The organism is Pseudomonas sp. Van50 (genome assembly GCF_055390755.1).
The window spans coordinates 5100704-5156327 of sequence record NZ_AP024343.1; the positions used below are offsets into that span (position 1 = coordinate 5100704).

At 58.3% G+C, this 55624-nt stretch carries 57 protein-coding genes, 1 tRNA gene and 2 pseudogenes (2 of these 60 cut by a window edge); 12 read left to right on the forward strand and 48 right to left on the reverse strand.

The window, feature by feature from the left end; translation table 11 throughout:
• Positions 1 to 843: the 5' portion of an MFS transporter gene (locus tag ACZ5M5_RS21590; protein WP_060741315.1), read on the reverse strand. Its footprint begins 489 nt before the window's first position; the window shows 843 of its 1332 coding nt (coding positions 1–843); its start codon is at positions 841 to 843; its stop codon lies beyond the left edge, outside the window.
• Positions 844 to 1407: 564 nt separating this feature from the next.
• Here ACZ5M5_RS21590 and ACZ5M5_RS21595 point away from each other — a divergent pair.
• Complete coding sequence (locus tag ACZ5M5_RS21595) at positions 1408 to 2340, forward strand: helix-turn-helix transcriptional regulator (RefSeq protein WP_103307972.1); 933 nt, start codon at positions 1408 to 1410, stop codon at positions 2338 to 2340.
• 21 nt (positions 2341 to 2361) lie between these two features.
• On the opposite strand, the gene ACZ5M5_RS21600 is transcribed toward ACZ5M5_RS21595, so the two are convergent.
• The 3 genes from ACZ5M5_RS21600 to ACZ5M5_RS21610 form a co-directional block, all read right to left on the reverse strand.
• On the reverse strand, positions 2362 to 2589 hold the full coding sequence (locus tag ACZ5M5_RS21600) for a hypothetical protein (protein WP_060741313.1): 228 nt from the start codon (positions 2587 to 2589) through the stop codon (positions 2362 to 2364).
• A gap of 141 nt (positions 2590 to 2730) precedes the next feature.
• Positions 2731 to 3213: a nuclear transport factor 2 family protein gene (locus tag ACZ5M5_RS21605; RefSeq protein ID WP_060741312.1), complete on the reverse strand. Its 483-nt coding sequence runs from the start codon at positions 3211 to 3213 to the stop codon at positions 2731 to 2733.
• 257 nt (positions 3214 to 3470) lie between these two features.
• Entirely contained in the window at positions 3471 to 3704 is a 234-nt protein-coding gene (locus ACZ5M5_RS21610; RefSeq protein ID WP_464737968.1) for a hypothetical protein, read from the reverse strand.
• A gap of 253 nt (positions 3705 to 3957) precedes the next feature.
• Here ACZ5M5_RS21610 and ACZ5M5_RS21615 point away from each other — a divergent pair, with 253 nt between their 5' ends.
• The gene (locus ACZ5M5_RS21615; protein WP_464737969.1) at positions 3958 to 5442 is read left to right on the forward strand and encodes a tyrosine-type recombinase/integrase; all 1485 of its coding nucleotides are present in this window, start codon (positions 3958 to 3960) and stop codon (positions 5440 to 5442) included.
• A 112-nt stretch (positions 5443 to 5554) separates the two neighbouring features.
• On the opposite strand, the gene ACZ5M5_RS21620 is transcribed toward ACZ5M5_RS21615, so the two are convergent.
• Positions 5555 to 6304, reverse strand: a complete 750-nt coding sequence (locus ACZ5M5_RS21620) for a hypothetical protein (protein ID WP_464737970.1) — start codon at positions 6302 to 6304, stop codon at positions 5555 to 5557.
• A 688-nt stretch (positions 6305 to 6992) separates the two neighbouring features.
• Here ACZ5M5_RS21620 and ACZ5M5_RS21625 point away from each other — a divergent pair.
• A complete protein-coding gene (locus ACZ5M5_RS21625; RefSeq protein ID WP_464737971.1) occupies positions 6993 to 7355 on the forward strand; it encodes a Rap1a/Tai family immunity protein in 363 nt (120 codons plus the stop codon).
• Between the two features lie 285 nt (positions 7356 to 7640).
• On the opposite strand, the gene ACZ5M5_RS21630 is transcribed toward ACZ5M5_RS21625, so the two are convergent.
• The 11 genes from ACZ5M5_RS21630 to ACZ5M5_RS21680 all read right to left on the reverse strand — a co-directional run bounded on the left by ACZ5M5_RS21630 (position 7641) and on the right by ACZ5M5_RS21680 (position 15857).
• Complete coding sequence (locus tag ACZ5M5_RS21630; RefSeq protein WP_464737972.1) at positions 7641 to 8261, reverse strand: recombinase family protein; 621 nt, start codon at positions 8259 to 8261, stop codon at positions 7641 to 7643.
• 613 nt (positions 8262 to 8874) lie between these two features.
• Entirely contained in the window at positions 8875 to 9180 is a 306-nt protein-coding gene (locus ACZ5M5_RS21635) for a hypothetical protein (protein ID WP_464737973.1), read from the reverse strand.
• 81 nt (positions 9181 to 9261) lie between these two features.
• Entirely contained in the window at positions 9262 to 9492 is a 231-nt protein-coding gene (locus ACZ5M5_RS21640) for a hypothetical protein (protein ID WP_464737974.1), read from the reverse strand.
• A gap of 59 nt (positions 9493 to 9551) precedes the next feature.
• A complete protein-coding gene (locus tag ACZ5M5_RS21645; protein ID WP_464737975.1) occupies positions 9552 to 10766 on the reverse strand; it encodes a hypothetical protein in 1215 nt (404 codons plus the stop codon).
• A gap of 138 nt (positions 10767 to 10904) precedes the next feature.
• Complete coding sequence (locus tag ACZ5M5_RS21650) at positions 10905 to 11087, reverse strand: hypothetical protein (RefSeq protein WP_464737976.1); 183 nt, start codon at positions 11085 to 11087, stop codon at positions 10905 to 10907.
• 131 nt (positions 11088 to 11218) lie between these two features.
• The gene (locus ACZ5M5_RS21655) at positions 11219 to 11509 is read right to left on the reverse strand and encodes a hypothetical protein (RefSeq protein WP_464737977.1); all 291 of its coding nucleotides are present in this window, start codon (positions 11507 to 11509) and stop codon (positions 11219 to 11221) included.
• A complete protein-coding gene (locus tag ACZ5M5_RS21660) occupies positions 11509 to 13740 on the reverse strand; it encodes a tape measure protein (RefSeq protein WP_464737978.1) in 2232 nt (743 codons plus the stop codon). The genes ACZ5M5_RS21655 and ACZ5M5_RS21660 overlap by 1 nt, the downstream gene beginning before the upstream one ends.
• Positions 13737 to 14102, reverse strand: a complete 366-nt coding sequence (locus ACZ5M5_RS21665; protein WP_464737979.1) for a hypothetical protein — start codon at positions 14100 to 14102, stop codon at positions 13737 to 13739. The genes ACZ5M5_RS21660 and ACZ5M5_RS21665 overlap by 4 nt, the downstream gene beginning before the upstream one ends.
• The gene (locus ACZ5M5_RS21670) at positions 14102 to 14506 is read right to left on the reverse strand and encodes a hypothetical protein (RefSeq protein WP_464737980.1); all 405 of its coding nucleotides are present in this window, start codon (positions 14504 to 14506) and stop codon (positions 14102 to 14104) included. Before ACZ5M5_RS21670 ends, ACZ5M5_RS21665 begins: the two co-directional genes overlap by 1 nt.
• The gene (locus tag ACZ5M5_RS21675) at positions 14503 to 15081 is read right to left on the reverse strand and encodes a hypothetical protein (RefSeq protein WP_464737981.1); all 579 of its coding nucleotides are present in this window, start codon (positions 15079 to 15081) and stop codon (positions 14503 to 14505) included. The genes ACZ5M5_RS21670 and ACZ5M5_RS21675 overlap by 4 nt, the downstream gene beginning before the upstream one ends.
• Positions 15082 to 15767: 686 nt before the next feature.
• Positions 15768 to 15857, reverse strand: a tRNA-Ser gene (locus ACZ5M5_RS21680).
• Positions 15858 to 16165: 308 nt separating this feature from the next.
• Here ACZ5M5_RS21680 and ACZ5M5_RS21685 point away from each other — a divergent pair.
• The 3 genes from ACZ5M5_RS21685 to ACZ5M5_RS21695 all read left to right on the forward strand — a co-directional run bounded on the left by ACZ5M5_RS21685 (position 16166) and on the right by ACZ5M5_RS21695 (position 18993).
• Complete coding sequence (locus ACZ5M5_RS21685; protein ID WP_060741273.1) at positions 16166 to 16855, forward strand: crotonase/enoyl-CoA hydratase family protein; 690 nt, start codon at positions 16166 to 16168, stop codon at positions 16853 to 16855.
• A gap of 309 nt (positions 16856 to 17164) precedes the next feature.
• Positions 17165 to 17887, forward strand: coding sequence for a 1-acylglycerol-3-phosphate O-acyltransferase (locus ACZ5M5_RS21690; RefSeq protein ID WP_060741272.1), 723 nt, complete (start codon positions 17165 to 17167; stop codon positions 17885 to 17887).
• 134 nt (positions 17888 to 18021) lie between these two features.
• Positions 18022 to 18993 carry a magnesium and cobalt transport protein CorA gene (locus tag ACZ5M5_RS21695; protein ID WP_060741271.1) on the forward strand — a complete coding sequence of 324 codons (972 nt, stop codon included), beginning with the start codon at positions 18022 to 18024 and terminating at the stop codon, positions 18991 to 18993.
• 131 nt (positions 18994 to 19124) lie between these two features.
• On the opposite strand, the gene ACZ5M5_RS21700 is transcribed toward ACZ5M5_RS21695, so the two are convergent.
• The 3 genes from ACZ5M5_RS21700 to ACZ5M5_RS21710 all read right to left on the reverse strand — a co-directional run bounded on the left by ACZ5M5_RS21700 (position 19125) and on the right by ACZ5M5_RS21710 (position 23322).
• Entirely contained in the window at positions 19125 to 19859 is a 735-nt protein-coding gene (locus ACZ5M5_RS21700; RefSeq protein WP_060741270.1) for an amidotransferase, read from the reverse strand.
• Positions 19860 to 19947: 88 nt separating this feature from the next.
• The gene (locus ACZ5M5_RS21705; RefSeq protein ID WP_464737982.1) at positions 19948 to 22092 is read right to left on the reverse strand and encodes a 3-hydroxyacyl-CoA dehydrogenase NAD-binding domain-containing protein; all 2145 of its coding nucleotides are present in this window, start codon (positions 22090 to 22092) and stop codon (positions 19948 to 19950) included.
• Between the two features lie 24 nt (positions 22093 to 22116).
• Positions 22117 to 23322 (reverse strand): acetyl-CoA C-acetyltransferase, encoded by a 1206-nt coding sequence (locus ACZ5M5_RS21710; RefSeq protein WP_464737983.1) that lies wholly within the window; start codon positions 23320 to 23322, stop codon positions 22117 to 22119.
• Positions 23323 to 23932: 610 nt separating this feature from the next.
• Here ACZ5M5_RS21710 and ACZ5M5_RS21715 point away from each other — a divergent pair.
• Complete coding sequence (locus ACZ5M5_RS21715; RefSeq protein ID WP_103307976.1) at positions 23933 to 24745, forward strand: c-type cytochrome; 813 nt, start codon at positions 23933 to 23935, stop codon at positions 24743 to 24745.
• A gap of 126 nt (positions 24746 to 24871) precedes the next feature.
• Here ACZ5M5_RS21715 and ACZ5M5_RS21720 read toward each other — a convergent pair whose 3' ends face one another.
• The 14 genes from ACZ5M5_RS21720 to ACZ5M5_RS21785 all read right to left on the reverse strand — a co-directional run bounded on the left by ACZ5M5_RS21720 (position 24872) and on the right by ACZ5M5_RS21785 (position 36400).
• Positions 24872 to 25678: a transglutaminase family protein gene (locus ACZ5M5_RS21720; RefSeq protein ID WP_464737984.1), complete on the reverse strand. Its 807-nt coding sequence runs from the start codon at positions 25676 to 25678 to the stop codon at positions 24872 to 24874.
• Positions 25675 to 26625, reverse strand: a complete 951-nt coding sequence (locus ACZ5M5_RS21725; protein WP_060741265.1) for an alpha-E domain-containing protein — start codon at positions 26623 to 26625, stop codon at positions 25675 to 25677. Before ACZ5M5_RS21725 ends, ACZ5M5_RS21720 begins: the two co-directional genes overlap by 4 nt.
• A 9-nt stretch (positions 26626 to 26634) precedes the next feature.
• Complete coding sequence (locus ACZ5M5_RS21730) at positions 26635 to 28044, reverse strand: circularly permuted type 2 ATP-grasp protein (protein ID WP_060741264.1); 1410 nt, start codon at positions 28042 to 28044, stop codon at positions 26635 to 26637.
• A 388-nt stretch (positions 28045 to 28432) separates the two neighbouring features.
• Positions 28433 to 28774: a ribonuclease E inhibitor RraB gene (locus ACZ5M5_RS21735; protein WP_003179463.1), complete on the reverse strand. Its 342-nt coding sequence runs from the start codon at positions 28772 to 28774 to the stop codon at positions 28433 to 28435.
• A gap of 201 nt (positions 28775 to 28975) precedes the next feature.
• Positions 28976 to 29212 carry a hypothetical protein gene (locus ACZ5M5_RS21740; protein WP_072406264.1) on the reverse strand — a complete coding sequence of 79 codons (237 nt, stop codon included), beginning with the start codon at positions 29210 to 29212 and terminating at the stop codon, positions 28976 to 28978.
• 140 nt (positions 29213 to 29352) lie between these two features.
• Entirely contained in the window at positions 29353 to 29961 is a 609-nt protein-coding gene (locus tag ACZ5M5_RS21745; RefSeq protein ID WP_060741262.1) for an START domain-containing protein, read from the reverse strand.
• 53 nt (positions 29962 to 30014) lie between these two features.
• A complete protein-coding gene (locus ACZ5M5_RS21750) occupies positions 30015 to 30269 on the reverse strand; it encodes a YkgJ family cysteine cluster protein (RefSeq protein ID WP_060741261.1) in 255 nt (84 codons plus the stop codon).
• A gap of 149 nt (positions 30270 to 30418) precedes the next feature.
• Positions 30419 to 30898 (reverse strand): hypothetical protein, encoded by a 480-nt coding sequence (locus ACZ5M5_RS21755; RefSeq protein ID WP_060743158.1) that lies wholly within the window; start codon positions 30896 to 30898, stop codon positions 30419 to 30421.
• 85 nt (positions 30899 to 30983) lie between these two features.
• Positions 30984 to 32426 carry an aminotransferase-like domain-containing protein gene (locus tag ACZ5M5_RS21760; RefSeq protein ID WP_060741260.1) on the reverse strand — a complete coding sequence of 481 codons (1443 nt, stop codon included), beginning with the start codon at positions 32424 to 32426 and terminating at the stop codon, positions 30984 to 30986.
• Positions 32427 to 32626: 200 nt separating this feature from the next.
• Complete coding sequence (locus ACZ5M5_RS21765) at positions 32627 to 33436, reverse strand: OmpA family protein (RefSeq protein WP_464737985.1); 810 nt, start codon at positions 33434 to 33436, stop codon at positions 32627 to 32629.
• Positions 33433 to 33792, reverse strand: a complete 360-nt coding sequence (locus tag ACZ5M5_RS21770) for a DUF4398 domain-containing protein (RefSeq protein WP_464737986.1) — start codon at positions 33790 to 33792, stop codon at positions 33433 to 33435. Before ACZ5M5_RS21770 ends, ACZ5M5_RS21765 begins: the two co-directional genes overlap by 4 nt.
• Before the next feature lie 9 nt (positions 33793 to 33801).
• A complete protein-coding gene (locus ACZ5M5_RS21775; RefSeq protein WP_464737987.1) occupies positions 33802 to 34626 on the reverse strand; it encodes a substrate-binding periplasmic protein in 825 nt (274 codons plus the stop codon).
• A gap of 92 nt (positions 34627 to 34718) precedes the next feature.
• Positions 34719 to 35648 (reverse strand): electron transfer flavoprotein subunit alpha/FixB family protein, encoded by a 930-nt coding sequence (locus ACZ5M5_RS21780; protein ID WP_464737988.1) that lies wholly within the window; start codon positions 35646 to 35648, stop codon positions 34719 to 34721.
• A gap of 2 nt (positions 35649 to 35650) precedes the next feature.
• A complete protein-coding gene (locus ACZ5M5_RS21785) occupies positions 35651 to 36400 on the reverse strand; it encodes an electron transfer flavoprotein subunit beta/FixA family protein (RefSeq protein ID WP_014339477.1) in 750 nt (249 codons plus the stop codon).
• A 544-nt stretch (positions 36401 to 36944) separates the two neighbouring features.
• Between ACZ5M5_RS21785 and ACZ5M5_RS21790 the strand changes: the two genes are divergently transcribed.
• On the forward strand, positions 36945 to 38609 hold the full coding sequence (locus ACZ5M5_RS21790) for an electron transfer flavoprotein-ubiquinone oxidoreductase (RefSeq protein ID WP_103307980.1): 1665 nt from the start codon (positions 36945 to 36947) through the stop codon (positions 38607 to 38609).
• 197 nt (positions 38610 to 38806) lie between these two features.
• Here the strand turns inward: ACZ5M5_RS21790 and ACZ5M5_RS21795 are convergent.
• Positions 38807 to 39682, reverse strand: a pseudogene (locus ACZ5M5_RS21795) (AraC family transcriptional regulator); the annotation flags it as partial.
• 177 nt (positions 39683 to 39859) lie between these two features.
• Here ACZ5M5_RS21795 and ACZ5M5_RS21800 point away from each other — a divergent pair.
• Entirely contained in the window at positions 39860 to 40912 is a 1053-nt protein-coding gene (locus ACZ5M5_RS21800; RefSeq protein WP_103307982.1) for an NAD(P)-dependent alcohol dehydrogenase, read from the forward strand.
• A 6-nt stretch (positions 40913 to 40918) separates the two neighbouring features.
• On the opposite strand, the pseudogene ACZ5M5_RS21805 reads toward ACZ5M5_RS21800, so the two are convergent.
• The 5 genes and pseudogenes from ACZ5M5_RS21805 to ACZ5M5_RS21825 form a co-directional block, all read right to left on the reverse strand.
• A pseudogene (locus ACZ5M5_RS21805) lies at positions 40919 to 41721 on the reverse strand (IclR family transcriptional regulator).
• Positions 41722 to 41780: 59 nt separating this feature from the next.
• Entirely contained in the window at positions 41781 to 43091 is a 1311-nt protein-coding gene (locus ACZ5M5_RS21810) for an MFS transporter (protein WP_060741253.1), read from the reverse strand.
• Positions 43092 to 43269: 178 nt separating this feature from the next.
• Complete coding sequence (gene dgoD / locus ACZ5M5_RS21815; protein WP_003179439.1) at positions 43270 to 44418, reverse strand: galactonate dehydratase; 1149 nt, start codon at positions 44416 to 44418, stop codon at positions 43270 to 43272.
• A gap of 49 nt (positions 44419 to 44467) precedes the next feature.
• The gene (locus ACZ5M5_RS21820) at positions 44468 to 45088 is read right to left on the reverse strand and encodes a 2-dehydro-3-deoxy-6-phosphogalactonate aldolase (RefSeq protein ID WP_003204208.1); all 621 of its coding nucleotides are present in this window, start codon (positions 45086 to 45088) and stop codon (positions 44468 to 44470) included.
• 19 nt (positions 45089 to 45107) lie between these two features.
• Entirely contained in the window at positions 45108 to 46088 is a 981-nt protein-coding gene (locus ACZ5M5_RS21825) for a 2-dehydro-3-deoxygalactonokinase (protein ID WP_464737989.1), read from the reverse strand.
• Positions 46089 to 46277: 189 nt separating this feature from the next.
• Between ACZ5M5_RS21825 and ACZ5M5_RS21830 the strand changes: the two genes are divergently transcribed.
• On the forward strand, positions 46278 to 46910 hold the full coding sequence (locus ACZ5M5_RS21830) for a glutathione S-transferase family protein (protein WP_464737990.1): 633 nt from the start codon (positions 46278 to 46280) through the stop codon (positions 46908 to 46910).
• Between the two features lie 5 nt (positions 46911 to 46915).
• On the opposite strand, the gene ACZ5M5_RS21835 is transcribed toward ACZ5M5_RS21830, so the two are convergent.
• The gene (locus tag ACZ5M5_RS21835) at positions 46916 to 47398 is read right to left on the reverse strand and encodes a GNAT family N-acetyltransferase (RefSeq protein WP_060741250.1); all 483 of its coding nucleotides are present in this window, start codon (positions 47396 to 47398) and stop codon (positions 46916 to 46918) included.
• Between the two features lie 189 nt (positions 47399 to 47587).
• On the opposite strand from ACZ5M5_RS21835, the gene ACZ5M5_RS21840 reads away from it, so the two are divergent.
• The gene (locus ACZ5M5_RS21840) at positions 47588 to 47932 is read left to right on the forward strand and encodes a hypothetical protein (protein WP_060741249.1); all 345 of its coding nucleotides are present in this window, start codon (positions 47588 to 47590) and stop codon (positions 47930 to 47932) included.
• A gap of 36 nt (positions 47933 to 47968) precedes the next feature.
• Positions 47969 to 48349, forward strand: coding sequence for a Rho termination factor N-terminal domain-containing protein (locus ACZ5M5_RS21845; RefSeq protein WP_060741248.1), 381 nt, complete (start codon positions 47969 to 47971; stop codon positions 48347 to 48349).
• Positions 48350 to 48495: 146 nt separating this feature from the next.
• Here the strand turns inward: ACZ5M5_RS21845 and araH are convergent, their stop codons facing one another.
• The 8 genes from araH to ACZ5M5_RS21885 form a co-directional block, all read right to left on the reverse strand.
• Complete coding sequence (gene araH / locus ACZ5M5_RS21850; protein WP_060741247.1) at positions 48496 to 49464, reverse strand: L-arabinose ABC transporter permease AraH; 969 nt, start codon at positions 49462 to 49464, stop codon at positions 48496 to 48498.
• A gap of 10 nt (positions 49465 to 49474) precedes the next feature.
• A complete protein-coding gene (gene araG, locus ACZ5M5_RS21855; protein WP_060741246.1) occupies positions 49475 to 51019 on the reverse strand; it encodes an L-arabinose ABC transporter ATP-binding protein AraG in 1545 nt (514 codons plus the stop codon).
• A 75-nt stretch (positions 51020 to 51094) separates the two neighbouring features.
• On the reverse strand, positions 51095 to 52099 hold the full coding sequence (locus ACZ5M5_RS21860) for a substrate-binding domain-containing protein (protein ID WP_060741245.1): 1005 nt from the start codon (positions 52097 to 52099) through the stop codon (positions 51095 to 51097).
• 174 nt (positions 52100 to 52273) lie between these two features.
• Positions 52274 to 53092 carry an SDR family oxidoreductase gene (locus ACZ5M5_RS21865; RefSeq protein WP_060741244.1) on the reverse strand — a complete coding sequence of 273 codons (819 nt, stop codon included), beginning with the start codon at positions 53090 to 53092 and terminating at the stop codon, positions 52274 to 52276.
• On the reverse strand, positions 53085 to 53216 hold the full coding sequence (locus ACZ5M5_RS21870) for a hypothetical protein (RefSeq protein WP_257720541.1): 132 nt from the start codon (positions 53214 to 53216) through the stop codon (positions 53085 to 53087). Before ACZ5M5_RS21870 ends, ACZ5M5_RS21865 begins: the two co-directional genes overlap by 8 nt.
• 112 nt (positions 53217 to 53328) lie before the next feature.
• Positions 53329 to 54204, reverse strand: coding sequence for an SMP-30/gluconolactonase/LRE family protein (locus tag ACZ5M5_RS21875; RefSeq protein WP_060741243.1), 876 nt, complete (start codon positions 54202 to 54204; stop codon positions 53329 to 53331).
• Positions 54201 to 54947 (reverse strand): FadR/GntR family transcriptional regulator, encoded by a 747-nt coding sequence (locus tag ACZ5M5_RS21880; RefSeq protein ID WP_060741242.1) that lies wholly within the window; start codon positions 54945 to 54947, stop codon positions 54201 to 54203. Before ACZ5M5_RS21880 ends, ACZ5M5_RS21875 begins: the two co-directional genes overlap by 4 nt.
• A 292-nt stretch (positions 54948 to 55239) precedes the next feature.
• Positions 55240 to 55624, reverse strand: the 3' portion of a protein-coding gene (locus tag ACZ5M5_RS21885; protein WP_060741241.1) for a DUF1285 domain-containing protein. It continues 176 nt past the right edge of the window; only the last 385 of its 561 coding nucleotides appear in the window; its start codon lies beyond the right edge, outside the window; the stop codon is at positions 55240 to 55242.

Below are 55624 nucleotides of genomic sequence, written 5' to 3' on the forward strand. Positions count from 1 at the left end.
CAGTTGACGCTCTTCGATCAGGTACGTGGGGAACCAGGTGAGAAAGAAGTACAGCGCCGAGGTGCTGGCGAACTTACCGATGCAAATCGCCCAGACCTGCCGATAGCTGAACAGCTCGGCGATCTGCCGCCAGTTGAACCGGGTGCGCTCTTGGCTGCTCTTGACCAGCCCGCCCCCGGCTTCGATGTACTTGAGTTCTTCCTTGCTGACTTTCTTGCAGTTCATCGGGTCGCGATACAGGAACAGCCAAGCCACACCGAAAACAATGCCGAGCGCACCGGTGCTGTAGAACACATGGCGCCAGTCGTAGGTAGTCGCCAGCCACAGCAGCGCACCGGTAAACAGCGCCGTGCCCAGGTACTGGCCGCAGACGTAAATACTGCTGGCGAGACCCCGCTCGCGCGCCGGGAACCACACCGTGACCGCCCGGCTGTTGGCCGGAAACGCCGGCGCTTCCATCGCACCGACGGCCAGGCGCAGACCGAACAACGAAGCGAAGCCCGTGGCAAAGCCCTGGCACACCGTGACGGTCGACCAACTGATCAGCGACACCCCGTAGGTGAACCGGGAACCGAAGCGATCGGCGATGAACCCGGCGGGTACCAGTGCAATGGCGTAGGTCCAGGCAAACGCGGAAAAAATCAGGCCCATTTCGATCTTGTCCAGGCCCAGGTCCTTGGCAAGGAAGGGTGCGGCAATCGAAATATTCACTCGATCGATGTAGTTGATGATCGTCGCGATCAGCAGCAACGACAGCATGAACCAACGCCGGCGCGACGGCAGGCGCTCAGGCACCACGGCGTCCCGGGCGCTGGCAATTTGGGAGGTGTGGGAGTTCGACATGGTGGACCTCATTATTGTTAGAAACGTCGAAATGTTTACGAGCAGCCGAAATCAATGCCCTCGATGCCGGGGCAGAACAATCGCTACAGGAATGAGAGGCGCGAACAGCCGGTGTCAGGTGTTCAGAGAGGCCTTGCAACAGGATCTGTCGCAGGAGCGGTCGGGAGGGTCAGCGTGAAACAGGAACAGGCTCATGATGTGCGCACCTTTTGATTGTTTTTGGATGGAGGGTCGGGTTGCGTGATCCAACAGTGGTCGTACAACCATTCAAAATCAACTGAGGTGTTAGATCATTTTTCCCGGTTGAAACCGTGCCCAAGAAACCTGTCCAAAAAAACAAGATCGCTGAGTTTTTTAAAAGCGTTTTATAAATACAAATAAGTAACTGTTTTTAAAGGATAAATATCACAAATACGAATTTGTCGTTTTGGACAACCAGCCGCCATCCTCGGGCTCCAGAAAATTCAGTCTCGGCACCCCGTCATCGTATAACGCCTTGAAAATCGGCCAGATGCACCGTCACAATCGTCGTCACCGCCATGCCCCGCAGAGGATTCCCAGGAGATGTCGTCACCGAGCCGAGTCCCCACCTATGTCATGCAGCAACGCAGCGAATTGACGGACTTCTACATCCGCGACAAAAAGGGCCGGCGCGCCGAAACCAGCCCGCATCGCCATGAGTACTTCCAGATCCAGATCAACCTCGGTGGTGACACCGTGCAACACATTGGCAACGTCGAGCGTCCGTTTCCACGCAACACCCTGGCCTTCATCCTGCCCCACCGCGTGCATGTGATTCCGCACCCGGCGGACAGCAACTTCATGGTGATCAACTTTTCCCAGACGTTCCTGTTGCCACATTTGCAGTGCGACCCGATGGACCTGGAAGAAGTCTCGATTCTGCTGGCGCCGGAACTCTCGCCGTTTCGTTTCCAGGAGCACCTGGACTTCATTCTCGGCGACGACGATTTCGCCAAGGTATGCGCGTTGATCACGCAAATGCGCGCACTGGACGAGAATCGACAATTCGGCACCCGCGAGATGCTCAAGGGCTTGTTACTGCAACTGATAGGCAGCGTCTGCGCCTTGTACGCCGAGCCGCTCAAGCGCTTGGCCGAAGAAAACGCCGCCGAAGTCAGCCGACGCGATGCGCTGGGCCGAATGTCCGAATACCTGCGCAAGAACATCGCCGACCCGGACCTCAACCTGATCAAAGTGGCGGCGGCGACCTACCTGTCGCCGACCTACCTGACCCACTGGCTGCGCAAGGAAATCGGCAAGACCTTTACCGAACTGGTGCTCGAACGTCGAATGCATGCGGCGCGCAATTACTTGCTCAATGGCACACGGCCTGTGGGCGAAGTGGCGAGGTTGTGCGGGTTTGCCGACGAGGCTTATTTTTCCAGGCGTTTTCGCCAGATACATGGACAGCCGCCAGGGCAGTTCAGGCGCCAGCAGTTGAATCCGGACAGTCCGCAGTTGCCGTTGAATACATAAGCCGACAATCGCGAATACGGCTCACCGCAGGATCAACACCGCCGCCACCGCAATCACCGCCACCACGCCAAAGACCATTCGCGCGATCCACGGCGCGGTGAGCCAGACGCCGGTCACCCCGGCAATCTGCCCCACGTTCTTCTCGGTCAGACGGAAACTCGGCTCCCGGAAAGGATTGCCGCAATGTGGGCAGGCGTAGGCCTTGTCGGAGACTCGGGAAGCGCATTCAGGGCAATCGATCAGACTCATTGTGCGACCTCAGGGAGAGACGAACTTGGGGTACTGACAAAGACCACGCATTTCCGGTTTTTGTTCTGAATCGAGTAAACCTTTTGGAGAGCACGCTATGGAAAAGCGAACTGCTTCACAGCCAACAAGATAGCCCAGCCACTACTGCGGGGGTTTTACGCGCCGGATAAGATCGTTCAGCACGTAGGTGTCCAGAAAGGCTGTGACTTCAATGATCTGACCATTCTTGAGGGTCATGTGCCACAGGTAGGTGTTGTTGTAGGGTTTGTGATCAAGCGCCGTCGCTGTCCCTTCCCACAGAACAACCACGACATCATTCTGAGCAACGATGCTCTGCACCGAGGGGACGATCGGTGTTGCCAGTCTCGCGGTAATCGGCCGCACGACTTGGGCCAGCTCAGCCTTGCTGTTATAGACACCTGAAACAGGACTCGTCCCGGCCACGGTCCATTTCGCATTGGGCGCCAGCAGATCGAACACCGTGCCTTTGCCCTGCTGCCAGTTAGTGAACGCCTGGCGGACCAGAGTCGCATTCGCATGTTGGGTGTTTTCCGAAGCCCAGACGTTGTTCGTAAAAAATATTAAAGACAGTGCAAGAGCCTGGACGCGCCAAGCGAAATTCATCCATCTGGTCATGATGTTCTCTCACAGCAATGCAGTTGATAAGACGCTCTTCCAGGAGAACCTTAACGGCATGTGCCCAGAAACCTTTGCCTGATACTGCTGTGAAGTTGCCTGATGCTATTCAGTGGCGAGGCTGCACAAGCAGCCGCTCATCAAGCAATTTGCCGTGCCTTTCTACCTTCAGTCTTAGCGACCTTCTTGAACCTGTGCTCAAACTCCCCACACCGGGAAGCTATCGCACACCAGGGGAGATTTTTTCATTCCGAAAGAGAGGCTGATTTCCAGAATCGCCCGGCCAGCCAGCGACTGACACTCAAGGCCCAGGTAAACAGAGCGATCAATCCGACACTAAGCAGCATCCCCTTCACGCCCGTGCTGCTGATGAGCTTTCCGGTGATAAAGGGAAACCCGAATACACCAATGAAGTAGGACAGGCTGAAAAGCGGCAGTGCTTGTGCGGTCAGTCCAAAACTCAGACTGGAAATTCGCACCTTTAGCGCTGACGGCGTATCACCTGGGTGCCATTGCCCCTATCGTCATTTTTCAGACAGCAGAAACCACAAAGCCCCTGGTTTTCTTGGAAAACCAGGGGCTTTGTGTGTATCGAATTTGGCGGTGAAGGAGAGATTCGAATTTAACACCTCTCAGGCCCTTTAAACCCCGTATTACGGGGCTTTCAACGTAGCGAGTAGTACAAAATAGTAATACACTCGACTGTATTACCTTCCTCCCACGGCGCTCCCCATGGCAGACAATCTGATCCAGAAGAAAGGCGAATCCACATGGTATGTGCGACTTGCCGTGCCTGCCGATGTCCGTGCTGCCATGGGTGGAAAGACAGTCCTCATTCGCTCATTGAAAACTGGCTTACGCAGCGAAGCCATGGAACGCCGTCTTACAGTGTTAGCTGAGTGGAAGGCATCGATTGCCCAAGCAAGGGGAAAAAGGGCTACACGTGGCGACACGTGGAAAGATCCGATTGCGACTATTGCCCAAGGCATGGCTCAAGCTACCCGCAAGCTGAAAACTGATGTAGCGCTTGGTGAGGCCGACGACCAGACAACATTCGCCGCTGAAGAGATTCAGGCGCTGTATGAGGGGTTGTTTGACGACTCGCCAGAGGGAAGGTTACGCAGAGAGAAAGCGGATCGTGTGTACGCGATGACGGGGATCGAAGGGGAGTTGGCTAACGTCGAGTTTGCAAAGGAAATGGCTTTAGAGGTAATGGCAAAGGTCACTGCCGTAACTCAAGAACTCAACAGCTCGGAACAGGCCGAAGCGCACCTCATACTCAACGATCCAAAAGCGCACAAGCCGAAGTCGCCCATCACCGATGCCAGACTCAAGGCCTTTCGGGAGTTTCGAGAAAGCCGTGGGGGTGCAGCGAAACACATCGATACTCAATGTGTGAGGATCAAAGCGCTATCAAAATTCCTCAAGGACGGAGAGTTACCTTTAGATTTTGACACTGTGGATAAGTGGCTGAAATCGCTAAACCGGGCACCAAACACCCTTTCACAATACCTAATGGCTGGCACTGCCTTCTGGAAGTGGGCAACGAAATATGACGCTGGGTGGCGAGTTGATTTCAAGGACAAAGCAAACCCTTTCTTGGGGCACGATTTGCCACAGGGCGGCGGCTCCGAACTCGCTGGACAGGAACGACAAATCTACACACGGGCCGACGCCCTCAAGCTGCATCAAACAGCACTAGACAACAGGGATAAGCCACTTGCAGACCTCATCACACTTGGCTGGTACACCGGGGCTAGGATTGAGGAATTGTGCCGCCTCACCAAAGAGAGTGTGATCACTGTTGATGGCATCCGTTGTTTCGACTTCCCCAAAAGCAAAAGCAAGGCGAGCAAGCGTGTGGTGCCGATCCATCCCAGCCTCCTCCCCTCTATAGATCGTATGATCGAGGAAAGCGCGGACACGTACCTAATCACCATCAAATCAGACGGCCCCTACGGGAAGCGCTCTCATGCAATATCCAAAGCGTTTGGCAGACTGCGTACAGCAGCAGGCTTCAGCAAGTTATACGTCTTCCATAGCTTTCGACACACCGTAGTCACTGAGCTGATTAGAGCTGACGTGCCAGATGCCCTGGCGAAGGAATTGGTGGGGCACGAAACGGGGTCAGTGACCCATGACGTCTACTCGAAAGGCGCGTCCACCAAGCAGAAGCTAGACGCCATATCGAAGCTTCCCACCTTACCAAACGTTTAAATGTCAGCTCCGCTGACAACGGGAAGGCAAATCAAACGTTCTACCGTGCTTAATGTGCACAGACCTATTAGAACATTACGAACTTAACTCTAAGATAATTCGCGGATACCCCTCAGTCTTTGATTGGCTGGGAGGGTTGAGGAAATTTGGCTTCAGGGAATTCCTTCTTTAATGCCGCGTATAGATCAATAGCAGCCTTATCCAGACTCACCACCGCATCATCCACTTTCAAAATGAGTGAGCGAGTTTGATCAATCAGCATGGAAAACAGCCTTGGCCCCAGCTCTTTCTCCAAGGTGACATGAGAAACTGGGCCACCGTTCGGGATGATCCGCTCTAGGGCCGGCTGCACTTCCACTAAGTGGAGCGTAGAGCGCCTACGGATCGTCTCTATGGCATGCAGGAATCGTTGCTCAGCAATGGATAGCGTTTCCAAAACTTGGGCGTTACCGAGATCAAGGAAGAACGCTAAACCATCGATGTTAAGTCGCCCTGCTTCGTCCATTGGGTAGTTGATTGGTGGCATCGCAATAGGCGCTGATGGGTTGTCGCGGTATATGTCCACAACGTCTATCTGGATCTGTGCGACCACATTCACCTGACGCCATAACGTGAACATTGCACGAGCGCCAATGGCGATACGGCGTTTACGTTCTTCCTCCTGAGCTGCGGCTCTTGTCAGGGATGCACCAAACCACACCCCAGCGTATGCGCTGATCAATGTAGCCGCTGCTGGTAAGAAATCCTTAGCGAACGCAGCTAATTGTGGCGTTCCGAAAGGAGCGCTAAAGCAGGCCGTTACAAGAACCAACACGAGTAGCGTCAGCGGGTGTTTGAGCCTTGCCATTCCGTTTTTGAACATGAGCACCATCCCTTGTGGAAGAACGTGATGCTAGCACGCCACTACGCGGTTGGCGTAGCGCCTGGGAACACGTGTGATGTGATTGCACCGGGCTATTTTGTGGCTATCGTCCTCACATCACACAGACAGAGAAATCACCACGAAAGCAGGGATGGCAGCGGGCCGGTGAAGCCGATAAGATCAATAACCGTCTAAATTGAAGGCATCACATGGCAACTGATCAAGAGCGAGCGGACGTACTTGGATCGCAGCAGATAGAGGCAGCGAACAAGATCGATCACTTCATATTGGGTATCTCGGTTGCGATTAGCGCCTATCTAGCCCAAACCAACCCATATGCACAAATCGGCGCTAACAAAGAGACATTCTTACTGATCAGTCTACTGATATTCGCAGCAAGTTGCGTTTGTGGATTCAAAAGACTTGAAGCTAGGGCGCAGTTAGCTCTGTGCAATGCAAACGCCTTAGGAGCATCCTCAGGAGGTCAAAGAGCAATGTGGCTTGAAAGAGGAAAACGGCAGAATATTAGGTGTTTAATCTTCTATCGAACTCGTAACTATCTTCTATTGGTAGGCCTCTTTTGCTACTTAGCTACGAAGGTGTGGGCCACCTACCAAAATAATGGCTGGATACTGGTTTAACGGCCCGTAGCAGCTACGCTGAAAGTTTTGCGGGTTAGGAGGATAACATGAAACCAAGGATTGCCGTGGCGGTTGCTTTGGTGGCGGTACTGGGATGCGACCGTGTAATGGCGCTAACTGGAAATGAGTTCCTTGACTGGTGCGAAACTGCTTTATCCAATGAGACTTCCCAGAAAGTTACATTCACATCTGGATACTGTGTCGGTGCCATTCAAGCAACTAGTGATATAATACCTTTAGCAAACGCAAGCATGGAAGAGCACAGAATCTGCCTACCGCCATCGACTACAAACAAACAGATAATTCGTATCGTGGTTAAAGACATGCAAGAGCATCCGTCAAATCTACATTTGAATAGCACTGTTTTGACCATTGGTGCGCTTCAACGAGCTTTCCCTTGCCAAAAGTGACAGACCACGTTTTTCAGAAACTGGCCCGCGCCAAAATCCACTGAGCACTCTTGCTCAGCTTCCGCGTTTCCGTCTGAAAAATAAGATTGGCTGATTTTCGTCAGTTCTGCCCGAGGCTCTTAACGGTGTGCAACCCCGGTCAATGGAAGCGTCAGCTTTTCCAAAATAACCTAGCACCCTGGGTCGCTCTCTGAGGCTGATTCAGCCTAGCAATTGACTTCGTTTGCATGGGATACAGACGCAATCAAGCCCGCTGAGGGCGGGCTCCTAAGGCTGTCTGAAACCCTACTTCATTTCACGTTTGATCCTGTACACAGTCGCCACACCGCAGTCAGCGAGCTTAGCCACGTCGTCGGCTGAAAGGGTTGGATTCTTGGTTATGATCGCTTGCACCTTATTCCAGAGTCCGGCGTTCTTGCCCTTCCCGGCTGGCTTCCACTCAGGATCAGCAGCTCGCTTGTTGCTCAATCCTTGCTTGATGCGTTCAACGCGCTTCTCTTGGTCGAGACGGGCCATTGTTGCCATGAGGTCGATCAACATGTCATTGATGACTTTCATAATCTGACCAGTGATGCCCTTGTCTTCGACCATCATGTGACTGGTGGGCAAATCATGCACCACGAGGCGAAGCCCTTTATCTGCAATGGTGCGTTTCAACACCTCCCAGTCAGCCATAGAAAGGCGACTCAGACGGTCTACCGACTCGCACAGGAACACATCGCCACGTTCTGCCACTTCCAGCAAACGCATCAGTTCAGGGCGATTGAGCTTGGTGCCACTGATGTTCTCGGCATACACGCCTACGATGGTTAATCCCTTCTCAACAGCAAACGCCTCAAGAGACTCATGGGCGCGGTCTGCATGTTGTTCCTTGGTACTGGCACGGAGGTAGATGTGGGCGTTCATTGATGGCTATCCTTTAGTCTATTTAGAATATAGATCAATGATAATTTATCAGATAGCCAAAAGCACATAGTTATTTGATAGACAAATCAAGCTTCAGACAGACGGCTATCGCACTACCAAACATGTCTACTCCTTTGATAGCCAGTCAAGGAGGGAGCGAGAAAGCCGAAGCCTTCTCGCGATGAAACTACTTTTTCTTTTTGCCTCCACTCGGTGGCTTCTTGGGTGGAGGCTTGTCCTTTTCTTTCACCGTTTCCCTAGGCCTTTTCTCTGCCTCCTCCTTGGTCACGTATTCACCAGTGACTGCATCACGGTATCTCGTTGCCATGTCAGCTCCTTAATGGCACGTCGCCACGTCGGCGGCACCATCAAAGCTAGCCCAGGAAGGTCTTTCCGCAAGCTGGCTGGGGAATAGCGTTCTTTTGCAGAAAATGGTGATTCCGGCTCAAAACTGCCGTTTTGGTGAAGAAACCTCAAGTTGAGACGCTCTCACCGTGTCCAGCTTATCCAAGGAATATGGGAGGCCCCAGAAATGCTTGGCTATAGAAGAGTGGCTATTGAACCTATGTTCGCCAGCCACGCCAGTTAACCAACGCTTTCGATAGGTTTTAGGCTAGTTAAATGAGCTTTCGTATCCACCCAGCACTTTCACGGTTTGGCCTGTTTGAGGTTCGTTGTTCCCGATCTGAGCGGTAAATGTAACGCGCCTGATTCTCGCCTCCTCAGCGGCTTCTTGAATTACGGAGAATATGCGCCGTTGAATAGAGGGATCTGAAAACGCATCTTCAAACTGCTTGCTCCAAGCGGTATCTACGTCAACAAGCCTCTCCCACCCACCCACCTCCAGCACGCTATGAAGGCGGGTACGCTGGTCATTATCGGCGTCAGCAAGATCAAGCGATAGCATGCAATGCTTCATGGTCACCTCCATATGTCATTGGTGGGATTGCGTACTGAACCCACCCTGAAACGTTAGTGAATAGTCGATCCCATACCACGCCTACGAGCCCTGACGCTTCACGGCGATGTCACGAATTGTTTGAACATTCTGATGGATTGCAGAGATGGCAAACCAGATGCCAGAGCCCAGACAGCCAACAGCAAAACCTCCCAATGCGCCGACGTACTCATAATTGCCACGTGTCGCGACGTAACCGAACACCGTAGCCAAAATGATCCCCAGCCAAGCAAAGATGTCCACAACTGTGATGACGACGTTTTTCAAGTCCATGGCCGATTTCCATATGTTGTTCTAGGCGAGGTGAAGACTAGCACCGGGCCAGCATTGAGCTAGTCCCACGGCAATGGATCGCTTTCATAGGTCGCCCTATGGCCGGGAAGCAGCACCGGAACAATTTCCAGCCCTACCCCATCCAGACAATCAGCAAATGATCGAGCGCCAGCGAGGGAGCTAACAGGGCTTTGCAGTGCTCCCACTACCGCCGGACGCTGCACCTGCTGAGCTTTGAACACGATTGGCTTGTAAGGCGGGATACGCTCCCCATTGTCCATAGTGCTGGTGTAGCGCTCTACAAACTCGGTTAGCACGTCTCGGATGACCTCAACAGGCTTTCCGTGGAGCACGTCAAAGATAGCTTGTAGCTCTTCCTCGTTGAGTGTCGTTCTACTCATATGCAGCGCTGTGAAGGGGCTTACACGCTTGCAAATCACGTCCAGCACTTCGGTTAACTCTGGGCGGTGTTGAGCATGACGTTCAAGCTCCAGGGCCAGCACGTTGAAGGGCGTGAGAGTCGTTATTTTGATTTGGAACCCACTCCCCTCCTTCCCCTCTAGCTTGGCCTTGAGCGCTGCCAGCGCTTTACCTGACATGGCGTCGAGATTGTCTAGGTGAGTCCGTTGTTCTGGCACTGTTGGATCAAGATGGTCGTGTAGCCAGCTCAGCATCTTGTGACGCTGGGTCGGTTGGATCTTGGCAATCTTCACAGCTTCAGCCACTACGTCAGCACCAAGGAAGGCGATGATGCGTTGCACGGTTTGCTTACGTGGGGCGCCCTTCTCCACCGAGTGTTTCGATGCCAAGGCATTACGATGGATACACAAGCCGTGGCCGTAATGTTGAGCGCCGTGTTCACGGTTGAGCTTTGTTGGCACCACTACCAAATTCTCAGCGTGATACAGGCCGACAGTGTTATGGCCCTGTGCCGGGTGGATGTGGCTGATCTCGTAATCCTTGGTTTCTCCGTAACGGTTAGCCTTGAGTTTCAGTTTGTAGACGGCATAAAGGGCCACCAGTGATTGCACGGTGTGGCCTGTGAGGATCTGAAGGGTTTTGGCACGCTCACACTCGTAGGCCAAGTGATAGAAGAAGGCTGAATTAGTGGCGCGGTCGGTGCGTGATACTCGACGCTTCTTCTTGGTGGCTTCTTTCTGGCATTGGGTGGTGCAATACACTTTCTTGATGCTGGTGGTGCGGAAACGCTTCTTGCAGTGTGGGCAAGTTGGCTGGCGTGTAGCCTTATTCTTGTTTGGTGTTGCTGTGGTCATTGAATGCTCCGTCTCGGTTAGCAGGGTATGTGGGCTTGGGATTTATTACGCTGTATGCGTGGCGGCATTGACCGCTACAAAAGGCTTCCACCTTCGGTGTTTGGAACTTGGTGGAGCAGTTGTGACATGTGCATGTCTTCATGCTGTGAATACCTCGTATGGAATGGCCGGGTTTCCGTCTGGGTGTGTGACGATCCAGCGGAGCTGACCAAATGGGTTGATAATCTGTTTGATTACAAACTTCTTACGCGTTGTTCCGATCAGGGTCATGGCAGCGGTTAACGCCGCCTCTGATGATTTGAATTCGAATGGCATCGCCATACAATTGTCTCCTATTAAATGGAATAAGCATGTGCTTACGCACACGATGATGCACACGAAAAATGGCTACACCCCTTATAAATCAAGGCGTGGGGCGTTTTGTATCATGCTGATACGGCTACTAGAGGGTGTTACTTCTTTTCTTGCTGGGAAAGACGAAGCGCAACAGTTTTTTCTACGTAAGCCTTCATCGAGCTACGCTCATCGCTGAATTGAACTTGCATTGCGTTGTATAGGTCCCGATCCTGCTGATCGACGTACAGCCGTGTGGAGACATCCTTATCATCCACGTACATCTTTAGCGACTCTGATTGTTGCTCCATTACAATACTAAGCTTATCGACCATATAGCCGGTGAATAAGCTTCCTGCCACCAGTTGCAGTACAGCAGCGAACGCGATTGTTAAGATAACTCCCTTCATCACTGCACCTCCTGTTGATTTGCTCGTGCTGTCAGCAGCACCTGTTTAAGTCTGGCATCGACCTTTTCAGAAACAGCATCACCAATAGCGTTGCCGAGTTCTCTGCCATTTGGATCAAGTGCATTGACAGTGACATCAACTTTGATATCTGTGTGCGTGGATTGATCAACGTTGCCAATAGGCTTATTGAGCACGTTACTATTTGGATCAGAGGGCAACAGCCAGTCACTTGGCAACGCTGTTTGTCGGCGCTGCTGTTGAGCTGCCGCATCCATAATGTCTTCAGCGGTATACGCAGGCGGCAAACGAAACTGTTTCATCTTTCCGGTTTCGTCTGGTGGTTCAGCACCAAACTTTGAAGCATCTAGAGATGAAAATTGGAGACCGGCAATATTCATTTCCAAAGCTTTCAATTTATTGGCTTCGCCGCCCTTACTATAATCTTCAACGCTTAGCAACCAGTTCCAAAACTTACCAATTGGCCCGCCTTGATGCTGAACATCCCCATTAATGCCACTGTAGTCGCCCACTCCCACCATCTTTGTATCGACGGCAGTGTCACTGGTTGACATTCGGTCTTGTAGTTGCTGCTGATCTGTCTTCTCAGTGCCATCCACGTTACGATTCGCTGCAAGGCGAAGCATTGACGTAGCCACTTTAGTCAACCCGAGGTCAAACAGCGCCAGGGTTTCTTTGAATGGCTGCATTGCTGTATTTAAATCACGTTCAGCCTGAATCCTTTCCAGAATCACACCCTTCAACTCCTGACTTGAGTTGATAGCATTGTCATTCAAATAGCTTTGATTCTCTGCACGTTGCTGAGCTGCTGAAATAGATCCCATTTGCTGAGCAAGAATATCTTGGTTAGCCTTTAGGAAATTAGACATACCTGTGTCAAAATCCTTAGCTAGGATCTTCCCGTCAGTAACAGCTTTCTTGAACCATCCTGCTTGCTCTTCTATCTTCCCCTTAAAGCCCAAGCGAGTTGCAGCAGCTTGACGAATGGAAGCAGCAACAACACCACCAACCGCATCAAACAAATCATTGACATCAGAGCCTTCTGGCTTTCCCTTTGCCCGAATCTGATTGAGCTGGTAAGCAGCCCGCTTCTGGGCTTCTTTATCGAGTGCAGCGGTCCTGAACACGGCGCTCTGATTTTCAAACATCTTTGTTGCCTGGGTCAGAGTCTTACCTAGAGCCAGTTGTCCTTGGACAAACAGAGCAAAGCTTCTGGCCGTTTCTACTGATACTTCCTGCCCATACTTATTGCTGATATCGATGAACTGATCACGAGCAAACTTCTGATTGGCTAGATTCTTGCCGCCAGCACTTTGGAGAGCTGTATCAAACTGTTCTGCCCCACTTGCATCTTCCTGGCGTTGTTTGACTCGCTCACTCAGATAACTAACACCCCGTACAAGCCCGTATAACGCTGCTGAAGCCGCTGTGACGCCTACAGCAAGACCACCGAAGTCCATACTCTTTGGCTCAGCCTGACGAGCCTTCCAAGCCTCGTGGCGCTCAGCAGCAAAGCTGAATCGCTGAGCCTGTTGTTGGTGACGCTCAGTAGCACGGGCTTCACGAGCAGCGGTCGTGGCCTTAGTTGTTGCCCAACGCTCAGCCTGACGAATACCAGCTTGACGGGCATTGTTTAATGCCATTTCGGCACGCTGAAACTTGGTTTGCTGGAGCATGGCTTGTTGCTGAAGCTGCACAGTCCGAGCCTGTCGCTTCTGGAGTATGTCGGCCAACCGAGCCTGACGGAGCTGGGATTGCTCAGCAGCCCCTTGCAGCTTAGCTTCGCCCAACTTTGTTTTAAGACTCTCTTGTTGAACACGTTGCTGTCTAGCCGCAACTACTGCACGTTGAATTTGGTCTTTGAGTGCAGCACTTTGTAGCCATGCCTCTTGTTTGGTGCCAGCGGAAATTAGCTTCTGATGTTGAAGCTCGGTTGTAAACTGTTGACGGCGAAGCTTAGACAACTTCGTTTCTGTAGCTAGCTCTTTGTCGAGAGATCTACGAATATCAGCATCGAGCTTAAGTTTACCAGCGCTCTTGCCAGTGATATTAAATGCCTTACCAAGTTTAGTTTGGAGTTGCTCAGCCTGCCTACCTAATCTAGCCATCTGGCTTTCGGCTGTTCTCATCATCTGCGTGAAACGCTGTAAGCCGCTTGAGTCTACAGCGAACTTAAGGACGCCAACGAGCTGAGCAATAATCTCTTCGTTCATAGGCTACGCCCCTCCCGATACCCCAGGCGGCGAGGGTAAAAATAATCAACAAGACTTTTAAAGGTTTTAGCACCGCGCCCACGATAAACAACCTCATGGCCGTTTGGAAGATGATGACGATATTGAGAGATATACTCAGCAATGAACGTTAGACTGTTACGATTGCCGTGCATAGCGACAACAGTTGAATTTTCATCGTAATCAAACCAGTGATATCCAAAGTTGCTCTCACCACGACGCTGGACATACGACGAGACAAGTCCAACGAAGTTTGGCACGTTTGCTGGGTGATGGACACGGAGAAGAAGAAAGTATTCGGGCTCTTTATTCAGAGCTTGTTGCAGTGTAGCGGTTTTTTCCATTAAATATCCTCGTATGAAAGGTAGACCCATGAACCAGCGGGAATACCTTCGAATGTTGCTGGCAATTGAAAGCTGTTGATCATCTGTTCGGGGTGAACCTTGTTAAACTCGGTGCAAGCCTTGGTAATAACAGCGTCGCTATATTTGGTTGAATCCATCAAAACAGTAATTACACCAGTGCGACCGCTCGCGGCCTTATATACGGCTTCTTGATAGCCTGTAGGAGGCATTATGTTAGGCTGCTGATGCGTATGTAGCGCCTCGTCATTAGAAGCGCTTACAGGGGCTTGTAGGAGCTTATTAGTTGGGTTGCTTGTAGAAAGTGTCTCTTTGGCAAACTTCTGCCTGAGCAACAGCTCCGTACCGGATAGAGTGTTTGGATCGATAAGAGCGGTATCTATCATGACTTACCTCCAAGGGCTGCTAGCACTTCAGCTTCTACTCTGGCGTATTCTTCTGCTTCTTGGGCAGCCTTTGCATCTAGCTCAGCCTGGAGTTTCTTGCGGCGCTCGTTAGCGAGTAATGATTCCACTTCCTTGGCGACAGCAGCGGCTTTCTCTGCTTCCAAGCGGGAAAGATAATCGGCTTCAACCTGGGCCAGAATAAGAGCGATATCTTTTTCCACGTCTGCGTCTGGGCGCTGTAACGACAAAATTATAAAATCGACTGTAGGTGTAGCCACCAACTTAGGAAGGTGAGCGACTTTGCCTGTAGGGCGATACCCTTGTACTAAAGTGAGTTCAGCGTATTTATCGAGAGCCTGTTGCAACCCTTGCACTTCGAACTCCTCCATGATTCCCAGTTGCTCACGCCCTTGGATATCACAACGGATACGATCTCTGTAAAATGCCACCTCTATGTCCTGTAGGCGTTTTAGGTGCTGTGGGTCTGGCTGGAACAGTTGTGATGGTTTACTCATTGTATTTGTTACCTCTATTGGGTTTTGTTGTAGTTTCTTTTCTTGTCGATGATGCTGCATTCTGCACTTGGTAGAGCAGAACTTCGCATGTGGTGCTTGGGGTCTTACTGGAAATTTTGTGGTGCAAACAGCGCAGGGCTGATAGGTGACTCTCGCCATAGTTGATTCCTGTGTTTTTGATTGTTGGGTTTGGTTACGCGGTTAATAGGGCACGTAAAAAAGGCCAGATTTTTTAGGCTCTGGCCGAAGTAGTTACATCGTTCGTTTGATTGGTGACGGAGTATCGACCACCGTACCCCATCGGACGGCCCTAAGGCTCCACAGCCTTGGTCTAGCAAGTGTTCGGCCCCGGACTTGCTAACCGGTGTGGAAGGCATCCTAAAACCTTCGGCCACGCGAAAACCAACCTCAGCGGACTGGGTCGGTCTTAGTGTTTGAATTTGACTGTTGCGGTAGGAGACGAAAGACAAATAGAACTTGCCCTTCTTGAACCAAGTATATCACGGATTCATGATTTGTCAACCATATAACACAGAAAAAAGCAAGCACTTTTAGCCATTTGTCGTATTTAACGCATATTTTGTCGCTTTCGTGTAACTTACGGCTTATAGGTACTGTCTCGCTACGCTTCACGTAGGAGGGTTTCGCTGGAGGAGAAATAGGTAGGCGGGAGTAGTACATTTGAGTAGTACAAATGAAAAACCCCATGAACTCTAACTAACTGAATTCACGGGGTTTTCTTAAAGTGGCGGTGAAGGAGAGATTCGAACTCTCGATACAGTTTCCTGTATACACACTTTCCAGGCGTGCTCCTTAAGCCACTCGGACACTTCACCGTATCTCGGCAAACTGTTCAGTCTGTCGAGGCGCGCTAATGTAGTCGAAAGCTTTTCCGATGGCAAAGGTTTTTTTCAGAATTTTCATGCGGTTAAGCTTGGTTGGGCATTTCAAACCCGTCTGGGCAGGGCAAACCGGCCAATCTTCGGGGCTGTATAGGCAAGGCTCTATAGATGAAGGCTTGGCTGGATGGGCGAGCCAGGCTGTTTACGGGGCTTGGGGCTGACCGGTGAGTCAGTCACGGTGCTTTACCTGGCCTGCGGCGGTGGGTAACGTCTGCGACACTTCTCTTACAAGGAATAGCGTCATGAGCGACTTGATTGCCTACCATCTCGAAGACGGTATCGCGACCCTGACCTTGAACAACGGCAAGGTCAATGCCATCTCGCCGGACGTGATTGCCGCGTTCAACGCTGCGCTGGACCAGGCGACGGCGGATCGGGCGGTGGTGATCATTACCGGGCAGCCGGGGATTCTGTCGGGTGGCTACGATCTGAAGGTGATGACCGCCGGCCCCAAGGAAGCGGTAAGCCTGGTTACGGCCGGCTCGACGCTGGCCCGTCGCCTGTTGTCGCACCCCTTCCCTGTCGTTGTCGCTTGCCCGGGGCATGCGGTGGCCAAGGGTGCGTTCCTGCTGTTGTCGGCGGATTACCGCATTGGTGTGGAAGGGCCGTTCAGCATCGGCCTGAACGAGGTGCAGATCGGCATGACCATGCACCACGCCGGTATCGAGCTGGCTCGTGATCGCCTGCGCAAGTCGGCGTTTCACCGTTCGGTGATCAATGCCGAGATGTTCAATCCCCAGAGCGCTGTGGATGCGGGCTTCCTCGACAAGGTGGTGTCGGCCGAGGAACTGCAAGGTGCGGCCCTGGAAGCAGCGCGCCAGTTGAAGAAAATCAACATGTCCGCCCACAAGAACACCAAGCTGAAAGTTCGCAAGGCCCTGCTGGAGACGCTGGACACTGCGATTTTGCTGGATCAGGAGCATATGGGCTGACGCTTGTAGGAGCTGTGCAGCGGAGCGAGGCTGCGATCGTTTGATCTTGCTCCGGACTCAATTGCTAAGGGAAAGATCGCAGCCTCGCTCCGCTCGCTCCTACGGGCCCACAAATGTCCCCCTCCTCTAGAGCAGGGCTTTTTCCTACGCGCATCGTTTAAAAATCCGCAACCGCTCTAGGCCGCTTCTGTCACGCCATGTGGAAACATGCGCTTAAACATCGTCTATTTCCGACCTCTATAGGGGCAATTGCCGAAAACAGTGCACATCCGTACACTGCGCCACCTTTTGTCCCGATGGGGCCTGTAGATGCTGTTTGTATTGCGTATGTTGTTGATGGGCCTGCACTTTGTCCTGGCGGGTGTGCTCGGAGTGATTCTGGGCCTGTGCAGACCGTTCAATCCGGACAACAGTCGTTTATGCGCAAGGCTGTACGCATTGCCGGCCATGTGCATCTTGCGCCTGCGGGTCCGGACGCAGGTCGACACGCTAGTGGATAAACCCAACGGCTGCGTCATCATCGCCAACCATCAGTCCAATTATGACTTGTTCATGTTCGGTAACGTGGTGCCGCGCCGCACCGTGTGCATCGGCAAGAAGAGCCTGAAATGGGTGCCGCTGTTCGGGCAATTGTTCTGGCTGGCGGGCAATGTGTTGATCGACCGTGGCAACGCGATCAAGGCGCGACAGTCAATGCTGACCACCACCCATACGTTGCAGCACGAGGACACCTCGATCTGGGTTTTTCCGGAAGGCACGCGCAATCTGGGCGAGGACCTGCTGCCGTTCAAGAAAGGCGCATTCCAGATGGCAATCGCCGCCGGAGTCCCGATTATTCCGGTGTGCGTCAGCAGCTACATCAAACACATGCGCCTCGATCGCTGGCGCAGTGGTGACATCCTCATACGCTCATTGCCGGCGATTCCTACGGCCGGATTGAGCATGGATGACATGCCCCGGCTCATCGCCCAATGCCGTGAACAAATGCGTGAATGCATTGCGACAATGGACCGGCAGTTACAAGCCGCGTAATGGAAAACCCGCCTCTTGGCGGGTTTTCTTTTGCCGCCGAACTCCGCAGATTTTGCTGACTCTCAAGCTACAGGGCGCGCTAAGCTGGACGTTGCCTGCCACTGCCATTTTCCAATAAGAAGTGAACCACCATTATGGGTAGAGTCGTTGCTGCTGCGGTTTACAGCGCCGGTAAGAAAATCACCAACATCACCCTCGACGAAGGCAGCGCCTGGGCTGCCAAACCTGGTCATTTTGTGTGGATCGGTCTTGAAGAGCCCAGTGCCCTGGAGCTGACCAACCTGCAACGTCAATTCAACCTGCACGAATTGGCCATCGAAGACGCCATGGAGAAACACAGCCGGCCCAAGTTGGAAACCTTTGGCGATGCGCTGTTTATCGTCACGTATTCGCCAATACGCAAGGACGGCAAGCTGCAGTTCATCGAAACCCATATCTTTGCCGGCAAGGGCTACATCATCACCGCTCGCAACGGTCATTCAGCCTCCTACGCCCACGTCCGACAGCGCTGTGAGGCTCGACCTATCCTGCTGGAGCACGGCGAAGATTTCGTGCTCTACGCCATCCTCGATTTCGTGATCGAAAACTACCAGCCTGTGGGTGAAGCCATTCACGCCGAGATCGATGAGCTGGAGCGCAACGTGCTGTGCAGCGCCCTGAATGAGCGAGACATCCAGAACCTGCACAGCCTGCGCCGCGATGTATTGCGCCTGCGTCGTTACGCGGCGCCCATGGTGGAGATCAGCGAGGAACTGCAGCGGCTGGACTTCCCCTTTATCGACAAGAACATGGGGCCGTACTTCCGCGACGTACAGATCCACGTCACGCGGCAAATGGAAGACTTGGCCACTCTGGCGGACATCGCCAGCCAGACCATTGAAATCGGGGTGCTGCTGGAAGCCTCGCGCCAGAGCGTGGTGCAGCGCAAATTTGCAGCGTGGGCGGCGATTCTGGCATTCCCCACCGCGGTGGCCGGGATCTATGGGATGAACTTCGAGAACATGCCGGAGTTGACCTGGCACTACGGCTACTTTCTGGTGCTCGGATTCATCGGGGTGGGATGTACGGCTTTGTGGGCGAGTTTCAAGCGGTCGGGATGGTTGTAGGCCCGCTCCCCACCGCTCATCCTCTGTGGGAGCGAGCTTGCTCGCGATGACAGCGGCACATCCGACATCAACGCCAGCTGATCCACCGCTATCGCGAGCACGCTCGCTCCCACATTGGAGAGTGGTGATCTTTAGCCTTGGGTGGTTTCGGCCTGCGGCTTGTGTGCAACGAAACGCATCATCCACTCCGCCACCGTGGTGCCGTGATGCTCGTGGGCCAGGCTCGCCATGCCCTGGCTGTAGATCTGTTCGCCGAGGTGTTGCTGACGAATCTCCAGCAAGGCCCGGGAATAATCGTGGATGAACTCCGGGTGGCCCTGGAAGCACAGTACCTGGTCGTTGATGTGATAGGCGGCGAACGGGCAGAAATCGCTGGAGGCGATGACGGTCGCGCTTTCGGGCAGTTGGGTGACCTGGTCCTGATGGCTGATCAGCAAGGTCAGCTCTTCCATCACCGGGCTCATCCACGGCGCCTTGGCGGCGAGTTTGTAGCGATGGGTACCGACACCCCAGCCTTGGGTGGCGCGTTCGGTCTTGCCGCCCAGCAACAACGCCAAGAGCTGATGGCCAAAGCACACACCGAGCAATTTATCGCCCCGCTGGTAGCGCTCCAGCAGGTAGGTCTTGAGGGTTTGAATCCAAGGGTCGGTGCCGAAGGAGTCAGCCTTGCTGCCAGTCACCAGGTAAGCGTCGAACTGCTCGTCATCGCTGGGGTAATGCCCCTCCATCACGTTGTACACGATGAATTCGGCCGCGATGGGCTGCTGTGAAAACAGGCGCTGGAACATCTGCCCGTAACCCTGATATTGGTCGACCAGTTCCGGACGCAGGATATCGGTTTCCAGAATGCAGATGCGTAGTGACATAAAAAATACCTGACACGATGATGGGAATATTGCACACCCCAGAGCCTGCCCTGAAACACGGTTCCAAGGCAAGCCCCTCCCCAGTCTGTCAGAACAGTTCGTGCCGGGCGGCTTTCTCCAGCAACAAGGCCGGCGGTGAGAAACGCTCACCGTATTGCTCGGCCAGATACTGGGCGCGACCGACAAAGTCCTGCAGGCCATACTGGTTGATGAACTGCAACGCACCGCCGGTCCAGGCCGCGAAACCAATGCCAAAGATCGAGCCGATGTTGGCATCGGCCGTCGACGTCAGCACCCCCTCCTCCACGCAGCGCACGGTCTCCAAGGCCTGGATGAACAGCAGGCGATCACGGATATCCTGGGGCGAAATCTGCCCATCGGCTTGCTCGAAGCGGCTCTTCAGTTGCGGCCACAGGTACTTCTGCCCGTTGGCCGGGTATTCATAAAAACCGGCGCCGGCAGCCTTGCCCGGCCGCTTGTATTCGTTGAGCAGCAAGTCAATCACGGCGAATGCCGGGTGCTCAATCGGCGTTTTCCCTTCTGCGTGCAGGTCCTTGGCAGTTTGCGCGCGGATATGGCTCATCAGGCTGAGGGAAACTTCGTCAGAGATCGCCAGAGGCCCGACCGGCATCCCGGCCTTGCGCGCTTCGGTCTCGATCATCGGCGCACTCACGCCCTCGCCGAGCATGGCGATGCCCTCATTGGTAAAGGTACCGAACACCCGCGACGTGAAGAAACCGCGACTGTCGTTGACCACAATCGGCGTCTTGTTGATCTGCAGGACAAAATCGAAACCCCGAGCCAAAGTCGCGTCACTGGTACGCGCCCCCTTGATGATCTCCACCAGCGGCATTTTTTCCACCGGGCTGAAGAAGTGCAGGCCGATGAACTTCGTCGGGTCCGGCACGGCCATGGCCAGGCCGGTGATGGGCAAGGTCGAGGTGTTGGAAGCGATCACCGCGTCGTCCCCCGCCACCGCCTGGGCCGCAGCCGACACGCTGGCTTTCAGGACGCGATCCTCAAACACCGCTTCGATGATCAGGTCGCAACCGGCCAGGTCAGCATCGCTGTCGGTGGCTTGAATCCGCGCCAGCGTGGCTTCGCGCTGCTCGGCCGTGAGCTGGCCGCGGGCGACCTTTTTATCCAGCAACGCCGCCGAGCGGGCCTTGCCCTTCTCGGCTGCCGTCAGGTCGACGTCCTTGAGGACCACGGCAATGCCGGCCACGGCGCTGACATAGGCGATTCCCGCCCCCATCATGCCCGCACCGAGCACGCCGACTTTTTTCGTCAGATAAGGCGCCACACCTTGTGGGCGAGAGCCACCGGCCTTGATCTCGTTGAGTTGGAACCAGAGGGTGCCGATCAGGTTCTTCGCCACTTGGCCGGTGGTCAGTTCGGTGAAGTAGCGGGTTTCGATCAGGTGCGCGGTGTCGAAATCCACCTGGGCCCCCTCCACCGCCGCGCAGAGGATTTTCTCCGGTGCCGGCAGGCAGCCCTGGGTCTTGTTGCGCAGGATCGAGGGAGCGATCGCCAACATTTGCCCGACTTTCGGGTCGGACGGCGTGCCGCCCGGGAGCCGATAACCCTTTGCATCCCAGGGTTGCACGACGCTGGGGTTGGCCAGAATCCAGGCCCGGGACTTGGCCAGCAATTCCTCACGATCCTTGGCCAGCTCATCGATCAACCCGGCCTGCAGCGCTTGCTGTGCACTGACCTTCTTACCTTCGAGCAGATACGGCAGGGCCTTTTCCAAACCGAGCAGGCGCACCATCCGCACCACCCCACCGCCCCCCGGCAGCAGCCCGAGAGTGACCTCCGGCAAGCCGAGCTGCACCGATGGCTGCTCCAGCGCCACGCGATGATGACAAGCCAGGCAGATCTCCCAACCACCGCCGAGGGCCGCGCCATTGATGGCCGCCACCACGGGCTTGCCCAGGGTCTCCAAGGCTCGCAGTTGCGCTTTAAGCAGCAGGACCATGGCGTAGAACGCCTTGGCCTCGGGCTTGCCGACCTTGACCAGTTCATTGAGATCACCACCGGCGAAGAACGTCTGCTTGGCCGAGGTGATGATCACACCGGCAATCGCGTCCTTTTCAGCCTTCAAACGGGTGACGCAAGCGGCCATGGCCTCGCGGTAGCGCGCATTCATGGTGTTGGCGCTCTGGCCCGGCATGTCCAGGGTCAGGACGACGATCCGGTCCTGGCCGGTTTCGTAACGGATGGCAGCGGTCATGAAAAATGTTCCTTGAAGTCGGGCTCAGAGGCGTTCGATGACGGTGGCAATGCCCATGCCGCCGCCGACACAGAGGGTCGCCAGGCCATAGCGCAGGCGACGCGCCTCCAACTCGTCGAGCAACGTGCCAAGGATTGCGCAGCCGGTAGCCCCCAAGGGATGCCCCAGGGCGATGGAACCACCGTTGACGTTGACCTTGGCGGGGTCGATGGCCATGTCCCGGATGAACTTGAGCACCACCGAGGCGAAGGCTTCGTTGACTTCGAACAGGTCGATGTCCTCCACCCGCAGCCCGGCCTTGGCCAGGGCCTTGCGGGTGGCCGGCGCCGGGCCGGTGAGCATGATGGTCGGGTCGGTACTGGTGACGGCCGTGGCGACGATCCGGGCCCGAGGTTGCAGGCCCATGGCGCGTCCCTTGGCTTCGGAACCGATCAACATCAGCGCCGCGCCGTCGACAATGCCGGAACTGTTGCCCGGCGTGTGCACATGATGGATGCGTTCGACATGGCTGTAGACCCGCAGCGCCGTGCCGTCGAAGCCCATCTGGCCCATGGCTTCGAAACTCGGCTTGAGCTTGCCCAGGCCTTCGAGCGTGGAGTCGGCGCGGATGAATTCGTCGTGGTCCAGCAACACGATGCCATTCTGGTCCCACACGGCGACCAGGGATTTATCGAACGATCCGTCGGCCCGGGCGCGTGCCGCTTTTTGCTGGGAGTGCAGTGCGTAGCGGTCGACGTCCTCGCGGCTGAAGCCTTCCAGGGTGGCGATCAGGTCGGCGCCGATGCCCTGGGGAATGAAGTGGCCCTGCAGGTTGGATTGCGGGTCCAGCGCCCATGCACCGCCATCGCTGCCCATGGGCACCCGGGACATGGATTCGACGCCGCCGGCCACCACCAGGTCTTCGAACCCGGAACGCACCTTCATCGCCGCCAGGTTCACCGCTTCCAGGCCCGAGGCGCAAAAACGATTGAGTTGCACCCCCGCCACGCTGACATCCCAATTGGCCACCAACGCAGCAGTCTTGGCGATATCGGCACCCTGCTCGCCCACGGGCGTCACGCAACCGAGCACGATGTCGTCGACCTGGCTGGTGTCCAAATCCATGCGCTGGCGCAAGGCACTGAGCAGGCCCCCCATCAGGTTCACCGGCTTGACGCTGTGCAGGGCGCCATCAGCCTTGCCCTTGCCACGAGGCGTGCGTAATGCGTCGAAAATCAAAGCTTGGGTCATGACATCCTCGAAACCACGGGGTAATGCGACGCCTCCAACCATAAGCCCAGCGGCGCCGGATTCAATGACCACAGCGCTCAATGGCGTTGACGGCCACGCTCAGACGAACGGTAGCGAGCTATCGGGTTAACCGATTCAGGAGGGCAAGCTGTCTAGCAAAAGGGCCGGCAGGAAGGTGGCAATAGGCCTCATGCCGTTTTAATAGCGATAAATACCCAGTTGATACGAATTGGATCTAAGCCAAGGCGGCCGCGGCCCCTAATGTAATCCTTGTACAAGTTAGTCGTCGGGTTTTGCCGAGGCGCTTGTCGGAACAGGAAGTGCAACGCCAGCCATCATGGATATGCAGGCTGGTTTTCAGGACATAACAAAAAAGGCGGATCAGCCATGTTCAAACATTCGAAAGTTCGTCAAGCCGGACTCATTCTCTTTGCCACGACGCTGCTGTTGATTTTGCCGAATATCACCAAGGTGATTGGCTGAATCCTGCGCGGGGGCACCTGCTTCATCCAATACGTTGTGTCGCCAAAAAATGTGATGGGTTCACTGTTCGAGCAGCGATGGCTGTGCCAACCTTTGCGGCCACCCCTCGACATGGAAAGCGATCGACTTGAAAGCTCTCATTGTGTTCGGGGCGTTGCTGCTCAGCACGCCCCTTTATGCCGCGCAACTGGTGCTGGAGTTGGGCGCGAGCACGCGCACCTGGCAAACCGAAGAACTGCTCAAGCATCCGGACGCTCAAACGGTCGAGATTGCTGAGGATGTTTCCTACAAGAAACCCATGAGTTATCGAGCCGTGCCGCTGACCTCCCTGTTGACGGGCATCCAGCCGGACGACCACCTGCAGGCCGTTGCACTGGACGGCTTCGCTGCCGAGATGCCCGCGGCGCCATTACTCAACAAGAGCGGGGCCCGGGCCTGGCTGGCGATCGAGGACCCGGCCAAGCCGTGGCCGTCGCTGGGGGAAGGCAAGTCCAGTGCCGGGCCTTTCTATCTGGTCTGGACCGACCCGCAGGCAGGCCGCATCAGCCCGGAACAATGGCCCTATGCGGTGGCGAGCATCAAGCGCCTGTCGGCGGTGGCTGAACGCTTCCCGGCCCTGCTACCAGCGCCCAACCTGGCCAAGGACGACCCGATCAATAAAGGTTTCGCGCTGTTCCAGAAGAACTGCCTGGCGTGTCATCGGCTCAATGGCGCTGGCGATGCACAGTTCGGCCCTGACCTGAACATTCCTTTCAATCCCACCGAATACTTCTCCGGGGATTTCCTCAAGCGCTACATTCGCGACCCGCAAGGCCTGCGACGCTGGCCCCAGGGCAAGATGCCCGGGTTCTCGGCGGCGGTGTTGCCGGATTCGGAGCTGGATTTGCTGGTGGGTTACTTGAAGCATATGGCGGGGCGCAAGCAGCCGCTGACTCCATGAGATCGCTTTTGTGGCGAGGGAGCTTGCTCCCGCCGGGCTGCACAGCAGCCCCTTGACGAGCTTGCGAGCGCTTCGCACTCGAGCGGGAGCAAGCTCCCTCACCACAAAAGCTTGTTCGCCAGGCGGTTACTGGAGTTGCACAGTGATCACTGGGGTGCCGGCGGTCTCGATCATCCTGGCATGCATCTGCTCGCCACCACCGCCACGACGCATGCCTCGCACCGGGCAGGCGTCCAAATAATCCAGGCCCACGGCCAGTTTCAGGTGGCGCTCCGGGCGGGCCAGTTGGTTGGTCACATCGAAGCTGTACCAGGCGTCGTCCAGCCAGGCCTCTGCCCAGGCATGGCTCGCCAGGTGCTCGCTCTCTTCGCTGAACAGATAACCCGACACATACCGTGCCGGCACGCCCAGGCTACGAGCACAGGCCAGGAAGGCGTGGGTATGGTCCTGGCACACCCCGCTACGACCAGCGAACGCCTGGGCTGCACTGGTCTCGACTGCCGTGGTGCCAGGGGTGTAGATCATGTGCTGGTTCAACCCATGCATCAGGTCGATCAACGCGGTGCGGTCGCGACGCTGCTGGCATTGCTGCGCGGCGAAGGCTCGAAGGGCCTCGTCCGCCTCGGTCAGCCGGGTGAAGCGCAGGAATGGCAGCGCCGACTGGCTCTCGTGTTCGGCTTCGCGCAACGGATCGATATCCACCTGTCCACGGGCGCCGATGATGACCGTTTCGTGGGGCTCATCCAGGGTCAGCACGTGCAGGATGTTGCCAAACGGATCCAGTTGCGCCCGCACCGGCCGAGGCAAATCAAGCTGCCAGCTCAGCACATGCTGGCGTTCGCTGTCGTGGGGCGTCAGGCGCAGGTACTGGATGCTGGCGCGAACCTGATCTTCATAGTGGTAGGCCGTTTCGTGGCTGATCGAGAGTCTCATATGACCTCCAGGTAGGAACTGTGAATGGTGTTGCCCAGTTCACGGACCAGTGGGATGAATTCGGTGAGCCAGGCATGCAGGCCCCCGTCGAGGATTTCGTTGATGCCGGTGTAGCGCAGGCGTGCGTCCATTTCCGCCGCCAGCCGTTGCGCCTGTCGACCGTTGGTGCCCGGCAGGCTTGCGAGGATCTGGTCAATTTCTTCGGTACAGGCACGCAGCGAGCGCGGCACGTCGGCGCGCAACAGCAGCAACTCAGCCACATGGCGAGCACCCGGGGCCTCACGGTAGATCTCGGTGTAGGCCTCGAAGGACGACAAGGCCCGCAACAAGGCGCTCCATTGGTAGTAGGCGTGGGCCGTGCCGTCGCTGACTGCGTCGGCCTGGTCGCCGGCCATTTCGTAGCGGGCATCGAGCAAGCGCAGGGTGTTGTCGGCCCTTTCGATAAAGGTCCCCAGACGAATGAACCGGAACGCGTCGTTACGCATGATGGTGCCGTAGGTCGCGCCACGAAACAGGTGCGAGCGCTCCTTGATCCACTCGCAGAAACGGCTCATGCCGTAGCGATTCAAGCCTTGCTCGCCGATACCGCGAATTTCCAGCCAGGTGGCGTTGATGTTTTCCCACATGTCGGCGGTGATTCGGCCACGTACCGCATGGGCACTGGCTCGCGCGGAACCGAGACAGCTGTAGATGCTGGCCGGGTTGGCCGCTTCCAGGGCAAAGAAATGCAGCAGGCGCTCGGCGTGCAGATCGCCGTGTCGCTCCCGGTAATCGTCCAGCGTGCCAGTGATCAGCAATGGCATGGCCAGTTCGTGCAGGCCGTCGCCACGCCCATCCTGGGGCATCAGTGACAACGAATAACTGACGTCGAGCATCCGCGCGAGGTTTTCCGCCCGCTCCAGGTAGCGCGACATCCAGTACAGGTCCGAGGCGGTTCTACTCAGCATGGCAGTTCCTCAATCCTCGACCACCCAAGTGTCCTTGGTACCGCCGCCCTGGGATGAGTTCACCACCAGGGAGCCTTCGCGCAGCGCCACCCGTGTCAGCCCGCCAGGGACCACGCGGGTCTCGCGACCGGCCAGCACAAACGGGCGCAAGTCGATGTGGCGCGGGGCGATGCCGTTTTCGACAAAGGTCGGGCACGTCGAGAGCGACAGCGTCGGCTGGGCGATGTAGGCGTGCGGCTTGGCCTTGATCCGCTCGCGAAAGGCATCGATTTGCGCCGTCGTCGCGGCCGGCCCCACCAGCATTCCATACCCGCCGGAGCCCTGGGTTTCCTTGACCACCAGGTCGGGAAGATTCGCCAGCACATGGGAGAGCTCTGCAGGATTACGGCACTGCCAGGTGGGAACGTTCTTCAGGATCGGCTCTTCGTCCAGGTAAAAACGGATCATGTCGGTGACGAACGGGTACACCGACTTGTCGTCCGCCACCCCCGTGCCGATGGCATTGGCCAGCACCACGTTGCCGGAACGGTAGGAGGACAACAACCCCGGTACGCCGAGCATCGAATCCGGATTGAAGGCCAGTGGATCGAGGAACGCGTCGTCGAGGCGACGGTAGATCACATCCACCGCCTTCGGCCCGTCGGTGGTGCGCATGAACACTTTGTCATCCCGTACGAACAGGTCAGCGCCTTCCACCAACTCCACGCCCATCTCCCGGGCCAGGAAGGCGTGTTCGAAAAAAGCACTGTTGAAACGCCCCGGCGTCAGTACCACGACGCTGGGGTCGTCCAGCGGACTGGAGCTTTTCAGGGTGTCGAGCAGCAGGTTCGGATAATGATCGATGGGGGCGATGCGCTGGGCGGCGAACAGCTCGGGAAACAGGCGCATCATCATCTTGCGGTCTTCGAGCATGTAGCTGACGCCGCTGGGCGTACGCAGATTGTCTTCGAGCACGTAGTAGGTGCCGTCACCGTCGCGTACTAGGTCGACACCGCAAATGTGCGCGTAGATATCACGGTGCAGATCGAGCCCTTGCATCGCCAGTTGGTATTGCTCGTTGGCCAGCACCTGTTCGGCGGGGATGATGCCGGCCCGGATGATCCGTTGTTCGTGGTAGAGGTCGGCCAGGAACATGTTCAGTGCCTTGACCCGTTGGATGCAGCCACGTTCGACCACCCGCCATTCGCTGGCCGGGATGCTGCGCGGGATCGTGTCGAACGGGATCAGGCGCTCGGTCCCCTGCTCGTCCCCATAGAGCGTGAACGTAATGCCGGCACGGTGAAACAACAGGTCGGCTTCGCGCCTGCGCTGCGCCAGAAGCTCGTCAGGCGTGTCGGCCAGCCAGCGGGCAAACGCCTGGTAGTGCGGGCGGACCTGGCCGTCGGCGTCGTACATTTCATCAAAACCGCTGCGGATCATGCCGTGCTCCTTGTCACCCTGGCAGCAAGGCTTCGCAAGCCCCGTGCCATCGGCATAAACGCTTTATGATCAACGGGTTGGAATCTCCATTGAGAGGCCGCGCACTTTTGTAGTGCGGCAAATGCCCCCAACCCGCTGCCCCCGCTTCATTGCGACGCAGGGGCGTCGCTTTCCTGAGCATAGTCATGGAAAAACGAAGCGGCCTGGTCTGGATACAGTTAGGTACAAAACCTGGGGAAGTGATTGTGGTGTGTCAGCGGGTAAGATGTTGATCGTGCAGCCGCCATCGCGAGCAAGCTCGGCTCCCACAGGGACCCTCGGTTAGCTCACAGACATGAAAACGGCCGACACAAAAGTCAGCCGTTGCTGTGGTTGCGGTGAGTGACTGTCAGGCCTGCAGGCGCCGGATCTCTTGCTTGACGCCCCAACCCTCGATAACACCCCCCAAGGGTTCGACAACTGCCTCGAAGTCTTGCTCGAAGTCGCCAATATCATCGTAAGTGGCGTACATCACCCGGCTCAGTTCCAATGACCAAGCCCCGTCGTCCCGTGCACTGATCTGCGCGTTCAACGATTCGCCCCGAAAATGACCTGCCGCCCTGCGCGCCCGCTCCTCGTCCGGGAAAATGGCGTAGAACTCAATGGGATGGAATCGGGAAAAATCGAAACCGCCTTCTTTCATGCGGCGCAATACGCTGGTGCTGATGTCTTCTTGATAGGCTGTGCTCATGAAACGTCCTCCTAAAACCGATGGATAGACTTTCCGTCTTCCCGTGCGTGAAGCCTTCAGGCTGCAAGCGATACGGCATCAAATGGCCGTCGGGACACAAGCATGTAGCTGACAAGACCGGACCTTGGCGATCCTTTCGCTGATCTCAATTGCAGAGTAGCCGCAAGTGGTGGCCACTGCCAAGCGAGACCAGCCACCGTTTCATGAAATCGGTGTAATGCTGAGAATTTCGATACTGTTTTGGGACTTGAGGTTCTTGACTGTCGGGTCTTCGGTGCGGTCAACCAGGTCGTTGAGGTCCAATTGGCTGAGCACGGGTAGCAACCTTTCGCGGATCAGTTGGGCGGCCTGCTCCATGGTGGGTTTGTGGTCATAGTCGAACTGCTCGACGGTGGTTTCACCGTGATCGTCAATGAAAGTGATTTCCCACTTTTGCATCAGTGTCTCCTTGATCAATTCAGGGCAGGGCTTACCTTCATCTCGACATTGAGGGGCGGACAATCGTTCCGCTGGGTGCTTGGACGGCACACATGAAAAGACCGCCTCGGAGGCGGTCTCTCTTGTGCAGCCTTGGCCGATCACTTTTCGGCGCGTTCCTTCAGGGCCTTGAGGGTGTTGAACGGCGCATCCACCACGAACTTGTTCGCCAGCCAGGACGGCACGTCACCACCCGGTTCGGTGTGGACCTGATAAACGACCTCAATCTGGTCCGCACCCTTTGGCGTGAATTTCCAGAAGCCGTCGACCTGGGCCACCCGTACGAAACCTTGCTCCTCAGGCTGGTATGTCGGCACGCCCTTGAGCTTGCGGGTCAGGCTGCCGTCGGCCCCCTCCTCGGTGGTAACTTCCAGCACCGAGTCCCGGGGCGTCACCGGCCAGGGCGTATTGAACTGGGTATAAGTCCAGCTCTTGTCGCCTTCGTGCTTGAGCAGTTTCTGGCTCTTGCACTCATGAATCCAGGCGCAGGCGCCGGGAACGTCTTCCTGCAGGGCCCGCAGCTTGGCCATGGTGGTTTTCATCACCGTCACGCCGCGATAGGCCTTGTACTTGGAGCCCGCCACTTCACTGAGGGAAACCTTGATACCCTCCTTCTCCTTGGCAACCTGCCAGTCCTCTGCCTGGGCGGTGGCCGTCGCCAGCAACACGGTCAACCCACACAACACAGCCATACGATGCAGCGAACCCATAGTTTTTTCCTTATTGTCCAAGTTCGTTCATTTCGGATCTGTTCATTGACCCATTACGCTGCCGTGACTTGCTCCCACCAACCGATCAAGCGGATGGCCTCTTCACGGCTGCCGCCGCACACCTCGATGTCGGCTTCGAACGCCGAGCACACCGCCGGACGCTCCGGCTGGCCGAAGATCCGGCACAGGTTATCGACCGACAGCTGCACACAACGTTCTCCCGCCGGTTTGCCTTGGGGCATGCCAGGGATAGGTGAGCTGATGGAAGGGGCGATGCAACAGGCGCCACAGCCTTCACGGCACTTCATGACGACAACATCCTCGCGGCGGGTAATGATGAGTAACAGAAGACAGAGTAACGGCTAAAACACTCGTTTTAAATTACCGTCTGCGTGTTTTTTTGCCGTTGGCCAAATGACCGAATGGTCAGCGACGAGCTGCATGCCCTATGGAAGGCTTACTGCTTGAATTCAAAATCCAGCGCTGCGCCTTCCACCTCGTTGCGCTCCTGATTGCGCAGCGGCAGTTGCATTTCATTGCTCAACAACCGGCCATTGAGCTGGAACGGTCCGGGTTTCTCTCCGAACATTGACGGCAAGAGCGGTTCGCGCTTGGGCGGCGCTACCTTACCCGGTGGCTGCAGTTGCTCGACCATGTCGTGGGGCAGGCTGAGGTCCAGCTTGGCCGGCGGCAATGGAGTCTTGGCGACCTCGTGGGCTGATTTGCTTTTGGAAGCAATGGGCGCACGCTTTTTTTTCTTCGCCGCAACCGCCTTTTTAGCGGACGGCTTCTTGGCCACTGCGGTTTTTTTCGGCGCATTCTTCGTGGCACTGACGGCCGGTTTTTCCTGCGCCGGAGCCGCCACGACGACGCCTCCCATTTGGAAGACACTGAACAGGCCGATCAAAACCCAGGCAACAGGAACATTGGCTCTCATAGACACAACGGCACTGACGGCAGAAAAGCCCATGCTCGCCTGATAATGAGGCGCTGACAAGCACATCAAGCTAAGCCGCTGATTCCTATAGAAACCCGTTGGCCGTTTCTTGGCACAATTGAGTCGCCAACAACCCCAGCGTCATCAAGGCCCGCTCTGCCTCACGGTTCCAGGGGGTACCGCAGTTCAAGCGAATGCAGTGGTTGAACTGCTCGGTGTTACTGAAAATCAGCCCTGGCGCGATACTGATGCCTTGTTGCAACGCCCGCACATGCAACTCCTGGGTATTGACCCGTCCCGGCAGGCTGACCCACAGGATGAAACCGCCGTTGGGACGGCTCATTTGCGTGCCTTCGGGGAAGTGCTGTTGCACCGCCAGCTGAAAGGCGCTGAGGTTCTTGCGATACTCCTGGCGGATATAGCGCAGGTGCCGGTCATAGCCACCGTTTTCCAGGTACGCGGCAATGCCCATCTGCGTAACGCTGCACGCCGAGTGAGTGCTGAAGGTCTGGAGCCGCTGGATTTCCTGCTGGAATTTCCCCGCGATCATCCAACCGATGCGCACACCCGGCGACAACGTCTTGGAAAAACTCGAACAGTAGATGACCCGGTCCAGCCGATCGTAGGCCTTGAGGGCCTTGGTGCGCCCCTGCTCGAACATCAGCTCGCCATAGATATCGTCCTCGACGACCTGGATGTCGAAGTCCGACGCCAGGCGCAGCAGTTGCTTTTGCCGCTCCTCGGGCATGGTGCCGCCGAGGGGATTGCTCAGGCGCGTGGTCAGTACCAGCGCCTTGATCGACCACTGGTTGGCCGCCAACTGCAAGGCCTCCAGGCTCATGCCGGTGACCGGATCGCTGGGGATCTCGATGACCTTGAGGCCCAGCAGATCCGCCAGTTGCAGCAAGCCGTAATAGGTCGGCGACTCGGCGGCGATCAGGTCCCCCGGCCGCGTCAGCACCCGCAAGGACATCTGCAGCGCATCGACGCAACCGTGGGTGATCACCACCTCGGAAGGGTCCACCACGACACCGGCATCGCGCATGCGGATCGCCACTTGGCGCCGCAAAGGCTCGAAGCCCGGGCTGAACATGTAGCTGAACGCCCGTGGGCTGTGGAAACGCGTGACCTTGGCCAACTGCTGATGCAGGGCCCGGACAGGCAGGTAGTCGACACTCGGCACCGCCGCGCCCAGGGGAAACACCCCTTCGCGGCGCGACTCGACCAAGACCTGCTGGATGATGCTGCTGCGCGTCACCAACCCCGGGCGCTCTACCCGGGCAATGTCCGGCGTCGGTGCGGTCAGGGCCGGTGTCTGGTGCACGTAGTAGCCCGATTGCGGCCGTGCGCGAATCAGCCCCTGGTCTTCAAGGTTCGCGTAGGCCTGCAACACCGTGGCGTGGCTGACGTTGAGCTGCGAGCTCATCTTGCGCACCGAAGGCACGCGTTCACCGGGCTGATACACACCGCGCCGGATGTCTTCAGCCAGCTGTTGCGCAATACGTTGATAGAGCAGGAGGTTGGTCATGACGCAGCACTCGATTTCACGGGCATTTTATTCTTGTCGGAAACGATACCGGAACAGTTTAGAAGTGTACTGGGACAGTTGCCAGATTACTCGACAGTACAGTGGAGTGACAGCTCTAACTGTACTCATCCTGCATCGATTGCAGGGCTAAAAAAACCCGGCGCCTGCTACAGGGGCCGGGTTTTCCAGTGACGCAACCCTTAGCGGGCGGCGCCGAGCTGGCCTTTTTCGTCGGAGAACACAATTTCAACGCGACGGTTCTGGGCCCGGCCCCGCTCGGAAGCGTTGACGTCCACCGGGTACTCATCACCGTAGCCTTCGACCTGGATGCGCTTTTCATCAATCCCCAGGTCCACCAGCACATCCGCGACAGCTTGCGCGCGGTCGCGAGACAGCTTGAGGTTTTCCTGCTTGCCGCCCGTGCTGTCGGTGTACCCCTCGATACGCACCACGCGCTTGGGATTGAGCTGCAAGAACTGCACAATCTTGAGCACCACCCGGTTGGCCGAATTCTTCAGTTCCGCTTCGCCAGTGTCGAACAGCACGTCGCCCAGGGTCATCACCAGGCCGCGATCGGTCTGGGTGGTCGCCATCGCCATGATCTGTTCTTCGAGCCACTTGCCCTGCTGCTGCACACTCAGCAACTTGGATTCGCGCAGGGCCAGCTGCAGGCGCTGGCGCTCCAGTTCGAGCTTCGCCGCGCGCTCTTCGTTGAGCACCTGATTGCTGTGCTCCCGGGCGATCGCACTGTAGCGCTGGCTCAGGTAAGCGTAATGCTGCACATCCTCGCCGCTGCCCCAATAGCTGGACAAGCGATCGGCACGGGCCAGGGATTCACCGGCGCGGATCACGTCCCGGGGCGCGGCACGCAATACGTTGGCGTCTTCCTTGACCTTCTGGAAATCGGTGCTGGCCTGCTCGAGCGCCGCTTCGCTGCGTTGGCCGGCACAGCCATACAAGCTGGCCAGGCCGGCGAGGACCAGACCGCCCAATACGTGGGAGTGCGTCATTGGGCATCCTCCCTCAGCTGTTTGCGCAAGCGCTTGATGCGGGTGTCGAGCACGTTCAGTTGCTCCTGGCTCTTGAGGGTCAGCACCTTCGCTTCGGCCAGGCGGGCGTCGAGTTCAGCCTGTTCGGCCCGCAGGCGCGCCTTCTTGTAGGATTCGTCGGCCATGTTGGATTTGGCGCGAGCGAATTTTTCTTCAGCCAGTTTCAATTCGGGCACTTCGTCGGCGGTGGCGCCAACGGCCCGGGCCTGTTCCAGTGCCTGTTCGGTCAGGCGGATCTGTTCATTCGGCGCCGGATCGGCTGCGCAGCCCGCCAGAGCCAGAACGGCCAGGGCAGCGAAAAGAGGTCGAATAGTCACTAATGTTCCCTACTGTTTTGGGGCACTGACAGGCGGCTGCAACTGTGTTTTCCAGCGCTCGAGATTGCGCTGCAACACAGCCTCCGTCAGACCGGACGCGGCCAATTCTGTCATCTTTTGCGCCAGCTGTCCGCGTAACCATGGGTCATTGCAGGCGGAGTTATGGGAAACCGCGAGGAACAGCCCGGGTTTGTCCACCGGTTGCGGTGCGGCTTGCAGATCGTTGGCCATGCCCAGGGTCTGCGCCATCGCCAGGCCCGAATAGCGACCCGCCAGGACATATTCCACCTCTCCCAGCAGCAGTTTCTGAAAGGCCTGGGTCAGGTTGGGTGTGCGCAGCAAGGCCAATTTCTGCTCGGCAAAAACGCCAAATCCCTGGGTCATACGCGCCTTTTCCGACAGGGCCCCGGGATGTCCTTGGAGGTCTTCGGGCTGGTTGATGACCAGTGTCGAATCCTTGCGGGTCCAGACCAGATAATCGTTTTCCAGCAATGGCGGGTGGACGTAGTCCAACGCTTCAAGCCCCGTGCTGGTCAGTGGCGCATCGGTGAGCAGGTCCATGCGCCCACTGCGCACTTCATCCAGTGCCTGGGCGCGCTTGCCCGCGTAAAGCAGCTCGATCTTGATCCCCAGTTCGCCTGCCACTTGCGCCAGCAGGTCTGCGCCAGCGCCGATCAGGTGCTTGGGGTCCTGAGGGTCTTGCCAGAGGTAAGGCGGTGCGTCCGGGCTGCCGGTGGCGATCAGGCGTTCACATTTGCCGGCGGCGACAGACAGGCCCGGCATGATCGCCAACGCCCACAGCAACGACCAGCCGGTCAAACGACGCAGATCCATGGCGATACGCTCCCCTTGCAGCGAAAACAATCAGTGCGAAAAATAAAAAGCCCGGCCAAAGGGCCGGGCTCTTTATAAGTGAAGACGCCGGATTAGACCAGCTTCTCCAGCTCAGGGATGGCTTCGAACAAGTCCGCCACCAGGCCATAGTCAGCCACCTGGAAGATCGGCGCTTCTTCGTCCTTGTTGATCGCAACGATCACCTTGGAGTCTTTCATGCCGGCCAGGTGCTGGATCGCGCCGGAGATACCGACGGCGATGTACAGCTGGGGGGCAACGATCTTGCCGGTCTGGCCGACCTGCATGTCGTTGGGCACGAAACCGGCGTCGACCGCGGCGCGGGAAGCACCGACGGCAGCACCCAGCTTGTCGGCCAGGGCGTACAGGTGCTTGAAGTTGTCGCCGTTCTGCATGCCACGGCCGCCGGAAACGACGATCTTGGCAGCGGTCAGTTCAGGACGATCGGACTTGGCCAGCTCCTCACCAACGAAGCTGGAGATCCCAGCGTCGTGGGCAGCAGCAACAGCTTCGATGGCAGCCGAGCCACCTTCGGCGGCAACCGGGTCGAAACCGGTGGCGCGGACGGTGATGACCTTGACCGATGCGTTCGATTGCACGGTGGCAATGGCGTTACCGGCGTAGATCGGACGCTTGAAGGTGTCGGCGCTTTCGACCGAGATGATCTCGGAGATCTGGTCGACGTCCAGCGCAGCGGCAACGCGTGGCAGGATGTTTTTGCCGTTGGAAGTGGCGGCTGCCAGGATGTGGCTGTAGCCCTTGCCCAACTCGGCTACCAGCGGCGCGATGTTCTCCGGCAACTGGTGTGCGTAGGCGGCGTTGTCGGCCGACAGCACTTTTGCCACGCCAGCGATTTTCGCAGCGGCTTCGGCAACGGCGCTTGCGCCCTGCCCGGCCACCAGGACGTGCACATCGCCACCGATTTTGGCGGCAGCGGCAACGGTGTTCAGCGTGGCCGGAGCCAGCGCCTTGTTATCGTGTTCGGCGATTACCAAGATAGTCATGTTTAGATTACCTTCGCTTCGTTTTTCAGTTTCTCGACCAGTTCAGCCACCGACTTGACCTTGATGCCCGCGCTGCGTGCAGCCGGCGCTTCGACTTTGAGGGTCTTGTTGGTGGAGGCGGTGGAAACGCCCAAAGCGTCAGGCGTCAGCACTTCAAGCGGCTTCTTCTTGGCTTTCATGATGTTTGGCAACGACGCATAACGCGGCTCGTTCAAACGCAGGTCGGTGGTGACGATGGCCGGCAGTTTCAGGGAAACCGTCTGCGCGCCGCCGTCGATCTCGCGAGTCACGGCAACGCTGTCGCCGGACACTTCGACTTTGGACGCGAAGGTCCCCTGACCGTAGCCGCTCAATGCCGCGAGCATCTGGCCGGTCTGGTTGTTGTCGCTGTCGATGGCTTGCTTGCCGAGGATCACCAGCGATGGCTGTTCCTTGTCGACAACGGCCTTGAGCAGCTTGGCCACGGCCAGGGAAGTCAGGTCTTCGGCGGATTCGACGAGGATGGCGCGATCGGCACCCAGTGCCAGCGCGGTGCGCAGTTGTTCCTGGGCGGTGGTCGGGCCGATGGAGACGACGACGATTTCCGTTGCCACGCCTTTCTCTTTCAGGCGTACGGCTTCTTCCACGGCGATTTCGCAGAAGGGGTTCATCGACATCTTGACGTTGGCGAGGTCGACGCCGGAGTTGTCCGCCTTGACGCGAACCTTGACGTTATAGTCGACCACTCGTTTGACAGCTACAAGAACCTTCATGGATTCCTCGTTACTCTCCGGTGAAAAAAAGTCGCCTAGGCGAACCTGGCGGTTGATGCTCATGGGCGCAAGGGCACCTCTAAAAACGCCGGCATGAACCACACATGACCCTGCTCACGGGAGTGAAGACCATTCGTCAGTGATGACCGATGAGTCATTCATTATCGCGGCGTGTAAACTGCGCCTCGGAACCGCGCAATACGTCACTTTGTGCTGCCTTCGCCCTGTCTTTAGAGGTGCTCTTGAAACCAACAGTCAGCCTACGGCGAGCGCAAAACCGCCCGTATCTTGACCGGAACACCTATTCCGGTCAATACGGCAAAATGGTCAGTCATAAGCCGTACGTCAGTGATTTATCTGGGCTGCGGCAATTTCAAACAAACGTTTGTATTGGACCCTGAGAGTGGTGTAGATATAATGCGCCGCTTAAGAGAGACCCACGGTTCATCCATTGTCGCTTTCGTCGCTTTTCGCGAAGGAAACAACGGATGCAACGCCAAACCTCCAATTAGAAAAACTGTGAGCCTTGAGTAGGAGATAGCCTGTGGAACGCGAATACATGGAATTCGACGTGGTCATCGTCGGTGCCGGCCCCGCTGGCCTGTCTGCCGCTTGCCGACTGAAACAGAAGGCCGCCGAAGCCGGTAAGGAAATCAGCGTCTGCGTGGTCGAAAAAGGTTCCGAAGTCGGTGCGCACATCCTCTCCGGCGCGGTGTTCGAGCCCCGCGCCCTGAACGAACTGTTCCCGGACTGGAAAGAACTCGGCGCGCCGTTGAACACGCCCGTCGTTCGCGATGACATTTATGTCCTGAGAAACGCCGAGGCTGCGAGCAAAATCCCTGACTTCTTTGTGCCCAAGACCATGCACAACGAAGGCAACTATATTATTTCCCTGGGCAACCTGTGCCGCTGGCTGGCCCAGCAGGCCGAGAACCTGGGCGTGGAAATCTACCCCGGCTTCGCCGCCCAGGAAGCGCTGTTCGACGAGAACGGCGTGGTGCGCGGGATCATCACCGGCGACCTGGGTGTCGACCGTGAAGGTCACCCGAAGGAAGGCCTCTACACCCCTGGCATGGAACTGCGCGGCAAATACACGCTGTTCGCCGAAGGCTGCCGTGGTCACATCGGCAAGCAGTTGATCAAGCGTTTCAACCTGGACAGCGAAGCCGATGCCCAGCACTACGGCATCGGCCTGAAGGAAATCTGGGAAATCGACCCGGCCAAGCATCAACCCGGCCTGGTGGTGCACACCGCTGGTTGGCCGCTGGACATCATGGGCACCGAGAACACCGGCGGTTCCTTCCTCTATCACCTGGAAAACAACCAGGTGGTGGTCGGCCTGATTATCGACCTGTCCTACAGCAACACCTTCCTGTCGCCGTTCGACGAGTTCCAGCGCCTCAAGCATCACCCGGTGCTCAAGCAGTACCTGGAAGGCGGCAAGCGCGTCAGCTACGGCGCCCGTGCCATCTGCAAGGGCGGTCTGAACTCGTTGCCGAAAATGGTCTTCAAGGGCGGTGCGCTGATCGGTTGCGACCTCGGCACCCTGAACTTCGCCAAGATCAAGGGCAGCCACACCGCCATGAAATCCGGCATGCTCGCCGCCGAGGCCGTGGCCGATCGCTTGTTCGCCGAGTCCGAAGGCGGTGATGAACTGACCGCCTACGTCGACAATTTCAAGAGCAGTTGGCTGTACGAAGAACTGTTCGCCAGTCGCAACTTCGGTGCAGCAATCCACAAGTACGGCGCGATTGTCGGCGGTGGTTTCAACTGGCTCGACCAGAACATCTTCGGCGGCAAAATACCGTTCACCCTGCACGACAACAAGCCGGACTATGCCTGCCTCAAGCTGGCGGCCGATTGCAAGAAGATCGACTACCCGAAACCGGACGGCAAGATCAGCTTCGACAAACTCAGCTCGGTGTTCATCTCCGGTACCAACCATGAAGAAGAACAGCCCTGCCACCTGAAGCTGACCGACCCGAGCATCCCGATCGGCAAGAACCTGCCGCTGTACGACGAACCGGCCCAGCGCTACTGCCCGGCTGGCGTGTACGAAGTGGTGACCAAGGAAGACGGCGAGAAACGCTTCCAGATCAACGCCCAGAACTGCGTGCACTGCAAGACCTGTGACATCAAGGACCCTGCGCAGAACATCACCTGGGTATCCCCGGAAGGCGCTGGCGGGCCGACCTACCCGAACATGTAAGCCGACACGCTGAACATCGAGGCTCCCGCAATGGGGGCCTTTTTGTTGCCTGCCATCCAAGGAGCACCGCAACCCAATGTGGGAGCGAGCTTGCTCGCGATGGCGATTTCTCATTCAACACAGATGTCGACTGATACACCGCTATCGCGAGCAAGCTCGCTCCCACAGGGAAACATCGCAGGATCAGGCGGCGCGCTCTTCCCCGGGTTGCGTTCGAAGTAGCGCTTGTACTCCCGACTGAACTGCGACGGGCTCTGATACCCCACCTGATGTGCCACCTGGGCCACACCCATACCGTCGATGAGCAGCAGCCGCTGCGCCTTGAGCAAACGCAAGCGCTTGAGGTACTGCACCGGCGACAACAACGTGCTGCGCTTGAAATGCTCATGAAAGGTCGATGCGCTCATGTTCGCGCAACTGGCCAGTGTCTCGACGTTCAGCGGCTCGGTGAAATGCGCATGCAGATGGCTCAGCGCCGCGGCAATCCGAGCGAATTGCCCATGCTGCTCCACCAACGCTCGCAATACGTCGGCCTGAGGCCCGCGCAAGGCGACGAACAGCAATTCTCGCAGTCGTGCCTGGCCCATGACCTGGCATTCCAAGGGGTCGTGCAAGCAGTGCAACAATCGCTCGACACACCCTCGCATAGCACCATCGAGCGCGGCGCTGGTCATGGATTCAGGCGTCTGCGCCGCCAGGCTTCGCCCCGGCGTCAACCCCATGGCCAGCACCAGTTCCCCCAGCATCGCCCGATCGATCGCCACGGAAATCCCGAGCAACGGAGCATCGGGCATGGCATAGGTTTCGCACTCGAACGGCACCGGCAGCGCCTGGATCAGGTAGTGCCCGGCGCCGTACTCCAGCGTGCGCGGTCCCAGGTAAGCCAGCTTGCTGCCTTGGGCAATGATCACCAGGCTTGGCTCGTAGAGCTGCGGACCACGGGCGATGTCCTCGCTGCACCGCAGGACTTGTACCCCAGGCAGCGAGGTCGGGATAAAACCGTCACGGGTCGCCAGAGGTTCGATCAGCGAAACCAGCGCCGCGTTGGCATCGAGATGGCGGGTCAACAACATGATGAAAACTTCACGAAAAAATGGATGGGAACATCATCGCAGGTCTGGCGTCACATAGAACCAATCCACGGCCAAGGGCGGAGGATTAGGCATGACACCCGTAGGAATCGTCATCGCCGTTCACGGACCGTACTCCCACAATGGAACCCTACCGTTCACTGCTTAGCGAGGTCCATCATGTACACAGCCATCGGATATGCCGCCCAGTCGGCCACCACTCCCCTCGCCCCCATGAAATTCGAACGTCGCAGCCCGCGAGCCGACGATGTGGCGATCGACATTCTCTACTGCGGCGTCTGTCACTCCGACATCCATCAGGCCCGCAATGAATGGGGCATCGCCGTTTACCCGCTGATGCCCGGCCATGAAATCATCGGCAAAGTCACCGCCGTCGGCGCGGACGTCACCCGCTATAAAGTCGGCGATCTGGTCGGCGTTGGCTGTATGGTCGACTCCTGCCGCGAGTGCGAAGCCTGTCACGCCGACCTGGAGCAATACTGCTACCAAGGCATGACCCAGACCTACGCCAGCCCTGATCGCATCAGCGGCGGCCACACCATGGGCGGTTACTCCAACAGCATCGTGGTCAAGGAGCATTTTGTGCTGCGCATCCCGGCAGCACTCGACCCGGCCAGTGCCGCGCCGATTCTCTGCGCGGGCATCACCACCTACTCGCCGCTCAAGCACTACGGCGTGAAGGCCGGCGACAAGGTCGGCGTGCTCGGCATGGGCGGACTCGGCCACATGGGCATCAAGTTCGCCAAGGCCATGGGTGCAGAAGTGACACTGTTCACCCGCTCGGCCAGCAAGGCCGAAGAAGCCCGTCGCCAGGGCGCCGACCATGTGATCGTGTCCACTGACGCCGAGCAGATGGCCGCCGCGGCCGGACGCTTCCACTTCCTGCTGGACACCATTCCGGTGCAGCACGACCTGAACCCCTACCTCAGTACCCTGCGGTTCGACGGTGTACACATCCTGGTGGGCCTGGTCGAGCCGATCGATCCACCAGTCCATGCGGCCAACTTGATCATGGGTCGTCGCGTCCTGGCCGGCTCGTTGATCGGCGGTATCGCCGAAACCCAGGAAGTGCTGGACTTCTGCGCTGAACACAACATCAGCTGCGACATTGAAATGCTCGACATCCGCCAGATCAACGAGGCCTACAGCCGCATGATCGCCGGGGACGTGAAGTACCGCTTCGTCATCGACATGGCGACGCTCAAGGCCTGACGTTCGTCAGACCTTGGCGCCCAGTTCCGCCGACAGCCGGGCTGTGACCCCTTTGACCAGGGGAATCAGCTCGGCCATCTTTTCCAGCGGCATGTACGGCACAGTGCTGGCGATGCTGATACCGGCGACGATGCGCTTGCCGGCATCACGGATCGGCGCCGCCACACAGCGAATCGACGGTTCGTTGTCTTCCAGGTCGAAGGCATAGCCCCCGCCACGTACTCCAGCATCCGTTGCTGGAACTGTTCCCAGGATTGCTCCTGATGCTGGGGCCAGAACTGATGCTTCCCACCCGCCGGCAGGCTGATTTCATACAGCCGCTGCCATTGTTCCTGAGTGTCATCGAGCATCAGCGCCTTGCCGATCCCGGTGCGTGCCAACGGCATGCGATGGCCCACGCGCGAGCGCATTTCCGGGCCGTTACGCCCCGGATTCTTCAGCAGGTACAAGACTTCGTCGCCCTCGCGAATCGCCAGGTGAACGGTGTCCCCGGTCAACGCCGACAGCTCGTCCAGGTACGGCCCCGCCAGGCTCACCAGTGGCAGTTCTTCCCGGGCCTGGAAGCCCAACTCGATCAACTTCGGCCCCAGCAGGTAACCCACTTGCGGCACCACGCGCAGGTAACGTTCGTCCACCAGGCAACTGGCCAGGCGATGGGTGGTGCTGCGGGTGGTGCCGATCAGCCGGGCGATTTCCTTCAAGTCACGGGCACCGCTGGCGACCGCCTGGACTACGCCCAGACCACGCAGCAATGTCTGCGTGCCTGTTGGTGCGGCGTCCTTGGTGATTTTTGGATCGTCTTGCTGCATAGCCGGCCTTCAACAGTGAGCGGGGAACGGGCGGCATTATGGTCGCCCGCCCCGTCGGACTACAACTCGATGCGCTCGACCTTCCCGACCAGCAGGATGTAGGACAGCGCGCCAGCCAATGCCAGGACCGAGATATAGGTAATGGCCGGGGCGAACGAATCGCCGCTGGCGAGGAAGCCAATCACGATCGGCGTGGCGATGGCCGCCAGGTTACCGATGAAGTTGAACACCCCACCGGTCAACCCGAGCAGTCGTGCCGGCGCCAGGGTCGACACCAGCGACCAGGTGATCGACGCCAGGCCATTGCCGAAGAACGCCAGGGCCAGGAAAGCGATCACCAGTGGCGTCGACTCGACAAAGTTGGCGCCGATGATCGAGGTCGAGATCAGCAACCCGCCAATGATCGGCAGCTTGCGCGCGAACCCCACGGTGGCGCCGCGACGAATCAACCAGTCGGAGAAGAACCCGGAGCACAGCACGCCGACAAACGCCGCGAGGAACGGCAACGACGCCAGCAAGCCGGACTTGATGAAGTCCATGCCGCGATACTTCACCAGGTAGGTGGGGAACCACGTCAGGAAAAACCACAGCGTGGAGTTGAGGCAGAACTGCCCCAGGTAAATGCCCCACAACTTGCGTTGCGTCAGGACGATGCCCAGGTCGGACCAACTGAATTTCGCCTTGACCTTGGCGGTATCGGCCTGGATATCCACCAGCCCGCCGCCTTCGCGGATCAGCTCGATTTCAGCGGCATTGGCGCCTTTGAAATCCCGGGGCTCGCGATACACCGCGTACCAGATCACCGCCCAGAGAATGCCCACCGCGCCCGTGGCGACAAACACCATGTGCCAGCCGAAGGCGTGTTGCAGCCAGGCCAATACCGGCGTCAGGAAGGCCAGTCCGACAAATTGTCCGGAGGTGTAGAAACCGATGGCCGTGGCCCGCTCGCGCTCGGGAAACCAGGTGGTCACCACACGGCTGTTGATCGGATAAGCCGGTGCTTCCAGGGCTCCGACCGCCATGCGCAGCACGAACAACGCGATGAAGCTGGCGGCGAACCCCAGCATCACCGTGGCCACCGACCACAACAGCAATGCCACGCTATAGAGAATGCGCGGCGGCACCCGGTCCACCAGCCAGCCACCGGGAATCTGCATGGCGGCGTAGGTCCAGCCGAACGCCGAGAAAATCAGCCCGACATGGATTGGATCGATACCCAGGTCGCTGGTCAGCGCGGGAGCGGCAATCGAGAGGTTGCTGCGGTCCAGGTAATTGATCACCACGGTGATGAACAGCAGGACCATGATGAAAAAACGCTTGCGGCTGGGCGTCACCAACGACGCCTGCGCGCTCAGGGTGTGCGCTTGCATGTGAGGTGCCTCTTTTTATATTTGTCGAATATGGCAAAGGTGGAGCAAGCCCCTGTGGGAGCAAGGCTTGCCCGCGATACAGGCGATGGGTTTTCCAGTCGGACCGCGTCATCGTTCATCGCGGGCAAGCCTTGCTCCCACAGGATTCCATGGCTTGCACAGGGTGATCAGGCGTGACTCACCACTCGGCAAAACTGCCATCGGCATGGCGCCAGATCGGGTTGCGCCAGCGGTGGCCGATGGCCGCGCGTTCGATGACGTATTCCTCGTTGATCTCGATGCCCAGGCCCGGGCCATTGGGGATCTTCACGAAGCCCTTGTCGTAGTCGAACACCTGCGGATCCTTGATGTAGTCCAGCAGGTCGTTGCTCTCGTTGTAGTGGATGCCCAGGCTTTGCTCCTGGATGAACGCGTTGTAGCAGACCGCATCCAGTTGCAGGCACGCCGCCAGGGCGATGGGGCCCAGCGGGCAGTGCAGCGCCAGCGCCACGTCGTAGGCCTCGGCCATGTTGGCGATCTTGCGGGTTTCGGTGATGCCACCGGCGTGGGATGCGTCCGGCTGGATGATGTCCACGTAGCCCTCGCTGAGCACGCGCTTGAAATCCCAGCGGGAAAACAACCGCTCGCCCAGGGCAATCGGCGTGCTGGTCAGCGGCGCCAGTTCCTTGAGGGCTTCGTAGTTTTCGCTGAGCACCGGCTCTTCGATAAACATCAGTTTGTAGGGGTCGAGCTCCTTCATCAGCACCTTGGCCATCGGCTTGTGCACGCGGCCGTGGAAGTCCACGCCAATGCCGACGTTCGGCCCGACCGCATCGCGCACCGCCGCCACGTTGGCCAGGGCCAGGTCGACTTTCTCGAAGGTGTCGAGGAACTGCAGCTCTTCGGTGCCGTTCATCTTCACTGCGGTGAAGCCCCGCGCCACCGCCTCTTTCGCCGCGCGAGCGGTGTCCGCCGGCCGGTCGCCGCCGATCCACGAATACACACGGATCTTGTCCCGCACCTGGCCGCCCAGCAGGTCGCTGACCGACACGCCCAGGGCCTTGCCCTTGATGTCCCACAACGCCTGGTCGATGCCCGCCAGGGCGCTCATGTGAATGGCCCCGCCGCGGTAGAAGCCGCCGCGATAGAGCACGGTCCAGATGTCTTCGATGTTGCGGGGGTCTTTGCCGATCAGGTAGTCGGACAACTCCTCGACGGCAGCCGCCACCGTGTGGGCACGGCCTTCGACCACAGGCTCGCCCCAACCGGTCACGCCCTCGTCGGTCTCGACCTTGAGGAAGCACCAGCGCGGCGGAACGATAAACGTGGTCAGCTTGGTGATTTTCATCTTGTTGTCTCTCTTGTCAGATGCAGCGCACGGGGCGCTGGAAAAGTCTTCAGTTCAAGGCATTCCATGCGGCCACATAGGCCTTGGCGCGCACCGCCACTTCATCCGCTGTCAGGCCCGGCTTGAACAATCCGGAACCGAGGCCGAAACCCTTGACGCCGGCTTCGACGAACACCGCCATGTTGTCCGGCGTAATCCCACCCACCGGCACCAGCACGGTCCCGGCCGGCAGCACCGCGAGCCAGGCCTTGACCACCGCCGGGCCCATTTGCTCGGCGGGAAACATCTTCAGCACATGGGCGCCCTCGGCCAGTGCGGCAAAGGCTTCGGTGGGCGTGGCGACGCCTGGCGACAAATACAAGCCCGCCGCTTTCGCCGCACGCAGCACCTTCGGATCGCTGTGGGGCATGACGATCACTTGGCCACCGGCGGCTTTCACCTGTTCCACCTGTTCCGGCGTCAGCACGGTGCCGGCACCGATCAGGCAATCGGCGGGCAAGGTACTGCGCAGGATGCGAATACTTTCGTACGGTTCGGGGGAATTGAGCGGTACTTCGATGACGCGAAATCCGGCGCTGTACAGGACTTCGCCGATGGCCGCCGCCTCTTCGGGACGCAGGCCACGCAGGATCGCGATCAACCCGTTGTGCGCCAGTGCTTGTGTGAGCATGTCAGACCTCCAGTCAGGTTCAGGGGGCGGTGGAATCGAGCAACCCGGCCGCCACGGCCAGTTGCCACAAACCGCGTTCGGTGGCCTGTTCGGCCAGGACCACCTGGGCGAAGCCGCAGGCGTCGAGGGCCCGTTGATAACGGACACAGAGTTGGGAGTTGCCGATCAGCACCACCGTCGGCAGGTGCAGGCTGTCGCGGCGTCGGCGTTGTACCTGGGCCAGCGCTGTCAGCTCATGGCCGATCAACAGGCCCGAGAGGTAGTCCGCTTGGGCGCTGGCGCCCAACTCGCCGGTCAAGCCCAGGCTGCGGGCGCTGAACACGGTGGACAACGGGCCGATTTGGCCGTCCACCGACAACGCCACTTGCACGCCGCGATCAAAGGCCACGCCATCGAAGGTCGCACTCCGTTGCTGGGTGCGGCCGAGAATGCTGTGGTCACTGAGCACGGCGAAGATCTCGCCGGTCATGAAGGTATCGAAATGCACGATGCGACCATCGGCCACTTCCACCCATTTCGAATGGCTGCCGGGCAGGCCGATCAGCACCGCTTCGTCCGGCAGGCTGTGCAAGGCACCGAGCACTTGGGTTTCTTCGCCGCGCATGACATTGGGCAAGCGCGAACGCTGAATCACGCCTGGCACGATGTGCACATCGACACCGCGAAGGCTGCGAACGGTTTGTAGGGAATGTCCGAGATTGGCGACGTTGGCGGGTGTGTCGCAGTACGGCGCTTCACGCCAGCCCTGAGCACTGCCGACCATGCCACAGGCAATGACAGGCAAGCCTGGCTGGGCATCGAGCCAGTCGCCGCAGGCCTCGTCAAAGGCCAACTCGAAACCGTCGATGCACACCTGGCCGGCCACGTTTCGCGGCCCGGACGGCAACTGCATGATCCCCGACGACAGCGAACGCTGCTCGAGCACCTCGCCACCGGCAGCGAGTTTGTAAGCCCGTAATGAGGTGGTCCCCCAATCGAGCGCGATCAATTGCGCCTGCATCCGCTTCACCTGTTTTGTTTTTTGGCAGTGAGTGAGACGGACTATAAACCTGGGATCAACTAAATCTCAATATATAAATATCACTCCCATATATTGGGACGGAAATACATCACCTACAAAGCCAATCGCCATCCGTCCAAGACCCTGCTACGTTTTCTGACCGGACGCCAAACAACTAGGGAAAAAGTGATGGGACAACTGCTGAAAATCCTCGGCCGCACGTCTTCGATCAACGTCAGAAAAGTACTGTGGACCTGCCAAGAACTGGACATCGCCTACGAGCGCGAAGATTGGGGCATCGGCTTCGCCTCGACCCAGGACCCGGCGTTCCTGGCCTTGAATCCCAATGCCCAGGTGCCGGTGATCATTGATGAGAACGGCGTGTTCTGGGAATCCAATACCATATGCCGCTACCTGGTGGGCAAGCATGGGCCCAGCGATCTGCTACCTGTCGAGCCTGCCGCCCGGGCGCGAATCGAACAGTGGATGGATTGGCAAGCCACGGAGCTCAACCCGTCCTGGGGCTACGCCTTCCACGCCCTGGTGCGCAAGAATCCGGACTTCCAGGACCCACAGCGCATCGCCGCCGGCATCAAGGGCTGGAACGAGAAGATGGGGTTGCTGGAGCAGCAGTTGAGCCGCACCGGCGCCTACGTGGCCGGTACGGCGTTTTCCCTCGCGGACGTGCTCATCGGCCTGTCCGTACACCGGTGGCGCCAGGCGCCCATGGAGCGTCCCGACTATCCAGCCGTGGCGGCCTACTGCAAACGCCTCGAGCAACGACCGGGGTTTGCCGAGTACGCGTCTGCCGCACACTCATGAAGTGCTCAGTGGCCGTTAGCGAAATCCCTTAGCACCTTGCCGTCCATTCGGTAGCGCACCCACTCTTCCTGGGGTTGCGCGCCGAGGGATTTGTAGAACTCGATGGCCGGCGTGTTCCAGTCCAGCACGCTCCATTCGAAGCGACCGCAATCGTTGTCGCAGGCGATCTTCGCCAGGTGGCGCAACAGCGTCTTGCCCGCCCCGCCACCGCGCTGCTCAGGCGTGATGTACAGGTCTTCGAGGTACAAGCAGTTACTGCCCAGCCAAGTGGAATAACTGAAGAAAAACACCGCGAAACCAATCGGCACGCCATCACGCAGGCAGATCAGCCCGTGGGCGGTCGCGCCTTCGCTGAACAGGCTGCGCTCGATGTCGGCCACACTGGCGATGACTTCGTGGCGGGCTTTTTCGTAATCGGCCAACTCGGTGATGAAGGCAAGGATTTGAGGCGCATCGCTGGGTTGCGCAGGACGGATCTCGATCGACATGAACAGGCCTTGTAGCCAATTGAAAGCGCCATACTAAGCCGCTGCGCGGCGCTCGTCACATACCGATCCAACTATTTGATCGTCGACGCGAGCTTCTTTCACAAGTGCCGTTCGTCGCGCCCGAGGCACCAACTCAAAACCACCACGGCCCAAGATCGGGTAAGCATTCTGAAAAATGGAGGCGACACCATGATCACTTCAAGGCTGACTGCATTCACACTCGCCACGCTGTTGTCTTCGGTGGCTTTCGCGGCGTCCACTTCCGGCACCGGCCCCACCGACCCGGTACAGGCGCCCAATTCTCCAGCCACGCAAGGCCTGCCCAAGCTGAATACCGACGGCACCGGCGGCGGCCTGAACAATGGCCAGCCACCTGCCACCGGCACCGATCCGCGTGTGCAGGGCAATGACATGGGACGCCAGGGCGGCATGAATACGCCTGACTCCACCGCCCCTGACAACGCCGAGACCGGCGTGGGTTCGAAAACCACGACCGGCGGTTCGGGCTCCGAAGGTGGCGCTGCCAGCCAGTAAGCAGCTTCTGCCCGGACACTTGAGGAGGAAAATCCCATGCCTCGTGGAAGCAAAGACAAATACACCAGCGAGCAAAAGCGCAAAGCCGCGCACATCGAGCAAAGCTACGAGAAAAAAGGTGTATCGGAGAACGAAGCCGAGGCACGGGCCTGGGCGACGGTAAACAAACAGTCCGGTGGCGGCGAACGCTCTGGTGGCTCGGGAAAGACTAAACCGGCTGAGCAAAAGAAAACCGACCGCAAGGAATCGGCCCGCCGCGCCGCCAAGACCCGCGAAGGTCACCCGCGCAGCAGCAAGGCCTCCCATGGGACCCAGACTGTGGACAGCCTGATGAAGGAGGCCCGGGCGAAAAACATTCCCGGACGATCCAAAATGCGCAAGCAGGAGTTGGTCGAAGCGTTGCGCAAAGCGGGGTGATTTGGCGTCAGGGAGGGTGATATCGCGAGCAAGCTCGCTCCCACAGGTTTTTGTGTCAGGGCTCAGAACCTCGGCACAACGCAGAACCAGTGTGGGAGCGAGCTTGCTCGCGATAGCGGTGGATCAATCGCCAGTGATCTCTGTTTTCAGCGCTGCTTCAACCGGTCAATCACCACCGCCAGCAACAGGATCGAGCCGCGGATGACGTATTGGTAGAAGGTGTCGATGTTCTTCAGGTTCATCGCGTTTTCGATGATCGCCAAAATCAGCACACCCGCAATGACATGGCGAATCATGCCGATGCCACCGCTCAACGACACCCCACCCAGCACGCAGGCCGAGATCACGGTCAATTCGAAGCCCTGGCCGATCATCGGCTGGCCCGAGGTCATGCGCGACGCCAGGATGACCCCGGCCAAGGCGCCGATCAAGCCATGCACGGCGAAGATGATGATCTTGGTGCGATCGACGTTCACCCCTGCCAACAACGCCGCTTCCTGGTTGCCACCGATGGCCATGGTGTTGCGCCCGTAGGTGGTGTAGTTCAGCAGCCAGCCGAAAAACAGGAAGCAGGCGATGGTGATCAGGATCGGCACCGGTACACCGAACAATTGGCCGTTGCCGAACACGAAGAACGATTCCTGCGAGACACCCACCGCCTTGCCGTTGGCAAAGATGTAGGCCAGGCCACGGACGATCTGCATGGTCGCCAGGGTGGTGATCAAGGCGTTGACCCGCAGCTTGGCGATGACGATGCCGTTGATCAGGCCGACGATCAGCCCCATCGCCAGCGCCGCGCTGACGCCGAGGAACACGCTGTTGGTGTCGCGCATCACCACCGCCGCGACCACGCCGGCACAGGCAATCACCGAACCGACCGACAAGTCGAAGTGCCCGGACGCCAGGCAATACAACATGGTGCACGCGGCGATGCCGGTGGTGGAAATCGCCAGGCCCAGGCCGCGCATGTTCAACGGCGACAGGAAGTTGTCGATCATCAACGTGCAGAGCACGAAGATACCGATGGCCGCCAGCAGCATGACCCAGTCATCCAGGAAACGGCGCAGGTCCAGGGGTTTGCGTGCCGTTGGCAGTGCATTGTTTTGAATGGTCATGATTTACCTCTCAGTTCGCCGCGTCGGCAACGCGTTGGCGCGGCAGCGCCAGTTGCAGCAGGTTGGATTCGTTGGCCTGGTCACGCGACAGCTCGCCGCGCATGGCCCCTTCGCAAAGCACCAGGATTCGGTCGGAAATGCCCATCACTTCCATCAGGTCGCTGGACACCACAATCACTGCGATGCCGTCGGCCGCCAGGTTGTGGATAATCTGGTAGATCTCCGCCTTGGCGCCGATATCGATGCCGCGGGTCGGTTCGTCCAGCAGCAGGACTTTCATCGGCATCGACAGCCAGCGACCGAGAATCGCCTTCTGCTGATTGCCGCCGGACAGGTACATGATTTTCTGGCTGGCCGCAGGGGTCTTCACCTTCAGCGACTTGATCTGCTTGTCGGCATTGCCCCGCTCCCAGTCGCCGCGCAGCAGGCAGCCGAGCGCGGAATGGGCCGGACGGGCACTGATGTTGATGTTCTCGCCCACGCTGCCCAGTGGGATGATGCCTTCCTTCTTGCGATCTTCCGGGCACAGCAGCACGCCGGCGGCGATGGCATCCCGTGGCGAACGCAGCTTCAACTCCTTGCCATGCAGCACGAGGCTTCCCTCGCTCTGGCGCTCCAGGCCACTGAGCAAGCGAAACAGCTCGGTACGACCGGCACCGACCAGCCCGAACAGTCCGAGGATTTCACCCTTGTGCACCTGGAAACTCACCGGTTCGCGCAAGCCCGGCCCCAGCAGGCTCTTCACCTGCAGCGCCACATCGCCGCGCTCCCGAGGGCGGTAATCATAGATGTCCTGGATATCGCGACCGACCATGCACGTGACCAACTGATCGTGGGTCAGCTCGCTCATGTTTTCGAAGGTCCGGACATAACGACCGTCCTTGAATACCGTCACCGCGTTACAGATACGAAACACTTCTTCCATGCGGTGGCTGACGTACAGCACCACTTTGCCCTCGTCTCGCAAGCGGGCGATGATCGCCATCAAACGGTCGATTTCCCGGGCCGACAGGCTACTGGTGGGTTCGTCGAAGGCAATGACGTGGGCGCCACGGGACAAGGCCTTGGCGATTTCCACCAATTGGCGCTGGCCAAGGGACAGGCGACCGACTTTTTCCTGCGGGTCGATTTCGTCGGCCAGGCCTTTGAGCAGCGTCAGCGCCTGCTGGCGCAGCACGCCACGGTTGACCAGGCCGAAACGCGCCGGCAAATGGCCGAGAAACAGGTTTTCAGCGACGGTCATTTCCGGCACCAGGTGCAGTTCCTGGTGAATCACCGCCACCCCGCTGGCGATGCTGTCGGCGGTGCCTTTGAAGGCCATCGTCTGTTCGCCGATCTGCAGGTCGCCGCTGCTCGGGATGTAGGCGCCACCGAGGATCTTCAGCAACGTGGACTTGCCCGCGCCGTTCTCGCCCATCAAGGCATGCACCTGTCCCGGATGCGCGACGAAACTGATATTGGCCAGCGCCTGCACGCCGGGAAAGGATTTGCCGATCCCGTTGAACCGCAAGCTGCCGCCGATGTTGTGTTGCCGTGTCGCTGTTTGCGCTTGCATAACCACCTCGAACTTACAGAGATCAAGCGACCCCGCCACTCATGTGGCCAGGGCCGCTTTTGAATCAACCGACCGTCAGTTCCACAGGCCGATCTTTTCCAGCTCCTGCTTGAAGTTCTCCCGAGTGATCAGCGTCACCTCGTCCATGGCGGTGTACTTCGGCGGTTCCTTGCCGGTGGTGATCCACTCGTACATCATTTCGGCGGTCTTGTAGCCTTCGATGTGCGGGCTTGGCAGCATCGAACCAAAGAAGCCGCTGTCAGGTTTCTTCAATTCACCGATGGCGTCGGTGCCGTTGATGCCGATGCCGATTACATTGGCCGCCTTGAACCCGGCCGCTTCGGTGGCGCGCACGCCGCCCAGCACGGTGTTGTCGTTCATGCCGCCGATGATCAGGTTTTTCGCAGCGCTTGGCAGCTTCACCAACGCCGAGTTGGTGGAGTCCATGCTACCGGGTACGTCGAGGGTCTTGAGCGCCGAATAAAGGATGTGGTCTGCCGGCATCCCGGCCTTCTTCAAGGCATCGACCGAACCGTCGGTGCGCTTCTTGCCGGTGTCCAGCTCGTTGAAGGTGTTGATCACCGCGTAGGTATCTTTCCACTCCCAGTTGCGCTTTTTCGCTTCGGCGGCCATGGCGGCGCCCTGCTTCTGACCCACCTCGAACGCGGCCATGCCCAGGTACGGCACGTCCTCCATGAATTTGCCGTTGGCATCGACGAACCGGTCGTCCACGGCAATCACCTTGAGATCGTTGAGCTTGGCCTTGGCCATGATGGCCGGGCCGAGGGACACGTCCGGCGGGCAGATCACAAAGCCCTTGGCACCGTTGGCGGCCAGGCTGTCGATGGCCGAGAGGGTCTTCTCGCCGTCAGGCACGGCGATCTTGATCAACTCGAAGCCTTTGTCCTTGCTCGCCTTCTCGGCGAACGCCCATTCGGTCTGGAACCAAGGCTCCTCGGCCTGCTTGACCAGGAAACCGATTTTTACGGGATCGGCCGCCAGCAAGCTGCTGCTGAGGCTGACCGCGGTGACCGCCAGGGCGGCGCGACACAGGGAACGGATCCCACGACGATGATTCATAGTTGACTCCTTGTTTTTTTTATTGAAAGCCAAACGTCCAGGGTCTGCTCCACCGACGGTGGAAGTGCGCAGGCTGGGCGGTTACATCAAGTTGCTACACAGCATAGGCCTAAATAGTCATATCGTATGATGATTGGATTACAGGCGAAGTTTCCCACTGCAATCCAGGAATATTCAGTCGTGGTACATGACCGAACGTCCTCCATCGATGGTGATGCATGAGGCATTGATAAACGGTGCTTCATCACTGGCCAGGAACACGGCCGTCATTGCCACTTCGATCGGTTGCCCGACGCGCCGTGGCGGGTGCAGATCCAGCGCACGCTGGCGTTCGGCATGGGGATCGGCAAAGCCGTTCCAGTAGTCGACGTTCAGTTGGGTTTCGATGTACCCCGGGGCGATGGCGTTGACGCGTACCCCTTTGGGCGCGTATTCGATGCCCAGGGCGCGGGTCAGGCCCAGCAGGCCGTGCTTGGCCACCGGGTAAGGAAAACAGCCGGGGATGATGTGGGACGAATGGACGGAGGCAATGTTGATGATGCTGCCCACGCCCTGCTCGATCATCTGTGGCAGCACCGCCTTGCAACCGTACCAGGCACCATCCAGGTCGATGGCGAAGCAACGGCGCCAGTCCTCTTCGGTCATTTCCAGCGGGTCACGGAAGACATTGACGCCGGCGCAGTTGACCAACACATCGATGCGGCCGTGCAGCTCGACGGCACGACGGGCCATGGCCTGCAAGTCCTGCTGCTTCGACACATCGGCCTGCAGTGCGTGCACATCGGCGCCGCGTTCACGCCAATGGGCGGCCACCGCCTCGACTTTCTGCGCCTGGATATCACTGATCACCAACCGGGCCTGTTGCGAAGCGAATGCCGCGACGATGGCTTCGCCAATGCCTTGGGCGGCACCGGTCAACAGCACCACCTTGTCCTTCAGGCGTTCGCCCTTGGGTGGCTCCGGCACGGGTGGCAAGACCAAAGGCTCAGCCATGGCTCAAGGCTCCTTTGCGCAGGCACGACAAAACCCGGGCATCCACCGATGACCGGCGCGAAGGCGCTTGAAAGAACAGTGGCCGGCGTACGCCGTCGGGGCGTACGGGGAAAGATCGTTGCATCACTTCACCTGTTTTGTTTTTTTAGTGTGAGTGCGTATTGCCGATGGAGCCGACTATAAACCCGGCTGCCAAATAATCTCAATATATATATTTACATCCCATATTTTGGGATTCAGCCAGCAAACCTTGTACAGGCCACGCCAGGCACGTCGACACGCATCGACAGCACGGCACCGTCCAGCGGATGACCCAATGGGCTCGCCGCGCTGGTGATGTACAACGTCTTGAGGTCTTCACCGCCGAATACACAACTGGTCGGGCGGCTGACGGGCAATTCGATCACCCGATCAACCTGCCCGTCCGGGGTCAGCCGCAACAGGCAACTGCCGTCCCAGCGGGCGTTCCAGATATACCCTCGGGCATCCATCGCCGAGCCATCCGGACCGCCACGGGGGTGCGGACCGAACCAGACCTCGGCAGGCGCCAGGTTGCCTTCCGGGTAAATAAAGTGCCGATACACCGTGCCATCCAGGCTGTCGCCGAAATACACCGTGGTGCCATCGGGGCTCCAGAGCAAGGTGTTCGGGATGCCCAGCCCGCGCAACAAGGGCAGGACCCGGCCATCACTCCCGACGCGAAACAGGCCGCCGGACCGGTGCTCGATCGGCAAGTCCTCACCTTCGGCACCGATGTTGTTTTGCATCGTGCCGAGCCAGAGCTGACCCTGGGGGTCGCAACGGGCCTCGTTGGCGCGATTGCCTGGCTGGGGGTCGGCCATGCACAGCAATGTCAGGCGCGGTTCCAGGCCCGGCGAATCAAGATCGAGGCGGTAGACGCCACTGCTCAGGGTCACCAGCGCGTCGCCACTTTGGGTCGGTATAAAAGCGGAGACATGCTCGGGCATCTGCCAGATCTCCACATTGGCGCCGATCAGCCGCAGGGCCTGCTTGCCGGCGATATCGACCCAATACAACGCTTGGGTCGGCGCGTCCCAGAACGGCCCTTCGCCCAATTTCGCCCGGTGTTCCGTCACAGCCGTCCACTTCATTGAAACCTCCCGTTCCCGACTTGCCCGGCGGCGTCTGTTCGACCCGCCATGACATTGGGGTAAAAGCGTTTGATCGCCAGGTCGGCGTTATCGATCAGCGTCATGCAGGCCCAGACGCCCCGCGCCGCGTCACGGGCGGCGATGGCGTCGGCGATGTCCTTGTGGATGGGCAAGGTACGGCGCAGCTCATCCGGGTCGGCCGCCGACACCTCGAATGACACCGCCAGCAGCGCCCCCAGGGCCGGGACCATTTGTTCGATGAATTGATTATGACTGGCGGCCAGAATGCACTCGTGGAAAAACTGGTCCGCGCGGTTGTAATCGGCGCCGCTGTCCACCGCCCGTTCCAGCGCATGGTAGGCCAGGCGGATCGCCTGCACCTGGTCGGCGGTGGCCCGCTCGCAGGCCCAGCGCACCGCCATCGGCTCGATGGTACGGCGCAGGTCCAGCAAGTCATCGACGAAGTTTTCCGGCAGGCCGCTGCGGGACAGCCAGCCCACCACTTGGGGGTCGAACAGGTTCCAGCGGCGCACCGGCAACACCCGCGTGCCGACTTTCGGCCCGACTTCCAGCATCCCTTTGGCCACCAGGGTCTTGATCGCCTCGCGAATCACCGTGCGACTGACGCCCAGTTGCTCGCCCAGGTCCGCTTCGACCTTGATGGTTTGCCCAGGCTTGACCTGGCCGGCGGCTATCCAGCCCCCCAGCCAATCGACGGTCGATGCATGAAAACTGCTGGACATGAAAACCCCGCGGGCCACTCTTATTGGAGGCCCACGCTAATCATCATATGATTGGGTGTCAATTTGAATTTCACTTGGCCACTGTAGGAGCGGGCTGGCTCGCGATAGCGGTGGGTCAGTCAAGAAGATGCTGGATGTGCCGACGCCTTCGCGAGCAAGCTCGCTCCCACAGGGTCTGGTGGCGTACACAAATATTGCAGGCACCCCAAATTCACTGTGGGAGCGAGCTTGCTCGCGATAGCGGACATCCAGCTAACACAGATGTTGGATCAACCATCGCTCCCACAAGGGCTCAGGGTTCCAGGCCTATCGGGAAGAACACGCCGCCGCTCCACACGCCCAACCAGCGCTGCCCGTCGATCTCGCGACTGACCGCCAGCTCCACCAGTTGGTAGAACACATTGCGATGGACCAGCGCTTCGAGATTGCTGCGCACATGCACATAGGGCGCCGGTTCCTGGGTCTGGGGATCGATCACCACCCGCAACGGATGCTCGGCGCCAGCCTCAGTGGTTTCCTCGACATTGGTGGTGAAGCGCAACAACTGCCCTTCCCCCTGCCCTTCAACTTCGAGGGTCACGGCCACGAACGGCGCGTCATCGACCTTGATGCCGACTTTTTCCACAGGGGTAATCAGGAAGTAATCATCGCCGTCGCGGCGGATGATGGTGGAGAAC

Coding starts and splice junctions, on each gene's coding strand:
- ACZ5M5_RS21725 (WP_060741265.1), bottom strand. CDS start 26,625: ATGCTGAGTAGAACCGCCTCGGACCTGTACTGGATGTCGCGCTACCTG.
- ACZ5M5_RS21880 (WP_060741242.1), bottom strand. CDS start 54,947: ATGTCCAGCAGTTTTCATGCATCGACCGTCGATTGGCTGGGGGGCTGG.
- ACZ5M5_RS21755 (WP_060743158.1), bottom strand. CDS start 30,898: ATGAGAGCCAATGTTCCTGTTGCCTGGGTTTTGATCGGCCTGTTCAGT.
- ACZ5M5_RS21735 (WP_003179463.1), bottom strand. CDS start 28,774: ATGAGCACAGCCTATCAAGAAGACATCAGCACCAGCGTATTGCGCCGC.
- ACZ5M5_RS21800 (WP_103307982.1), top strand. CDS start 39,860: ATGTACACAGCCATCGGATATGCCGCCCAGTCGGCCACCACTCCCCTC.
- ACZ5M5_RS21820 (WP_003204208.1), bottom strand. CDS start 45,088: ATGCTCACACAAGCACTGGCGCACAACGGGTTGATCGCGATCCTGCGT.
- ACZ5M5_RS21825 (WP_464737989.1), bottom strand. CDS start 46,088: ATGCAGGCGCAATTGATCGCGCTCGATTGGGGGACCACCTCATTACGG.
- ACZ5M5_RS21685 (WP_060741273.1), top strand. CDS start 16,166: ATGAGCGACTTGATTGCCTACCATCTCGAAGACGGTATCGCGACCCTG.
- araH (WP_060741247.1), bottom strand. CDS start 49,464: ATGACCATTCAAAACAATGCACTGCCAACGGCACGCAAACCCCTGGAC.
- dgoD (WP_003179439.1), bottom strand. CDS start 44,418: ATGAAAATCACCAAGCTGACCACGTTTATCGTTCCGCCGCGCTGGTGC.
- ACZ5M5_RS21650 (WP_464737976.1), bottom strand. CDS start 11,087: ATGGCGATGCCATTCGAATTCAAATCATCAGAGGCGGCGTTAACCGCT.
- ACZ5M5_RS21860 (WP_060741245.1), bottom strand. CDS start 52,099: ATGAATCATCGTCGTGGGATCCGTTCCCTGTGTCGCGCCGCCCTGGCG.
- ACZ5M5_RS21675 (WP_464737981.1), bottom strand. CDS start 15,081: ATGCAGCATCATCGACAAGAAAAGAAACTACAACAAAACCCAATAGAG.
- ACZ5M5_RS21635 (WP_464737973.1), bottom strand. CDS start 9,180: ATGAAGCATTGCATGCTATCGCTTGATCTTGCTGACGCCGATAATGAC.
- ACZ5M5_RS21710 (WP_464737983.1), bottom strand. CDS start 23,322: ATGACCCAAGCTTTGATTTTCGACGCATTACGCACGCCTCGTGGCAAG.
- ACZ5M5_RS21720 (WP_464737984.1), bottom strand. CDS start 25,678: ATGAGACTCTCGATCAGCCACGAAACGGCCTACCACTATGAAGATCAG.
- ACZ5M5_RS21845 (WP_060741248.1), top strand. CDS start 47,969: ATGCCTCGTGGAAGCAAAGACAAATACACCAGCGAGCAAAAGCGCAAA.
- ACZ5M5_RS21875 (WP_060741243.1), bottom strand. CDS start 54,204: ATGAAGTGGACGGCTGTGACGGAACACCGGGCGAAATTGGGCGAAGGG.
- ACZ5M5_RS21615 (WP_464737969.1), top strand. CDS start 3,958: ATGGCAGACAATCTGATCCAGAAGAAAGGCGAATCCACATGGTATGTG.
- araG (WP_060741246.1), bottom strand. CDS start 51,019: ATGCAAGCGCAAACAGCGACACGGCAACACAACATCGGCGGCAGCTTG.
- ACZ5M5_RS21830 (WP_464737990.1), top strand. CDS start 46,278: ATGGGACAACTGCTGAAAATCCTCGGCCGCACGTCTTCGATCAACGTC.
- ACZ5M5_RS21655 (WP_464737977.1), bottom strand. CDS start 11,509: ATGAAGGGAGTTATCTTAACAATCGCGTTCGCTGCTGTACTGCAACTG.
- ACZ5M5_RS21760 (WP_060741260.1), bottom strand. CDS start 32,426: ATGACCAACCTCCTGCTCTATCAACGTATTGCGCAACAGCTGGCTGAA.
- ACZ5M5_RS21605 (WP_060741312.1), bottom strand. CDS start 3,213: ATGAATTTCGCTTGGCGCGTCCAGGCTCTTGCACTGTCTTTAATATTT.
- ACZ5M5_RS21745 (WP_060741262.1), bottom strand. CDS start 29,961: ATGGGTTCGCTGCATCGTATGGCTGTGTTGTGTGGGTTGACCGTGTTG.
- ACZ5M5_RS21865 (WP_060741244.1), bottom strand. CDS start 53,092: ATGGCTGAGCCTTTGGTCTTGCCACCCGTGCCGGAGCCACCCAAGGGC.
- ACZ5M5_RS21785 (WP_014339477.1), bottom strand. CDS start 36,400: ATGAAGGTTCTTGTAGCTGTCAAACGAGTGGTCGACTATAACGTCAAG.
- ACZ5M5_RS21810 (WP_060741253.1), bottom strand. CDS start 43,091: ATGCAAGCGCACACCCTGAGCGCGCAGGCGTCGTTGGTGACGCCCAGC.
- ACZ5M5_RS21625 (WP_464737971.1), top strand. CDS start 6,993: ATGAAACCAAGGATTGCCGTGGCGGTTGCTTTGGTGGCGGTACTGGGA.
- ACZ5M5_RS21640 (WP_464737974.1), bottom strand. CDS start 9,492: ATGGACTTGAAAAACGTCGTCATCACAGTTGTGGACATCTTTGCTTGG.
- ACZ5M5_RS21835 (WP_060741250.1), bottom strand. CDS start 47,398: ATGTCGATCGAGATCCGTCCTGCGCAACCCAGCGATGCGCCTCAAATC.
- ACZ5M5_RS21870 (WP_257720541.1), bottom strand. CDS start 53,216: ATGCAACGATCTTTCCCCGTACGCCCCGACGGCGTACGCCGGCCACTG.
- ACZ5M5_RS21695 (WP_060741271.1), top strand. CDS start 18,022: ATGGGTAGAGTCGTTGCTGCTGCGGTTTACAGCGCCGGTAAGAAAATC.
- ACZ5M5_RS21600 (WP_060741313.1), bottom strand. CDS start 2,589: ATGAGTCTGATCGATTGCCCTGAATGCGCTTCCCGAGTCTCCGACAAG.
- ACZ5M5_RS21595 (WP_103307972.1), top strand. CDS start 1,408: ATGTCGTCACCGAGCCGAGTCCCCACCTATGTCATGCAGCAACGCAGC.
- ACZ5M5_RS21775 (WP_464737987.1), bottom strand. CDS start 34,626: ATGGATCTGCGTCGTTTGACCGGCTGGTCGTTGCTGTGGGCGTTGGCG.
- ACZ5M5_RS21750 (WP_060741261.1), bottom strand. CDS start 30,269: ATGAAGTGCCGTGAAGGCTGTGGCGCCTGTTGCATCGCCCCTTCCATC.
- ACZ5M5_RS21665 (WP_464737979.1), bottom strand. CDS start 14,102: ATGGAAAAAACCGCTACACTGCAACAAGCTCTGAATAAAGAGCCCGAA.
- ACZ5M5_RS21780 (WP_464737988.1), bottom strand. CDS start 35,648: ATGACTATCTTGGTAATCGCCGAACACGATAACAAGGCGCTGGCTCCG.
- ACZ5M5_RS21620 (WP_464737970.1), bottom strand. CDS start 6,304: ATGTTCAAAAACGGAATGGCAAGGCTCAAACACCCGCTGACGCTACTC.
- ACZ5M5_RS21765 (WP_464737985.1), bottom strand. CDS start 33,436: ATGACGCACTCCCACGTATTGGGCGGTCTGGTCCTCGCCGGCCTGGCC.
- ACZ5M5_RS21670 (WP_464737980.1), bottom strand. CDS start 14,506: ATGATAGATACCGCTCTTATCGATCCAAACACTCTATCCGGTACGGAG.
- ACZ5M5_RS21730 (WP_060741264.1), bottom strand. CDS start 28,044: ATGATCCGCAGCGGTTTTGATGAAATGTACGACGCCGACGGCCAGGTC.
- ACZ5M5_RS21660 (WP_464737978.1), bottom strand. CDS start 13,740: ATGAACGAAGAGATTATTGCTCAGCTCGTTGGCGTCCTTAAGTTCGCT.
- ACZ5M5_RS21700 (WP_060741270.1), bottom strand. CDS start 19,859: ATGTCACTACGCATCTGCATTCTGGAAACCGATATCCTGCGTCCGGAA.
- ACZ5M5_RS21690 (WP_060741272.1), top strand. CDS start 17,165: ATGCTGTTTGTATTGCGTATGTTGTTGATGGGCCTGCACTTTGTCCTG.
- ACZ5M5_RS21840 (WP_060741249.1), top strand. CDS start 47,588: ATGATCACTTCAAGGCTGACTGCATTCACACTCGCCACGCTGTTGTCT.
- ACZ5M5_RS21705 (WP_464737982.1), bottom strand. CDS start 22,092: ATGACCGCTGCCATCCGTTACGAAACCGGCCAGGACCGGATCGTCGTC.
- ACZ5M5_RS21630 (WP_464737972.1), bottom strand. CDS start 8,261: ATGAACGCCCACATCTACCTCCGTGCCAGTACCAAGGAACAACATGCA.
- ACZ5M5_RS21740 (WP_072406264.1), bottom strand. CDS start 29,212: ATGCAAAAGTGGGAAATCACTTTCATTGACGATCACGGTGAAACCACC.
- ACZ5M5_RS21645 (WP_464737975.1), bottom strand. CDS start 10,766: ATGACCACAGCAACACCAAACAAGAATAAGGCTACACGCCAGCCAACT.